The organism is Brumimicrobium mesophilum, from assembly GCF_003025005.1.
Classification (GTDB): domain Bacteria; phylum Bacteroidota; class Bacteroidia; order Flavobacteriales_D; family Crocinitomicaceae; genus Brumimicrobium; species Brumimicrobium mesophilum.
Genome location: NZ_PVSS01000011.1, coordinates 115,343 through 168,408, shown reverse-complemented (window position 1 = coordinate 168,408; position 53,066 = coordinate 115,343). Strand labels below are relative to the sequence as shown.

Below are 53,066 nucleotides of genomic sequence, written 5' to 3'. Positions count from 1 at the left end.
TTAGTGTTATCATTACAATTACCGCCAACAATTGGCTATCGACAATAGTCTATATCCAACTTATATATTTACTCAAATTTAACAATTAAAACGAAACATCAAATCTTTGATCATCTTGATTTACAAGGTGATTCGCGATTCATAAATGATAATAGTCGTTTGTAAATGAATAATAAACGTATAATTATACGGCTATCGTTTTTGGTTGGTTTTTTGGCTAGGCAAGAATTACTCATGAATTGCCTCAACTAAAAATTGAAACTTATATGAGTATAAAGCAGTAGTGGGATGAAATCACTTCCCGTTTGGAGTAAAATATACCTATTAAAAAGCAAAACGATTTGAGTTTAAACCCAAACCGTTATTGCATTTATACCTTATTACTTGCTTTTTTTATCCAAACTTTACACTTGTCATAGTCAGTGAACCACCTATAGGATTATCGTTAAAGATTGTGGTATTATCCTTTTCGTCTCTTAATCCTAATGTGTACAATAAAGGCAAATAATGCTCAGACGTTGGAATCGCTAGGTTAAAAGCTTCTCCTTGCTTTTTGAAGTCAATTAAATTTTGATGATTTCCCTCCAAAATCCATTTCTTCATTTTGCTATCTGCTTCTATTGCCCAATCATAGCCGTAGTTTTCATTAATTTTTCTAAAATCAACTTTTCTTAAATTATGGACAATATTCCCGCTACCAACAATGAGTATGCCTTTTTCTCTTAACTTTTTTAATTGTTGCGCTAACTCGTAATGTTGCTGAGGCGTCATATTATAATCCAAGCTAAGTTGAATAACAGGTACATCTGCTTCTGGAAATAAATGCTTGACAACAGTCCAAGCTCCATGATCCAAACCCCATTTATCATCTAAGTGAACGCTTCCTGCTGGGTTAATAAATTCTGAAATTTCTTTAGCCAGTTTTGGATGTCCAGGCGCTGGATATTGCACTTCATAAAGTTCTTTAGGGAATCCGCCAAAGTCATGAATCGTTCTTGGATTTTGCATGGCTGTGACAAAAGTTCCGTTTGTTTCCCAATGTGCTGAAACCACAATAATAGCATTGGGTTTGTCCAATTGCTGCCCTTGTTTTTTAAACGCTCTAACAAATTCATTGTCTTCGATACCATTCATGGGCGAACCATGTCCTAAAAAAAGGACAGGCATTCGCTTTGAAGAATCAAAAGAATCCGTGATGTTTTCTAATTTATTTAATGCTGTTATCATAGGAATACTTAAAGCTGTTAGTCCTGCAATCTTTAAAAACTTTTTACGCTCCATTTTAAGCGTATATCTTGGTCAAAAATTCTTTAGCTGTAGTTGGTTTTCTTCCCAATAACTTCTCTAATGAATTGTCTGACATTTCTAATTCACCATTGGCTTGAGCTACCGAAAATGCGGTGAATAATCCAATATATTCATCAGGAACACCATAAGTTTTCAGTGTAGCCTGATATTCTTCTGGTGAAGGCGATTGATAGGTGATGTCTTTGCCACTTATTTGTGCAATTGTTTCAGCTACCTCATTGTATGTAATCGCTTGATTGTTCACCAATGGATACTCCTTATTATCGTGCCCGTCAGAAGTCAATACTACTGCTGCTGCTTCTGCCAATTCTTGTCTTAATACTAAACTGGATTTTCCGTTTTGTGCAGGTTGCATAATGACGCCCGTTTCCAATACTTGTTCTCCTATAAACATAGGCAACATGTCCATATATGTGGCGTTCTGTAAAAAAGTATATGTCATGCCACTTTCTTTTATCCAGTTTTCTGTTTTTAGATGTGAATCCTGTAAGAATGCGATAGCAGAATCATCTCTCTCCTGATTTCTCATAAACGAAGTATAAGCAACATGCTTCACTCCAACAGCTTTGGCAGCATTAACCACATTTTGATGTTGAGCGGCACGATTTTCTATTTCACTACTCGAGACAAATAGTAATTTATCTACACCTTCAAAGGCTTTTACTAAAGAGTCATAGTTACTATAATCTCCTATTTTAACTGTAATTCCATCTGCTTTATAATTGTTTGCCTTTTCCATACTTCTTGAAAGTACCGAAATGTCGGAAGTGTTTACACCCTTTGCTATTAATTGCTGAACGGCATGTTTACCAAATTCGCCTGTTGCTCCTGTTACTAAAATCATTTGTTGAATTTTTAATCATTAATAATAATACAAATGTACTATATTTGCTATCTAAAGTATAGTAAGTTATTAGTGGATATTGGTATACTTTTGTATAGTAAAAGTTTAAAATATTTGATAATGAGTGATTTGCAAACTATTTCTGAGATAAAAAAATGCCCTGTACAGTACGTTTTGGCGATTAATGATACTTTAAACGTGATAAGTGGAAAATGGAAGTTACCTATACTTGCTTCTATTCTATACGGTAATCATAGGTACAAAGATATACAGTCCAACATCGATAAAATTACACCTAGAATGTTGTCTAAGGAGTTAAAAGAATTAGAGCTTAATGGTGTTATTACAAGAAACGTTTATGATTCAACACCAGTTCGCATTGAATACAAAATGACCGAATCAGGAAAAAATATTCTCTCAGTTCTTGACGCAATGGTTGACTGGGGTGTGTCTCACAGAAAATCTACACTCCAGGGTGTCAAAAAAGATACTTATTAAAATGCAAAAACGGTTTAAGTTTACACCCAAACCGCTCTTGCTTTTGTTCATCTTTAATTGCTGTCTTCTCTTTGCTTATCAATTAGGTTTCTATTTATTTTACTAAACTCCAGATAGCACCATTCTTTGTAGTCAGCTTTTTTAACTCACCTTTTATTGAAAGTTCATTCAATAAATTTTCACTTTCTATTCTTGGAGTGCCAGAAAGTACTGAAAACTCTTTGGCCGTAAGCGAATTGTATTTTGAAAAAAGTGTTTCCCAATTCTTACTATATTCACTTTTAGTTATTGTAGAATTCATCTTTAAAATGGCTGTTTCGTAAAAAGCATAAGGTTTTGAACCGTAAATAGTCTCTTTGTTTCCAGTACCATCTAAAAAGAAAATCGTTGGGAATCCTCTTACTCCGAAATCTCTAGCCGTTTTTAAATCATCTTCAAATAGTTTTTTTGCTTTTCCTTCAAAATCAGTTTTCAATTGCTCAACATTAAGTCCTACATTTTCAGCAGCAATTGCCAGATGTTCCCATTTTGCAATATTGATCTTTTTCAAAAATACCATTTCACGAATTTCCCTCATAAACAAGTTGGCCTTTTCTTCATCCTGTAATTGGGCTGCCTTAAAAGCGATAGAAGGGGGATACGATGAGTTGAGCGGGTCTTCCAACCAAATATCACCATCTATAGGCATATCGTAATGACCACTAACTTCGTCCCAATGATGAGCTACATCTGATGGTTTGTTGATTCCACCGCTATTGTAACTCCAATCGGGCAATAAGCCACCCATTCTGTATTCTATATCAATGTTGTTGCCGTATTCAAGTTTCAATTTTCTCAACTGTGGCTCAATTCCCCAGCAAGAAGAACAAATTGGGTCAGTAAAGTAGACTAACTTTACTTTTTTATCGCTCGTCTGAGCAACGTTAGATGTTACATCTTTTGTTTCATTATTTGGCACTTCGCACATTCCTGTTTCAGGATCGCATAATAGCGGATTTGTATTTGTTGTTTCGTTTTTCATATCGTTTATTTTTTGTTGTCCCTGACAAGCTGTAAAGCTTAACAGCGAAATTAATAATGCTATAATATTGGTTTTAACAATCATAATCTTTAGTTCTTAATACAAATATAAACGTAAATAAGTGTATATTTGATATGGATTTCCTTTAGGGAAGTAGTTTCCTATATGAAAGCACCCTGATAGAATTTAAGATTAAGTATAAACTTTTATTTCAATGAAAAAGAAAGCAATAGTAAACGACACAGAGGTTTGTCAGTTGAGGATGCAAGCCATTAGTGATACAATGAGTATTTTATCTGGAAAATGGAAGTTCCATATTATAGGAACACTAATAGAAGGTAATAAATTAGGATTTATGGATTTGTTAAGAGAAGTAAAAGGGATAGGTTCTAAAATGCTTTCCAAAGAACTTCAAGATTTAGAACTGAATCACTTGGTTAGCCGAACAGTTCAGGATACCAAACCAATCACAGTTCAATATGCGCTCACTGAATACGGTGAAACTCTTTCGCCACTTATAGATGAATTAGCAAAATGGGGAATTGAATATAGACAATCAATATACAAATCGAAAAGCGTTTGAATAGAAGGTTAGTTTTCTGGTTTTAGTAATGGTAATGTAAAAATGAGCCTAGGGGTTGTTTTTGTTAGATGGCCTCACTTTATCTTATCAGCAAAGTCAGGATAAGTATACTAAAATTCATTTTATCTTATGTTAAATGTTGTTTGCTGTTTTTTTAAAGCTTTTCCTATTAATTTTCACCATAGGATTTGATTCATTTGATAGAATTTCTATTACATCATCTTGCGTACAGATAATAAAATGATTTAATTTTCCTTCGTGATGATTTAAAAGAGGTTCAGATTCAGTTAAATCAGTAAGCCAATCAGAATTTTTTACTATCCAAGCATTTCCTAAATTCGGCCATTTTTCATCTCTAATTCCCCAAAGATTAAGTCTATATTCTTCTAATATATTTCGGTAAGCTGGATAATTATTAAATGTGACTTCAAATAAATTATCTTTATTATCAGTTAATAATATTGTCAGAATTGATTTATTGTCAATTAAAGACTCCATAAATAACCATTCAATCTCAGAGAAAGCTGTTTCCCATTTTTCAGGATTCCATTTATCATATTCCATTTAGTGGTTCTTAAATTGAGTACAACAATTGCCTTTCGACCATTTTCTTTATACGCTCACCCAAATTTAACAATTAAAACCAATTTTCAACTCGTTGATCATCCTGAATTACAAGGAAACTCACGATTAATAAACTTATAATTATACGACTACCATTTTTTACTTGGACATTGGCTCATCAAGCTTTACTCGTAAATGGTTAAAATTAAATCTGGAGGCGTTTCTAAAAATAATATGTCGGAAAACTCGATTCTGATATTGATTGGCGGTTAAGGAAATTAATCACCTCAACCTCTTCAATTCCCCATACTCCGCATCAAGCATGATCCCAAATTCCTCCTCCAGAACATCCAAATAAGTAGAATCATCTTTCAGTGTGATGATTTCTTCTTTTCCGTTGATTAACTTTTTCAATTTGTTATGGTACAAACTAATCATACCATTTTCAAGGGGAAGTGCGGCTATTCTTGCATTGGTAAAAAAAGAATCGGGATGTGTTGTGGTAAAATGATTTCCTAATTTGATGTCGATATCAAAAACAGGGGTTAAGTCAAAACTATACAGATTTTTCCAGTGTCCTTTTGGATTGTTCTGAAGGATGTTTCCAAATACTTCATCTTCAATTATTCTGTAAGTTTGATTTTCGAATGAAATGGGTTCATTGTAAATAAGCGGTATGGGAATAAGTGGCGCTTCCGCTCCGAATCCTAAATCTACAAGCCAACTTTTGTCATCAATGCTTACTAAGCAAATTTGATGTGTTCTTCCTGTAATCTCTCTGGAAAGGTGAACTCTTCCCAATAGTGGACGTGCTTCGAATCCGAAAGCTTTAAGTGCCATTAAAAGTAGTCCGTTGAGTTCAAAACAATATCCTCCACGATTTTGCTTGACTAATTTTTGAACTATCGATTCCGGATCAATCTGGATGTTTCTTCCCAAACAAATATCAAAGTTTTCAAAGGGAATGGCTAAATGTTGTGCACGGTGAAGTGACTTGAAACTTTCGAAGTCGATGGATACTTCCCCATCGAAATTTATTCGTTTTAAATATTCTTCTTTGTTAAATTTGAAGTACTTCATTTTTATTTTTGGTTTATTGGGATGATAATCTAGAGTACATAATGGTTTTATCCTGCTAATTATCTGTCCAAATATAAGATTTTCAAACAATGCTGAAATTTCTGAAAGGCAATCATTGTTAGACATACCCTTGTTATAGAATCTGCTCGCCCAAGCCCTGACGAAGCTGAATAGCTTGCTGAATTTTCTTGCACAGTATTTTAAGTTTGAGACAGCGACCTCAGGAAGCTCGTTTCAAACTTTATAAATACGTAGTAAAGAAAAAAAGCAACTAGAAAACGCAGGCAGAAATAGGCTCCCAAAATATATATTCTAAAGCATTGTTTGGTATCCAATTTCTTCCATAAAATTTTAACTGCTAAATTGCAAGTACCATCCAAACATTACATGCAAAATGGCCGGAATCTCCCAACGGTTTTACCAAGCGTTTAAATCCGGTTTTCTCATAAAGAACTATCGCTTCCTTTAAACTCGGAAATGATTCAAGATATAAATGTGTATAGCCTTCATCTTTCGCGTAATCAATACATTTATCCATCAATTTTTTACCTATTCCCTTTCCTCGGGATTCATTATGGAGATATATTTTTACTAATTCAGTATAGCCGTCTGGTAAGTTTTTGGTGGGATAGATTCCACTTCCTCCAACCACTTTTCCATTGATTTCCGCGATAAAATATGCACTTTTTGGAGCTTTTAAAAATGTCTCATAAAGTTCATCCGTCGTAGGATCAGTATAAACCGTTCCTGGCTTTGCTTCCTCGTATTCTTCCAATGCTGTACGAATGATTTTAGCAATTAATGGATTGTCTTCTGGTTGAATTTTACGAATTTCAATATTGTTTTTCATGAAAAATGGGTTTTACGGGTTCAAAGTTAGATTTTTTACTTCGTCTCTATTACTTTATATTCATCACTTTATTAAACTCAAAATACGCTGAGTTTTCACAAAGTTTAGCCGGATTTTTAGTTCGCTAAGTTTTTTACCTGCATTAAGATGGATACTCCTTCATGCTGTATTCCGCTGTAGAGCACTTCAATGAATGAAGGGCTTTAAACATTCATAATTTCGTAATTCGTATTTGATTACGAATTCTTATTTTAGCACAAAAAAACGAACTATGAGTTACAAAAATATATCAATAGAGCAAAAAGAGCGTGTTCATTACATTACAGTGAATCGTCCAAAACAAATGAATGCTTTAAATAAAGCGACTATCCAAGAATTACATGATGCTTTTAAGACTGCTGAAGCAGATCAAGGAACACGTGTTATTATATTAACGGGAAGTGGTGACAAAGCTTTTGTTGCGGGTGCTGACATTAAAGAATTTGCTGATTTCGATACAGAAAATGGAAAAGCTTTGGCTGCTGATGGTCAGAAGAAATTGTTTGATTTCATTGAAAATTTATCGACTCCCGTAATTGCTGCTGTAAATGGATTCGCTTTAGGTGGTGGATTAGAACTGGCAATGGCTTCTCATATTCGTGTGGCTTCGGACAATGCAAAATTGGGCTTACCTGAAGTTTCTTTGGGTGTAATTCCGGGATACGGAGGAACTCAACGTTTATCTCAATTAGTGGGTCGCGGTAAAGCGATGGAAATGATTACCACTGCAGGAATGATTTCAGCGGAAGATGCTCAAAATTGGGGATTGGTTAATCATGTTGTTGCTCAAGCTGATTTGCTTGCTTTGGCAGAGAAAATTGCAAGTAAAATTTGTAACAATTCGGGTAATGCAATCGCTTCTGCAATGAAAGCAGTAAATGCCAATTATACTGATGGAGTAAATGGTTATGAAGTTGAAATTACTGAATTTGGAAATTGCTTTGGAACTGAGGAGTTTATTGAAGGAACTACGGCTTTTATCGAAAAACGTAAACCTTCCTTCAAGTAGTTTTTGTTTATTTTGTCATAGCGGCTTTGGACTCTATTTTTTAAACAATTCTTAAGCATTTGTTAGCGTTCTCGTTAAAAAATTATTTAAAAGCAATTATTCTCAATTAATTAGAGATTTTGGAATAAAAAAATGCTGATTTCATATTTTGGAATCAGCATTTTAGTTCAAAATATTCTACTTACCTTTCCTCAGTCTCCACTTTTGGTGTTTCTGTATATGATTCAATTCTACTGGAGGACAGCGGTTAGGATCCTTTCTGAAAAGCCAAACAAATTTCAGTTTAAACATTGCTGGATAGTATTGACTAGAAAACCAGTGAATTGCTGGAGTACCACCATTCCATTCATGAATTCCTAAAACAGGCAATTCTATACTTGGAATAAAGAAAAACCCTTTGTCAACTCTTGGCTTTATCCCAAACCCAAGAGAATAATGCAACTGCCCTATTAAGTCTTCTTGAAATTTTTCATCCTTTGGAACACGGAATCCATCATAAGTCATATCTCCTACCATCACCGCATAATCCAAGTTAACACCAATTGAATTATCAATAAATAAATGAGGATTAATTTGAAACACATTGTGTGCACTTAATCTCCCATATAAGTACCCGTTATAAAATTCTCCCTCACCATTCACTTGACCGATTAAAGTATCTCTGTTATCATAAATTTTTGATTCTGTAAGTTCTCTACCTCCATAAAGTTTGAACCCGATACCCCAATCAAAATATTGAATGATTTTACGTGGTTTTCTAGTGATATGCACCATTCCTAATTCAGCAAACAAACCAATTCTACTTTTTGCTTCTTGCGAAAAACGAATAAGCGTATCTAAACCAGTGGTATTGGAATCCATTTGAAATTCATCATCTCTAGCTCCTGTTTGTGTAAAGGTATAGGTTGGACCAAATGAAAATTGAATTCCATGTTTAGCATAATCACCAGTTACCCATCTGTAAAGTGGTTTTTGAAGCCTTTGATTTCCGTAAAACTGCTTTCTCTTATTGGCAGGCTTGTACTGTGCAGATACTGCTGAACTAAATAAAAAACTGGAAAATATTACTATAACTAATAATCTCATGCCAACAATAATAAAATTTTATCAATAACCTCTTGGTCGTCCCAATTATCATGAATGTTGTTCATTTCCATGACTTCATCCATAATTTTTCTTTGGCGATTTCCAGCAGCCAATGCCACTGAATATCTTATATAACTAAAGGTTACTTGTGAATAGAGCGGCATCCATTTATCTGGATACAAGTCGCTAAATTTTCTTTCAATTTTCTTTCTTAGCAAGAAATTCTTATCTCCTGCCAAATCTCTCATTTCGATATAATTATACAAAGCGAGATCAGCAATTGCATTTCCGTCTGGAACGCGTTGTTCACTAAATGATTCAAATAACTTTTGTACATCATTTTTATGTTTTTCATACATTTCGAAGAACACTGTACAATCTTCAAGACCCGAATTCATTCCTTGACCATAAAACGGCACAATGGCATGCGAAGCATCTCCCAGCAACATTACCTTGTCTTCATAATTCCACGGACTACAACGCACGGTTACTAACGTAGAGGTCGGATTAGAAAAGTAATCTTCTACTAACGTTGGCATATGAGGAACAGCGTCTGGAAAGGTTGTATTGAAAAAATCAACCACTTTCTTTTCGGAATCTAGGCTTTCAAATGAAACTTCACCTTTCATTGGGAAAAACAAAGTTACAGTAAAACTACCATCAAGATTCGGTAATGCAATCATCATAAATTCACCTCTTGGCCAAATATGCAAGCAGTTTTTATCCATACAATGTGTTCCATCAGGGTTAGCTGGAAAACTTAATTCTTTATATCCATGCGGTAAGTATTCTTGAGAATAATTGAACATTGGTGTTTTTTGCAACACTCCTCTTACAGCAGAAAAAGCTCCATCAGTTCCAAAAATATGGTCATAAGAAAAATGTTCTTTCTCCTTTGAATTATAATTTTCAAAAGCGATTTCATTCTTTTTTAAATCAATATCCTCACAAGTTCTATCGAAACGGTAATTAACATTTTCGAAATCATCCGCTAAATTCATTAATTTTTGATTCAACTGACCGCGAGAAACCGAATAAATTGCTTCATTGTCTTTTCCGTAAGCTTGGTAAGTTAAGTTTCCTTCGACATCATGCATTTTACGTCCATACATTGGAATTGAAATATCTCGAATTTCTTGTTCAAAACCGGCCAATGAAAGCGCTTTAAATCCACGATTAGAAAGTGCTAAATTTATTGATCTTCCACCTATTGCCTTTGCTTTTCTTAAATCAGGCCTACGCTCAAAAACATCTACTTGCATTCCTTTTTTTGCCAATAGAACAGCCAATAAACTTCCTACCAACCCTGCTCCAACTACTGCAACTTTCTTTTCTTCCATGTTAAAATTTTCTCTTAAAAATATGCTTTGATCATGTCTCTATATGCAATTGAACTACTCAATAAATCCTCGATTATTTTCTCCAGTTTTTAGAATAAGTACTTTCAAAATATGAACTTGGTTTGCGCGTGGCTTTCTTTTTTCTGTGAAAAATTATCATCATTCGCCAGAGTACTAATCCTAAGATAAGCACTGCGAAAACTTGCACCAAAAGCTCAATATATTCGGCTTCATTGTTGAGTTCCCCCGTAAATCTGCGTTGAATTAACTCTTGTATATTCATTGTTCAAAAATACTAAATAATGAAGAATTAGAACAGTTTTACTCCATTCCTTGTGTTATTAAAACATAATGAAAAGGAATTTGTGATAATAATAGTAGGAAAACCATTTAGTAAATCTTTAAGTTGAACTACCAAAAGGCTCATTTAATAATTGAAATACTACTTTCCTTAAATTTAACTACTTTTATATCATCAGTTGATAAAATATGAAAAAACACATTGATAGAACCTTATCATTTAGGGAAAAGGAATTTAAGCTAAGACCTTGGCAATTAAAAATACAGGAAGTTATTTACGGAACGTATACAAAGCCAGGTAGAATTTTCGATATCCTTTTATTGATAATAATTTTGCTTTCTATCGTGGTAGTAATGTTGGAAAGTGTAACTTATTTGAATCAAAAATATAGTTTCAGTTTTTTAACTATTGAATGGGTTGTTACTGCACTTTTCACCATTGAATATATTCTTCGAATTATAAGTTTACGAAAACCCTTTTCCTATATCTTCTCATTTATGGGAATGGTAGATTTGTTTTCTCTACTTCCATCCTATTTGAGTTTATTTGTGGATGGTGCTACATCTTTAATGCTTTTAAGATCTATTCGCTTTTTGAGGGTATTCAGAATTCTTCGACTAAGTCGATACATGTTAGGTGCAGATATTTTGGGAGATGCTTTGAAAAACAGTAGGCACAAAATTGCTGTTTTTCTAATCTCTATATTAACTATTGTGATCATTTTAGGTGGATTAATGTATGTAATCGAACCCAAAGAAGCTGGATTTACCAGTATTCCGAGAAGTATATATTGGGCAATTATCACCATTACCACGGTTGGTTATGGTGATATTGCACCCGTAACACCATTAGGACAAGCGTTGGCATCGTTTATCATGCTTTTTGGTTATGCCATCATTGCCGTTCCTACTGGAATTGTTTCGTCAGAATTCACTGCTTTACGCTCAGAAGGAATTAAACCTTTTGAATGTCCAAATTGTGGGGAAGATGGTCACGAAAAATCTGCACAATTTTGTAAGAGTTGCGGGTATGAATTTAAACAATAAAAAAAGCTCCATCACTAAATTAGTGATGAAGCATTTTTGAAAGGTGGCATAAGTAATGTTATTATTTTATTATAATCTTCCTTGTTGTCAAACTTCCATTATTCGTTCTAACCTTAAGAATATACATTCCCTTTGGCTCATCACTTATATCGAAAACAATTTTATGATTCCCTTGAGAAACACTTAATTGCTTGTTTAACACTTGTTTACCTCCAATACTATACACTTCAATACTTAATTGATCTTTTAAATTACTTGTAAAACCAATTGTAAACTGACCACTCGAAGGATTAGGATAAACTCCGCTTAAAAAGAACGTTGAGTTGTTTACTAAATTTAATGAAGAAGTTGTATCTGTAAATGCCAATGGAACACTTGGAGCAGGAATCATTTGATTCGCTTTTCCAGCCGCTGGACTTAATGCCTCTTGAAGATATCCTTGGTTGACGTAAGTAAATAGACTTTTCCCTAAACTATCTTTTGTTGAAGGAGCAACAGTTTCTGTGAAATAAAAATCTGCCTGCATTTTCAATGCTGTAATATCCAGAATTACATATCCATGGTTATCTAAATCAACATAACGCAACTGAGGATTTTCAACATACAAAGCTGTTTGGTCTGCCAACTGACTTGTACCTGGATTACTTTCATTACGGTTAGGAGAAGCTAAACTTGGGGAACAAATTTCAACTCCAAAAGTTTCTTGACCTGTTAAAGGCGTATAAGTCGAAGGGTCAAAAGGATGTTCTGACAAATCAAAAGCCCAACTTCTATGTGTATCTCCAGTTAAAACAACCGAGTTTTTGTCAGAATATGACTTCAATTTATCAATTACAACCTGTCTTTCATATGGGTAACCTGTCCAAGAATCCATATCCGCATCGTTTTCCCCTGTTTCAGAAATCATAATTTGATTCCCAATAATTCTCCATGTCGCTTGAGATTCGTCCATTTTATCAAACAACCAGTTTCTTTGTGTATCACCAAGCAATAATCTTGTTGTATCATTAAACAAAGTATCTTGCATATTCAATGCTGGTTTATCTCGCTCTTCAACACGCGTGTCCAACATATGCAAGTCCATAAGGTCTCCAAAAGAAAAGCTTCTGTAAATTTTAGGATCACCATTAAATTCTGGATGTCTGATTGGCATCCACTCTAAATAAGCACGAATGGCACCTTCTTTTCTTGTTTGAAAGTCACCTTCCGATAATTCTTGGTGATTCTGTGCTCCTGTCTCGTAGGTATTGTTTGCAATTTCATGATCATCCCAAATACAAATAAAAGGATGTTGTTGATGTGCCGCTTTTAAATCTGGATCTAATTTATAGAAATTGTGCCGAATTCTGTAGTCATCCAAAGTGATGATTTCATGATTAGGCCTGTGCTCTCTTCCCACTTCAATCGAATATCCATAGCCTTGCGTTGCATATTCATAAATATAATCCCCAAGGTGTAAAACAGCATCTAAATCGTTGCGCTCAGCGATTCTTTTATAAGAATTAAAATAACCCATTTGGTAATTACTACAAGAACCAAAAGCCAATCGAATATGATCTGTATTGTTTCCAGGAAGAGTTCTTGTTCTACCTCTAACACTATTTGCCTCCAAAGCAGAGAAATAGTAATAATATGTTGTGTTTGGATTCAATCCTTCCACATCAACTTTTACAGTATAATCTTTTGTATAATCCGTTGCTGTATTGCCCTCTGCAACAACAGTCTGAAACCCTGTATCCAAAGCCATCACCCAGTGAACTGGAATCAATGTATCTTTGGTTGGCGTTACTCTTGTCCAAATAATAACTCTATCTTCTAAAGGATCTCCAGAGGCAACTCCATGATAAAATGGAGCTGCATTTGGGTCAAAATAACTTTGTTCTATTCCTTGGTCTGGTCCATGGGTAAACCCATTTTGAGACATTGCAAATCCTGTACAAATCAAGAAAGTTGCTATAATTATATTTTTCATTGTTATTGCTTGATTAAAGTAGTTGTGAATACTCCTTCTTGATTGTTTAATCTTAAAATATATGTCGAATTTTCTAATGAATCGATGTTCATTGTCTCATTCGGTTGAATTTCTTTTGACATTACTTTACGACCATCTAAAGAATAAATTTTTACTTCAGAAACGTGATTCAAACCTCTAAAACTAATTTGAGAATTTGCTGGATTTGGGTATAAGGCTAATTTTAAATCAATTTCATTTTCCAAACTCAATACACTCAAGTTACTTTTTCCTACCAACATCAATCTATATCCATCGATAAAAGGTACATAAGCAGAGCTCGCATACTGAGAACCAATTCCAACTACGCTGAACATTGCTTGTGGCGCAATAGTTTGAGCTAAATCAGTATTTGCTCCAATAAACAATTCAACAGTGTCTCCTGTTGCTAAATTTTTAGCGAAAACATTTTGATTAGTTGGCCAAACAGAAATTGCAGGGATCAATTGTAAAGAATCCAATTGAATGTACATTCCTTCAGTGTTTTCATTTACACTTTCAAAGTTTGAAGGAGTTTCTAATCCATTCGCCGAAGAAACCATTTCTATTGAATCCAATTGTTCCATTCTAATAAGACCTCTAAATTGACTAATCTTACCCCAAACATTTACTTCATCACCTTCAGTAGGAACATAACTTTCCGCAGGATCCATTGAATAAACGTTCATTCCACTCTCGTCTTCTAAAACATAGAAATCTATTCCTCCTAATGAATTATAATTTACACCATGAACCACTCCATTAATGTGAACATTCAATCCCATATCATCAGCAACTCCAGCTGCATCAACACCTTTTAATGTAGAAATTGGAAGTAAAGGGTAGTCATAATTATTGATATAAATCGTGTCATATATATTTGTACCTAAAAAAGCATTATTTGGGTTTGAAACTTCCAAAACGAAATATTCTTGTCCTTCAAAAGGTTCACTATTTACAATATTGAATTGAAAATAAGCGATACTGTCGATTCCAGTTATTGGGAAAGTAACTACACTTTCTACGATATCTAGATCGGTTGCTAAATCAGTGTTTCCCGCATCCACAATCTTAACTTCTACTTGAGTTAAGAAGTTATTTTTATTGTGAACATATAAAGGAACTGAAACTATACCATCATTTTCATTGAATGTAGTAGAAGAGTTTGCAAATTCAACATTCAGAATACTTGCTGTACTGATCGCAGCAATTGAAAAATCGTCGATTGCCAAACCATCATCATAACTTGAAGAGTTATAATCTGTCCATCTTACCCAAAGTGTATCCATTGGTTGAAGATTTAGATTTCCGATAACAGACAAAACATCTGTTTTATTTTCAATAGCATTTCCATCCATTGAAGAATTCAATGTACCATTAGTAACAGGAGAATAAAAGCTTAACAATTCAAGGTCTTGATAATTCCCTTGTGCAATATCATTTGCATTAACAGCGTAAGAAAAATGAAGGGTATCAGGACCAGTTGTTCTATCAGGTCTTCCCTGACGCCACATTTCACCAGTAAAACTAATTTCTACATTTTCTACCACAGTAGAAGTTGTATTTATATATGCTACACCTCGATGAGAAACAGTCAAACTTCCTGAACCCACAGATCCAAACGCTCTTTCTGTTGATGCGCTATCACCATAACTATATAAGTTACCACCACCATATTCACCATAAGAAATATTATATTCTTGATTTGCGTTTCCTCCTTCCTCGTGCGCATGCCATCCATTTGGCAATGTTGAGAAATCAGAAATACCAGAATACTCATTAACCATCCCGTCAAAATCTTCAGTGTAGTAAGTATCCATCGCGGCAATTACATTATACATACTTGTATTTCCTGTGTTTTGAGTAGAAAATTCAACTGAAAGATTATCAACTCCCATCCCATCATCATAGCTAGAAGAATTATCATCTCTCCATCTAATCCACAAAGTATCTTGAGGAGCAATATTCACATTTAACACACCAGTTATAGTTGAGCGATTTGCTGGCAAATTACCGTCAGCCTCTATATTTGTTGGCCCGGTAGGATCAGCTGGACTAATAAAATATAAAGATGAGACATCAGTAAATGCGGCATTATCATCAATTGCTAAAGGATTAACCGCATACGCAAATCTTAACGTATCTGGACCAGTAGACCTTGCAGGATTACCAATTCGCCATAATTCAGCATCAAAAGATAAATCCACCGAATTTAAAACACCTGAAGTTTGATTTACAAATGCTGTCGCAAAATAGACTTGAGAGTTAGAACCACTTCCAATTGTCCCAAGCGCTCTATCTGTTGAATTAATGGTTCCATAACTGTATAAATCACCCCCAGAATAATACCCATCTGATGCACGATAAATTGTATTTGCACTAGAACCTACTTCTAAAGCCGACCAACCTACAGGCAATGTTGAATAATCATTGGTTGTTCCTGTATTTGACAAGCCATCAAAATCTTGGGTATATACCTGGTTGTTTTGATTAATATCTATTTGCGAAAAACCACTCGCCGCGGTTAACGCACTTACTAAAAGTAAAATCTTTCTCATTTTCTTGGTTTAATTTCCGGCAAAATTACCTTTTCGTATTGGAGCTTCTATTAAGATTATTTTAAGATAAAATAAAGATAATAGGCTCAGAAATGTCCTTACAAAAATGAATACAGCGCTCTTTCAGGGATGTGAAAGCTCAATAAAAAGTTATATCATGAGAAATGAGGAACTTGAAAAAGAACAAACAAACTGAACAAGAAATACAAGTGAAAATTCTAACCAAGTTTATTACCTAAGTAATAAGATATGTATTAAATCTGCATTAACAGAAGTCTATTGAAGTTTAATAAAAGAATTTAACCACATTCAATATGATCAATAAGTAGAACAATGAGTGTGGGAACCACTTCCTTTTTGCACTGAGAAATGCATAGGGTAAAATGAAGGGTAAAATCGCGATGGTAATGGTAAAGTAGAAATAAGAGTCATGCGCAATTAGAATAACACTACTAATTACAGCCGCAAATAAAAGTGAAACGAAAGTGACAGAGATAATTCTTTTATAACGAATAGAGCTTTTAACACGTCGTTCTAAAATCAATTTATTGGCCAGAATAGCTAATATGATAATTATCAAATATGCAACATAAGTTATATAGTCACCAACATCAGCATAACTCAAGTAAGAGTTAAAAGTAAACATTTCTTCTAAAAAGAAAGGATTGATCAATATCACCCATAAAAAAGGAAAAATAAAACCAAAAACGGGTAAGACGTATTCTCTAAACACAAAAGGTCTTATAGTAAATAATCCAAACCAAATGATAACAATAAAGGCAGAATATATTGGCAGGAACGTTGAAGCAGCCCCTAAAAACAAGGCACTTAAAAAGGCGTTACTTCTTGCGTCTTCATTTTGCTGTATGCTCAACAACTGATAGAAGGAAAGAATAAAAAATAAATGCCCTATTAAATCCTCTCCAAACTTCAAACTTATCGGAAATAGAAAGACCATCAAAACATAAAGTATACTTGGTAGAAAAACATATTTATCATAAAAAGATAAAGAGTTGAAAACAAAATTTAACAGAATTGCATTCGCACAAATAAAAATGAGTACAAAAATTCTAGATGTCAATGGCTGAATAGCATTGAAATCTAACTTCCATAGGTTTTCTTGTCCAATGGTTGTCATATCAAACGATGGAAAATAATAATCTAATAAGATATGTAGACCCACAAAAATAGGAATCAACAATACAACAAATGAATTATTATTGGCAAAGTACTTTATCATGAATACTCGAAGTTTTAATAAAACGGAAAACAAATGTATCTATTCATCGAGATAAATATAGAGTTTTTAAGAATTCAATTGGAAAAATATTATATTTGTACACTTAAATATGTGTTATGACTTATAATGAACTTGTATACGAATTAGGAGAAGGACTTTTGTGGACAACAGAATTACTCTTTGAAGTTGTAGGTAATATTTTTAACTATGGTGTAATTGTTCTTGGCTTCATAGGGTTGTTTATTTGGTTACGTTTGCAAGCTAAATATAACAGAGAAGCTGCTAACGATCCTACCAAATTTAAATAGGGTAAACCTCTATTTTAGAATCACTTATTAAATTAAGTGTATTTATTTGTAGTTACTTTTTTCGAAAGGTAACTATTTTCATTTACAGCTATTTCTCGACAGCTTGCACTACTCTATCTATAGAAATATTGTAAATGTCTTCTAGTTTTGGATCTTCTACATTATTCGCTGTAATTGCATAAGCATTTTTTCCAATTGGCTCCCATCTCCCTGGATGCATAGGACGTAAATCTGTGTATAATCCAATCGCTTTCTTACCTAAAACAGCTGCTAGATGCAGTGGCCCTGTACTACAAGCTACCAAGACATCACATTCATCAATAAAAGTAATCAACTCGGCTAAACTGCTTTTTCCAGAAACATCAATAATTTGCGGATGTTCTGGCAATTCATTTCTGAAAAGTAAACCTTCTTTCTCTGTTCCTGAAAAATAAACAGTACAGTTTTTAGTGACTAATTCATTTGCCAAATCAACATATTTGCTAATTGGCCATTCTACCGCTGAACCTTGAGATTTTGTATGTAGAATTACACGTTTCCTTTCCATTAAAACATCTTTAAGATGAGAAGGTAATTCAACTTGAGGTTTAAAGTTTCCTAGATATTCAACCAACTCCTTTTTACTAGGTAAAGTCTTAATTCCAAAATTTCTAAACAACTCAAAATTCAATTGCGCTTCATGAAATTCTGATTTCTTACGCGTGAAATTTGGTCGAATATTACATGTTAATAAATGATACATTCTGTGAGAGGTCCCTATCCTTAACGGGATTTTAGCCGCTTTGGCTAATTTAGCCAATTCTTTGTTTGGGAAGACATGGATAAAAGCATAAATATCAAGAGCCTTAACTAGTTCAACTTGCTTTTCGAATGTTTCCTTTTGCCAATCCTCAAGACGAATGATATCGTCAATATACGGTGAACAATTCAACACATCAACAGTATAAGATTTACCTAGAAATAAAATACGAACAGTAGGAAATTTTTCCTTAAGCCAACCACATAAAGGCAATGTTAAAATAACATCTCCAATACTATCAGTGCGACTAATGACAATGGTTTTTCCAGATAAATCAGTTGTTTTCATGCTGCAATCTCCTTAATTCCTTGTATTTATAAATATTTGACACCGCGGAAATTCGAGCAATTGTAAAACCTGCTTTGCCATCTAAAAAACCCTTTTTGATTAAAAACATGGCTACAAATCTTCCTAGAGCACTAATATATGGTTTGAAAGGTCCAACTCGCTTCCCTTTTTCATACATTTTAATCGCAGTTAATTCAGAATATTTATCAGCCCTTTGCCTATGGTCTTCTTGAGAATAATATGAATAATGCAATAAATGCCCCTTCAAATTTTTAGCCTCAGGGTTTCCTTCAACCACCAATTCCTCATGGACATAAGCACCTTCCCATTGACTTGTAGACTTTGGGAAAATTCTAGTTTTCACGTCGGGATACCAACCTGAATGTTTGATCCATTTTCCGCAATAGTTTGTTAAGCGATTGACTTCATAAACACCACTTAACCCTTCCTTCTTAATTGCTAAAATGGCATTTTGTAAAGTCACGTCTGGTGCTTCATCTGCATCAACAGAAAAAACATATTCATGCGTAGCCAGTTGATTCAAATAATTCTTCGCATTGGAATAACCTTGCCACTCTCTTTGTTCGAAGCGTACCTTTTTGCTTTTACAAATTTCAATTGTTCGATCAGTGGAAAAAGAATCCAGTACAATTATTTCATCAGAAATTGGAGCCAAAGCGTCTATGCAACGTTCGATATTCCGTTCCTCATTAAAAGTGATAATTGTAGATGTAATTTTATGCTCCATGGGTTTTCTTCAAAAACAAATATAGTGGTTCTTGAATAATGAAGGTGGTTATTCGGAATATAGTGGGAATTAAATGGGATAATTTGGGGTTTGAAAATCTCGATTCTTTCAATAAAATTAGAAAATAGCAATCTAATTTAATTTAGTAAAACTTAAAGTTTCGTTCGAAGCAACTCTCCCTTAGGAGGGAGATACAGAGGGAGGACAGCAATAATTTAAATTACATTCATCCAAAAAACACAGAAAGATAAGAACAAGGGTTATTTTCCAGTCCTTCAAAAAATTATATCACAATTGATCTCATCACATAACTCATCCCTTGTTACTGCAAACTAAAAAACCACATCCCGGTGGATGTGGTTTAAATAATTTTCTCAAATTGCAAGCTGAGAGGTTTTTTATAAGTTAATAATAAATTTCAGTTATAAATATAGCTAAAAATATGTGTAAAAAAAATTCTAGGCCTATAATTTATCATTTCAATTTACCTCTTCTCTCGATTCTCTCCCTCAAAACCATTCCGTTTGAAATAAAAGAATCTAAACAACCCTCGTTTTTAACGAAGTTGAAATTCTATATCTCACCTCGTTAAACCTTCAAGAATTAATCATTAATAATTATTTAGTATCCCAATTCTCGTCGAACTCTATACAATGTTTGATGTGCGACTTTCCTTGCTTTTTCTGCTCCTTGGCTCAAAATACTATCTACTTCATCTTTATTTTCCATGAAATAATTGAATTTTTCACGTTGATCTTTAAATTTCTCGATAATTAATTCGAATAGCGCTTGTTTAGCATGACCATATCCAAAATTTCCGGCACGATATTGATCTCCCAAAGCCTTTATTTGCTCTTCATCTCCAAGTAATTTATACAAAGCGAAAACATTACACGTTTCTGGATCTTTTGGATCTTCCATCGGTGTACTATCCGTTTCTATTTTCATCACTTGCTTTCTTAGTGCTTTTTCTGGTAAAAAGATATTGATAAAATTATCTCTTGATTTACTCATCTTCCCACCATCAGTTCCAGGAATAAGTTTAGTACTTTCTTCAATTTTTGCTTCTGGAAGAACTAAAACATCCTTTCCAACACTTGTATTCAATTTTTGCGCTACATCACGTGTCATTTCTAGATGCTGCATTTGATCTTTTCCAACTGGCACTTCATCAGCATCATACAACAAAATATCTGCAGCCATCAACATAGGATAATTAAATAAACCTGCATTAATGTCGTTAGTTCTTCCTGCTTTATCCTTAAATGAATGCGCTAATGTTAATCTTTGATATTGAAAATGACACATTAAGAACCATGCAAGTTCAGTTGTTTCAGGAACATCACTTTGACGATAAAACACAGTTTTCTCAGGATTCAATCCAAAGGCAAGCCAAGCGGCTGCAACTCCATAAGTATTATTACTTAAGGTTTGGCCATCTTTAATCGATGTCAAAGAATGCAAATTAGCAATAAATAAGAATGATTCATTTTCACTATTATTTGCTAACTTTATTGCTGGAACAATTGCTCCTAATAAATTCCCTAAATGAGGAACTCCTGTACTTTGTATTCCCGTTAAAATACGTGTCATAATAAAACTGATTTTTGTAATTAAAAAAATAGTTACTCACAAAAATAAACTTTTGTTGAAGACATAAGCAAAATATTTAACTTTGATGGTCTATAAAATTGAAAATGCGAAATACAATAGGTTTAGTATACTATTCATGGAAAATATATATTGGGGTTGTGTTTGCCATCACACTACTCCTTTTCTATCCTGTCTTATTGTTTGTACTTTCTTTCGAAAAATTAAGACCTCTTAGTTTTAAAATTAATATCATGTGGTCGAGATGTATGCGCATCTTCTGTTTTTACGCTGTTGAAGTAAACAGAAAAGTTGCAAAAACGGATGAGCCATTTATCATTGTGGCCAATCACACTTCATATTTAGATATTTTCATATTATACAGTATTCTACCTCAACAAAAATTCATTTTCATGGGGAAAAGTGAAATACTAAAATATCCATTGGTTAAAACATTCTTCAAAAAATTAAATATTCCTGTCGATAGAAAAAGCAGTATTCGTTCGGCAAAAGCATTTATTCAAGCCAAAAAAGAACTCAAAAACGGATGGAGTATTGTTATTTTTCCTGAAGGAGGTATACCAGACTGTGCACCAACTTTAGTTCCTTTTAAAGATGGAGCATTTCAATTGGCAAAAACATCTTCAGTTTCAATTCTCCCGATAACCTTTAGAAATCATTTTAAACTCTTCTCTGACCCAGACACTTTTTGTGCACCTGCCATGCCTGGACTATCTAAAATCCACATTCATGAAATGATTGGTAAGGAAGAAATAGTGAAAGAAGAGATGAATACCATCAAAGAAAAAACATATCAAGTGATAGATTCTTATTTACCATAAAAAAATGATTAATTTTGCAACAACAATATTGATTCAACATGGAAATTAAAGACGAGATAATCGATCACATTGCGCATTTAGCAAGACTTTCTTTCGAAGGAGAAGAAAAGGTAGCCATTAAAAATGATATGAATAAAATCATTGACTTTATGGGTAAGCTAAACGAAATTGATACAGATCACGTTGAACCCCTAATCTTTATGTCAGACAATGTGAATGTATTGCGTGAAGACCTTCCTCAGCAAACTATAACGCATGAAGAAGCTTTAAAAAATGCACCAAAAAAGGATTCAGATTACTTTAGAATTCCAAAAGTTTTGGACAAAACCATAGACTAATGAAATTATTAAGCTTATCACTTCTACTGATTTTACTTGTTTCTTGTAACAATAGTCAACCACTTTGTGATTGTGTTGAAGCAGGAGACGATGTCAATAGAATTTCAGCAACGTTTTTTAATCGTGCACCAACCCAAGCTGGTGAAGACAGTCTATATGTTGCTAAAGAAAAGCGTGATAAACTATGTGAACCTTTTCAAGATATGGCTCCAGCAGAATTACACAAAAGAGCGGCTGAGTGTGCGTCTTTAAAAATCACGCCAGAACAATAATTTTTATTCATCTTATTGACAATTCAACATGAAAATCTTTAAAAAAACAGGTTTAGCATTTTTATTCTTGTTGATTTTTTGGGTTTTCGTTTTCGATTTTCAACGTATTTTATTCTCTATTCATAACTTGAATAAACTCTCAGACTCTTCTTTTTGGGAATGGATTCAAGTGTTTTTCCATTCCATTCGATTGGATTTGGCAATGGCAGGATATTTAAGTGCAATTCCAATTATTCTAATTCTCAGCTATATTGTCTTTAAAAAGAAGTTCATATTTATATTTTTTAAAGTAGTATTAATTATAGAATTGATTTTAGTTTCCATGATTCATGCAGGCGAAATTAATGCTTATGGTGAATGGAATCACAAACTGACTTCGCGGGTTTTTATGCACCTTGGAAATCCTGATGAAGTTTTCAGAACTGCAGACTACAGCATGACCATTTGGTTTGTTTTTTACCTTATTCTGGAAGTTGTCTTTGGTTGGAAAATAATGAATTGGCTTTTCAAAAAAGAAAGATTTATTTTATCAAATAGTTCGATTTGGTCTAAAATTGTTCTTTTTATTCCAGTTTTACCGATTTTATTAGGTGTTTATTTCCTTTTCGCACGTGGCGGAGTTCAGCAAATTCCAATTAATATTGATGCCGCTTATTTCTCGAAAAAGTATATTGTGAATGACATTTCTGTGAATTCACCTTTCTTTTTTGGAAAGAGTTTTCTCCTTTTTAAACGTTCAAACATTGGCGAATTCCTAACTGATTATGATGAGAAAAAAATTGAAGTTCTTCTTCATGATTTCTTGACTTACGAAAAGAAACACGACAATTACATTTTAGAAAACACTTCGCCTAACTTGGTATTTGTCATTTTAGAAAGTTGGACTTCTACAATCAGTAATCGATTTACGGGTAAACCAGGAGCAACAGAAGAATTTGACAAACTTTCAAAAGAAGGTGTTTTGTTTACCAATTTATATTCCACTGGGAGTACATCAGAAATAGGGAATTCCAGTATTTTCTCAGGCTATCCTGCCTTGCCAGAAATTTCAATTTCTATGCAGCCATTCAAGCACAGAAAATTAAAATCGCTCAACCAAAGTTTGAAACCTCGAGGATACACAGCCGGATATTTATTCAGCGGTGACTTAAAATACGGAAATATCGATAGTTATTTTACAGATCATGGATTTGAAAGAATTGAAGATGAATCTGATTTCCCTTCTGGATTAAAGAAAGGAAAACTGAACTATTATGATGAAGATTTATTCAAAATTTTCATGGATAAAATCAATCAGCAGGAAGAACCATTTATAGAATGTGCATTTACTGGAAGCACGCATTCACCTTACGATTTCCCAAGTCACAACAAACCAGAGTGGCAAGGTGACGAGAAGAATTTCATGAATTCAGTGATTTATGCAGATCAATCTTTAAGTGAATTTATCGAAGCCACGAAAAAACAAGATTGGCACAAGAACACACTTTTTGTAATCGTTGCAGATCATGGACATGCATCACCTTATATCTCCAATCCAAGTGATTCAGAATTTTACAGAATTCCATTGCTTTTATATGGACCAGCACTAAAAGATTCAGCCCGTGGAATGGTCGTTGAAAAAGTAGGTTCTCAAGCTGATATTGCTGCAACATTGCTTTACCAAATGAAAGTGGACACAGGTGATGATTATCCGTGGAGTAAAGACCTTTTAAATCCAAATGTACCGGAATTTGCATTACATACCACCACAAGAGGATTTGGTTGGGTAACTCCAAAAGGTCAATTTACTTTCCATTTAGACTATCAGAAATACATCGTGAACACATTTGATGACGATTTGTTAGATAAGGAAAGACAAAGATGTAATGCTTTGATGCAGAAGTTGTATGAAGAGTATGAGGAACTTTGATTAATTATAAAGTTACGAATCCGTCAATGGACGAACAAGTTATTGGATTTGCACTTCATTTGGAAATTGCTTTTTTGACTGAATGAAGAGTAGAAGCTCCGTTGAATTTGTCGCCTTCGACAAGCTCAGTCAACGGATTAGGCTTCGTTGACTGAGCCTGTCGAAGGCAATGAACATAAAGAGAAAACCAATTCACAAAAAGTGAATTCTCAACTAAAAACCCTTAATCTTTCCTTAGTTTCCTCTGTGGATTCGCCTGAAAAGCAATCTTAGGATCAACCAATCTTTTTTCACCTTTAATATCCCGCATAGCTTCAGAAATACTTGGAAAGAAATTATCTTCTCCTAAAATAGCAAACATATTGGTCTTTTTGAATTGATCTCTAACCGGACCTTTTAAGCAAGTTATCATCATACGAATATCATTTTCATTATATTTTTCTGATATTTCTTTTAAAGTATCAATTGAAGTTGTATCGATTGAATCAATTGCATTCGCATCAATAATTACAAACTTTAAATTCTTCTTTCTGGATTCATATAATCTTAATTTCTTAATGAAATGAGGAATATTTGCAAACGTAAGTGCAGCATCAAACCTAAAAATTAATATCTCGTCTTGTATATCTGTTTCTGAATAGCGCTCTACATTCCTAAAAGTATCTAATGAACCCTTTACCAAGCCAACTTCAGCGGTATGTGGAAATGAAACAGCATAAACCAAAGACATCATCGATAAGACTACGCCCGTAATGATTCCTTCTTGAACCCCAATTAAGAAAGTGACCAAAGCAGTAACTCCAAACATTAAAAAGTCGCGTTTATCTATTCTCCACAAAGCTTTATAATACTGAAAGTCCATCAATCCAATAATTGCTACAATGATAATGGCTGCTAAAGCCGCGTTCGGTAAAAAATAAAATAATGGAGTTAAAAACAAAAGGGTCATCACAACCAATCCTACAGTAAAAATCGTAGATACGTTTGTGTTAGTTCCAGCTTGTTTATTCACAGCTGAACGAGAAAAGCTTGAAGAAGTTGGATATGCCAAGAAAAATGAACCAATAAACTTAGATAGTCCTAAAGCCATCAATTCTTGATTAGGTTTTAGATTACCTTGATCTTTTTTATCTTCTAGAGACACACCAATAGCAAAAACTTCAACAAACGAAATAAACGCTATGGTAATACTGACAGGAAGAAGCAATTTAACCAATTCCCAATCTAACAATGGAATGGAAAAATTGGGTAATCCTTCGGGAATTGTACCTAAAATAGAAACACCTGAGTTTTCTGTGTTAAAGAAGTAGATAATCAACAAAGTGACTATCATTACAATCAATTGATTCGGAATCTTCCTACTGAAACGTTTCATATAGAATAAAAAAGCAATTGAAAGCCCTGAGATCAAAATCGTATATAAACTAAAGGTAGAAATATTGGAAATAAGGGCAATAAGTGTATCAATAGAACCATGGGCATTTATTCTTATACCTGTAGCACTTTTCATCTGAGACAAAAAGATGGTTAAGGCAGCACCAAAAATGAAACCTTTAAGGACGGGTTTTGAAATGAAATTCACAATTTTACCCAATTGAAATACCCCCATTAAAAATTGAATTAAACCCGACAATAATGCGATTACAAGAATAGCATTAAGGAATTCATCCGGATCGGTAATTCCCGCATGATTTAAGCCTGAAAATGCCAATAACGATGTCAAAGCTGCTGGACCAATTGCCGCATATATAGAAGTTCCCATCAACATATACACAATTAATGGAACAATTGAAGCATATAAACCATAAACCGGCGGTATTTCAGCCAAATATGCATAAGCCATACCCTGAGGAATTAACATAACTCCTACAGTTAATCCACCGATTAAATCTGCAAGAAATGTCTTCCCTTTATATGTTTTGAGCTGTTGAAAGAAAGGTAATTTAAACTGCATTTATGACTTTTGATATTTATTCAAATATAACATTCTTCAAAGATAGTTAGTTTTATAAAAGTTAAGTGTGATAAATATCACAATCCAGTTCCGAATTTCAGATGATCAATTACAGATTGGTTAGACGTTATTTCTTTATTCAAGAAAAAAGAGGTGAAAAGCGTTCAAACAGAACTGTTTCAATCCGTAAGAATGCGTGGAAAAGGGAGGTGAAATATTGCAGAAGCAGTCCAGCAATAGATTTAATATAAAAAATACAAGAGAAAAAACATCTAATAAAACGCTCTAGGTTTGCATGCCCTGTATGCCTTTCTCATCAAACAGAGAATACAAGGTACAAGGTAAACCCATAGAGGTAAAAACAACAAAAGAGGTTCTTCTTTCGAAAAACCTCTTTTTAAACTTATCTTTTCACGGATTACAAAATTCGTAATTCGTATTTAAATTAATCGGAATTAATTAGCCGTTCAACGCTTCAGCACCACCAACGATTTCTAAAATTTCGTTTGTAATTGCAGCTTGACGTGCTTTGTTGTATTGTAAAGTTAAATCACGTTTCAATTCACCTGCATTATCAGTTGCTTTGTGCATCGCTGTCATCCTTGCTCCTTGTTCAGACGCCCAAGAATCCAATGTTGCTTTAAACAATTGTAACTTCAATGATTTTGGAATTAAATCTCCTATGATTTCTAATTTAGAAGGCTCATAGATGTAATCTCCAATCTCTCCACCATCTTCTTCAATTGATGAAGCCTCGATTGGTAACAATTGTTGGTCACGAATAATTTGAACAGCTGCGTTCTTAAATTCGTTATAAACAACGATTACTTTATCATACTTACCATCAATAAAACTGTCCATTGCATATTGAGCATACTCTGAAACATGTTCAAATATTAAATCATCAAATACTGCAGAAGCATTAGACAACTGTTCTGGGCGATTGATTAAGCCACTATTTTTAAATGAGTCATTTACTTTCTTACCAATGGATAATAGATCAACCTTCTTACCTTGTAAATCAGTTGCTAAAAGTTCGTTTATTTTCTTCGTAATACTATTGTTGAATCCACCACACAAACCTCTGTTAGATGAAACACCAATTATCAATACGTTTTTTACTTCACGTTGTTCAGCATATCTATTTTCAGAAAGATCAAGCGTAGCACTTACATTTCCAAGAATTTCTTGGATTTTTTCAGCATAAGGGCGCAATTGAGTAATTGCATCCAATGCTCTCTTTAACTTTGCAGCAGAAACCAATTTCATGGCTTGTGTAATCTGCATCGTAGAAGAGATAGAAGTAATACGGTTTTTAATTTCCTTTAAATTCGCCATTCCTTACAATTCACTTTCTAAAAAGAAAGATTAATATTTTGAAGCTATTTCTTTAGCTACTTTAGTTAAAGTATCAGTAATTTCTTCAGTTAATTTACCCGATTTAAGACTGTTCATTAAATCTTTGTGCTTAGCATCTAAGAAGTCCAAATATTCAATTTCGAATGCTTTTACCTTTTCTACTGGTACATTTTGGATTAATCCTTTTGTACCTACATAAATAATAGCAATTTGTCTTTCAACCGTAAATGGATCTCCTTCATTTTGTTTAAGGATTTCAACATTACGAATACCTTTATCCAAAACGTTTTTAGTTGCAGTATCAAGATCAGATCCGAACTTAGAGAAAGCTTCTAACTCTCTGTACTGTGCTTGGTCTAATTTTAACGTACCAGCAACCTTCTTCATTGATTTAATTTGAGCATTACCTCCAACACGCGATACAGAAATACCTACGTTAATTGCTGGACGAATACCTGCGTTAAACAAATCAGACTCTAAGAAAATCTGTCCGTCAGTAATTGAAATTACGTTTGTTGGAATATAAGCTGAAACGTCACCTGCTTGTGTTTCAATAATTGGAAGTGCAGTTAAAGAACCACCACCTTTTACCATTGGTTTTAAAGCTTCAGGCAAATCATTCATTTGTGCAGCAATAGAATCATCATTAATGATTTTTGCAGCACGCTCTAACAATCTTGAGTGAAGGTAGAAAACATCACCAGGGTACGCCTCACGTCCTGGAGGACGACGTAACAATAATGAAACCTCACGGTATGCAACAGCTTGTTTTGATAAATCATCAAATACAATTAAAGCTGGACGACCAGTATCACGGAAAAACTCTCCAATTGTTGCTCCTGTCATTGGTGCAAAATATTGCATTGCAGCAGGATCAGAAGCGTTTGAAGCTACAACAGTTGTGTACGCCATTGCACCAGCTTCTTCTAATTTTTGAACTATTCCAGCAACAGTTGATCCTTTTTGACCAATTGCTACATATATACAATGAACAGGTTCTCCTGCATCATAAAATTCTTTTTGATTGATAATTGCGTCAATTGCAACAGTTGTTTTACCTGTTTGACGGTCACCAATAATTAACTCACGTTGTCCACGTCCAATTGGAATCATTGAGTCAATTGACTTAACTCCAGTTTGCATTGGCTCAGTAACAGGCTCACGGAAAATTACTCCAGGTGCTTTACGTTCAATTGGCAATTCGAACAATTCCCCTTCAATTTTACCTTTACCATCGATAGGTTGACCAAGTGTATTCACAACACGACCAACGATACCTTCACCTACTTTTACAGAGGCAATTCTTTCTAAACGTTTAACTGTATCGCCTTCTTTAACATGCATAGAGTTACCCAAAAGTACAACTCCAACATTATCTTCCTCTAAGTTAAGCGCAATTCCTTGTAGTCCACTGTCAAACTCAATAAGTTCACCGTATTGAACACCACCTAATCCATAGATTCTAGCGATACCATCTCCTACTGTAAGAACGGTACCAACTTCTTGAAGTTCAGCTTCAGTTTTAAATCCTGAAAGTTCTTCTCTTAAAATTGCAGAAACCTCTGCTGGTTTTATATTTGCCATTTTATTAAACTTTATATTAACGACGGGCGTTAAAATTATCGTATTAAACGTTGTTTCATTTCATTCAATTGATGAGCAATACTCGCGTCAATACGTGTATCTCCCATCCTTACTACAAATCCTCCAATGAGTGATTCGTCAACTTTCTCTGTGAGTTCAATTGAACCTTCAATATGTTTATTCAATCTTTCTAAGATAATTGCTTTTACAGAATCCTCCAACTTTACAGCTGAGGTGATTGTTAAAGGTACAATTCCTCGGATAGTATTTAATTTCGTAATGAATTCTTCTGCAACTAAAGGCAAAATCATCTCACGATTATTTTTTGTCAATAAACGAATAAACTTTTTACTGATTTCTTGAAAATCACCAAATAATTTATCAAAAACATTGTTCTTCTTGTCCGAATTGATAAGTGGACTATTTAGAAACACGTGGAAGTCATTGTGACCGTTTGTAGTAGCCAACAAATACTCCATGTCTTTCAACACTGCATCTGTTGCTTGCTTTTCTTCAGCCAATTCAATAAGCGACTGTGCATAACGACTTGCTACCTTCAATCCTTCCATTGTTCTTAATTTAAGTTGATGTCTTTAGCAAAACTTTCAGCCAATTGCTTTTGTTTCTCGTTAGATGAAAGATCTTCACGAAGAATTTTTTCAGCAATTTCCAAAGCGATTGTAGCTACTTGATTTTTCAATTCAGCAACTGCAGCATTCTTCTCAGCTTCAATAGACACTCTTGCATTTTCTACAATCTTATCCGCTTCAACTTTAGATTTTGACTTCGCAGACTCAATCATTCCATCACTGGTAATTTTCGCTTCTTTGATCATCTCATCACGTTCGATTCTTGCTTCTTTCAACAAGTTAGCATTTTGAGTTTTTAACTTCTCCATTTCTGCTTTGGTCTTTTTAGCCATGTCCAAAGCTTCTTGAATATTGTCCTCACGATTGTTTACAGCTGCCATAATTGGCTTCCAAATAAACTTCGTCAAAATGAACATCAGAATGATAAAAGTCAAACCTGTCCAAAATACTAATCCTAAATCTGGTGTAATTAAATCCATTTCTTAATAATTTCTCTTTAAAATAATCTTTTTAAATAATCTCCGCACAACCAACCGTTGCGCGGAGATTAAGCTTCTTAATACTATCCTTGAAGCAAACCAACAACAACACCAAACAAAGCAGCACCTTCAATAAGGGCAGCAGAGATGATCATTCCAGTTTGAATCTTAGAAGCAGCTTCCGGTTGGCGAGCCATCGCGTCCATTGCTGAACTTCCGATTTTACCAATTCCTAATCCTGCACCTAATACAGCGATTCCAGCTCCTATAGCAGCTAATCCAGTCATAACTATTTGTTTTTATAAAGATTACTAATTTAATGTTCCTCAGCAACTGCCTCTCCTATGAAGAGCGCTGACAACATGGTAAAAATGAAGGCTTGTAAAAATGCCACTAACAATTCCAAGACACCGATAAACAATGACATTGGTATTGATAAAGCACTCCACGCCGCACTTCCGAACGTGAAAATAATTCCTGTTAATGCTAAAATAATAATGTGTCCTGCGGTAATATTCGCAAACAAACGTACCATTAAGGCAAATGGTTTAGCGAAAACTCCGATAACCTCAACTGGTATCATAATAATCAACAATGGAATCGGAACTCCTGGTGTTGCGAAAATATGCTTCCAGTAATTTTTATTTCCTGAGAACACTGTAATTAGCATGGTAAAAGCTGCCAATGTTAAAGTAAAACTAATATTACCTGTCAAGTTAGCTCCTCCTGGTATAATTGGAATCAAACCTAACATATTATTGATCCAGATAAAGAAAAATGCTGTTAACAAGAATGGCATAAATTTCTTGTATTTCTTTTCTCCAATATTTGCTTTCGCTATATCATCACGAACAAACACTACGATTGGCTCAATGAACCTAGCAATACCTCTTGGCGGATGCAATCCATCATTTTTGTATGATTTAACCGCCAACCTTAATAAGACAAACAATAATAATGCAGAGAAGAACAAAGTAAACACGTTCTTGGTAATTGAAAAGTCATAAGGCTTTGCATTAGTCGCGTGACCTTCAGCATCGAAATCCAATAAACCAGCCTGGTTTAATTTATAGATGTTCTCATGAAAGATTCCATAGCCTAACTCACGATTTACCAAATAATGATCTTTTTTACCTTCTGCGTTAACAATTTCAATTGCATCTTCCTCGTGGTAAAATCTTTTTGATGAAAAAACTTTGATTCCATTATCAATCAAAATAATTGGCAAATGAACAGAAACATGTTGTTTTCCATCATTATCATCTGTATATGTTAGAATGTGCCATTCATGCGCATCTTTTATATGATGCATAATCATTTCTGTAACATCTACTGGTTCACCCTCTTCAGATGAACTTGAAAAAACTGGTGCTGATAGTAACAGTACTATCGTCCAAACAAATGCTTTAAGCGTCGTATTCAACATTATAATCACTTTAAAAATGAATCGTTCTGTTCAAATTTGGGTGCAAAGATATATATTCTTTTCTTAAAGTCAATGCTTTTTTTTGGCTTTTAGACGTTTTTTGATGGAAATAGCTGTGGGTGGGTGAAAGAGAACAAAAAAAGTTTGTTCTCAGTAAAAAGGACAGTTTACAACTGTCCTTATAATATACTCTACATTAAACTAAATATCAAGTAAGTAATTTTACTTCAACAATTCAGGGTATTTTGACTTGAATTTATTTAATCTTGGAATCGAAACCGCTTTCACATAACCATTATTTGGATTGTTATGTTCAAAATCTTGGTGATAATCTTCTGCATCATAAAAAGCGTTGAACGGTACTATCTCTGTTGTGATTTTTGAAAATGTTCCTTTGTTTAATAATTCCTTTACATAATTCTGAGCTAATTCTTTTTCTTTATCGTTACGGTAGAAAATTGAACTACGGTATTGTCTTCCTTTATCCGGACCTTGTTGATTTAATGTTGTAGGATCGTGCGAACCAAAAAACACCTTTAACAAGGTAGGATAATCAACTTTCGTACTATCATAATGAACTTCAACTGCCTCTGCATGATTTGTTCTTCCGGCGCTTACCAATTCATATTTAGCATCTGTTGCATTTCCTCCACTGTATCCTGATATAACATCCCCTACTCCAATTACAGATTCAAAAACTGATTCAACGCACCAAAAACACCCTGAAGCAAAGTAGGCAACCGAATTGGTTTCGATATTTTGATTGACGTCTGAATGTTCGATTTTTGATGCGTCAATTTCACCATTCGAAACAGGATAATTATCAGCAGCATTTGAACAGCTTGATAAAGCAAATATAAATGACAAGAATAATATTGTAGTTTTCATGATTCTAATTTTTAATGTAACGTTTCAAACAACGTTTTTGTTTCATATTGACCTTGAAGTTCAATCTTCTTTCTATTTTTGTACCTTATAAATTGAATATTATGTATAGAACGCACACCTGTGGCGAATTACGCCTATCTGATGTTGGAAATGAAGTTACTTTGAGTGGTTGGGTACAACGAACTCGCGAAATGGGAGGAATGACTTTCGTTGATCTTCGTGACCGTTATGGAATCACACAATTGGCTTTTAGCACAGAAGGGAACGAAGAATTAAATCAAAAAGCACGTAAATTAGGTCGTGAATTTGTAATTCAAGTTAAGGGTAAAGTAATTGAGCGTTCTAGCAAGAACATGACGATTCCTACTGGAGAAATAGAAATTATTGTTGCCGAATTAAATATATTAAACGCAGCGAAAACACCTCCATTTACTATCGAAAATGAAACCGATGGTGGTGAGGAGCAGCGTATGAAATACCGTTATTTAGACATTCGTCGTAAAGCAGTTCTTGATAAATTGCGTTTACGTAATAAAGTATCTTTAGAAACAAGAAAGTATTTGGATTCTGTTGATTTCATGGATGTCGAAACTCCATATTTGATTAAATCTACTCCTGAAGGTGCAAGAGATTTCGTTGTTCCAAGTAGAATGAACCAAGGTGAGTTTTATGCCTTACCACAATCTCCTCAAACTTTCAAGCAATTATTGATGGTTTCTGGAATTGATAAATATTACCAAATCGTTCGTTGTTTTAGAGATGAGGATTTACGTGCAGATCGTCAACCTGAGTTTACTCAAATTGACTGTGAAATGTCTTTCGTTGAACAAGAAGATATCTTGAACACTTTCGAAGGAATGGTAAAACACTTATTTAAATCTTGCAGAGATGTTGAGTTCGAAGGAGATTTCCCGAGAATGACTTACGCTGAGGCAATGGAAACTTATGGTTCTGACAAACCTGATATTCGTTTCGGAATGGAATTTAAAAACATGAATTCTGTAACAAAAGACAAAGGCTTCAAGATCTTTGACGAAGCTGAATTGGTTTTAGGAATTGTCGCAAATGAATGTGCTGTTTACACACGTAAACAATTGGATGCTCTAACAAAATGGGTTCAACGTCCACAAGTTGGCGCCAAAGGTTTAGTTTATGCTAAATATAATGATGATGGAACCTTTAAAAGTTCAGTAGATAAATTTTATAGCCAAGAAGATTTACAAGCTTGGGCAGACCACACAGGAGCAAAACCTGGTGATTTGATTTTCATACTAAGTGGAGATACTGATAAAGTTCGCAGTCAAATGAATGACTTGCGTTTACACATGGGAGATGAATTGGGATTAAGAAATCCAAATGAATTTAAGCCATTGTGGGTAATCGACTTTCCACTTTTAGAATGGGATGAAGATTCAAACCGTTTCCATGCAATGCACCACCCATTTACTTCTCCAAAAGCAGAAGATGTGGCCTTATTGGAAACTGATCCAGGGAAAGTTCGTGCCAATGCTTATGACTTAGCAATGAATGGTGTTGAGTTAGGTGGAGGTTCTATTCGTATTCACGATAAATCACTTCAGGCATTGATGTTGAAACACCTAGGATTTACAGAAGAAGAAGCGAACAAGCAATTTGGATTCTTAATGGATGCATTTGAATTTGGAGCGCCACCGCACGGAGGAATCGCTTTCGGATTGGATCGTTTAACAGCTACAATGGGAGGTTCAGATTCTATCCGTGATTATATCGCATTCCCAAAAAACAATTCTGGTCGTGATGTAATGATTGATGCTCCTGCAACAATTGATAATGAGCAATTGAAAGAATTGGCTTTGAAGGTGGAGATTGAAAAGGAATAAAAAATAATACCCCATTGATATGGCGCAATGCATTGCGATTGAGGAAATAAAATACAACAAAAAAAGAGACGCGATTTGCGTCTCTTTTTTTGTTGAAATATTTAAATAAATAGAAGGTCTTGAATTCCTGATGGAGCAAAATAACCAACTTGGACGATTATCAATTAAACAACCTCCACTCCTATTTTAGAATCTCCCTCTGCTGCGATATCCGCATCATAAACATGACCTTCCGCTTTTCCCAAAACTATATTTTTTGCCAAAACTTCGGCTGAGATGTATTCTTTATTTTCTTCGATGGCTGCTTTGATTTCGTCTGTGGTCTCAATTGTAACAACAATCTTATCCGTTACCTCAAATCCAGCTTCTTTTCTGAAATTCTGAATACGGTTAACCAATTCTCTGGCAATTCCTTCTTGTTTTAACTCAGGACTAATTGTAATGTCCATCGCTACAGTAATTCCTCCTTCTGAAGTAACTAACCAACCAGGAATATCATCCGTTACGATTTCAAAATCATTGCTATCAAGAACGATGTTTTCACCATTTAACTCGCCTGTCCAACCATGGTTTGTTTCAACAGATGCTATATCTGCAGCTCCCCATGCATTAACCATTCCAGCGATAGCTTTCATTTGCTTCCCGTATTTAGGACCAATCGTTTTGAAATTTGGCTTAATTTTTTTGGTTAAAACACCAGTTGTATCTTCCAAAAGAACCAATTCTTTCACATTGATTTCAGAAAGAACCAAATCTTTCATGTGCTCAATACGTGATTTGAAACTTGGATCCAAAATAGGAACCATGATTTTTTGCAATGGTTGACGAACTCGAATTTTCTCCTTTTTACGTAGACTCAATGCCATCGAAGAAACCTGTTGTGCGATTTCCATTTGTGCTTCCAATTCTTTATCGATATCTGCTTCATTCACTGCAGGAAAATCTGCCAAATGAACTGAAGTTGCAGTATGTCTTCCAGAAATTTTATTCAAATCACAGAATAATTCGTCTGTATAGAACGGCGCAATTGGAGCACTCAAAATTGCTACAGCTTCCAAACATTCATACAAAGTTTGGTATGCTGAAATTTTATCGTTTGAATAATCACCTTTCCAGAATCGTCTTCTACATAAACGAACATACCAATTTGATAATTGATCATTTACAAATGACTGAATTAAACGTCCAGCTTTTGTTGGTTCATAAGTATCGAACGCAACATCAACTTCTTCAATTAACGAGTTCAACTTAGAAATAATCCAACGGTCTATTTCCGGTCTTTCTTTGGTTGCAATTCTTTCTTCGTTATAAGCGAAACCGTCGATGTTTGCATACAAAGCAAAGAATGAATATGTATTATAAAGTGTTCCGAAGAATTTACGTTGTGTTTCTTTAATTCCTTCGGTATCAAATTTCAAGTTATCCCAAGGTGATGCATTTGTAACCATGTACCAACGTGTGGCATCTGGCCCATATTTATCCAAAGTAATGAATGGATCAACAGCGTTACCCAAACGTTTTGACATTTTCTGTCCGTTTTTATCCAAAACAAGACCGTTTGAAATAACGTTTTTGTATGCTACAGAATCAAATACACTTGTTCCAATTGCGTGAAGTGTATAGAACCAACCTCTCGTTTGGTCAACTCCTTCAGCGATAAAATCTCCCGGAAAAGCTTTTCCACCATCGATTAATTCTTTGTTTTCGAAAGGATAATGCCACTGTGCATAAGGCATTGAACCTGAATCGAACCAAACATCAATCAGGTCTGCTTCTCTTTTCATTGGTTTACCTGAATCAGAAACCAAAGTAATTTCATCTACGTAATTTTTGTGTAAGTCTACTTTTTCGTAGTTTTCTTTCGACATATCTGTCGGGTCAAAATCAGCTAGTGGATTATTTTCCATAATTCCAGCTGCAACTGACTTTTCACATTCGCTTTTCAGTTGAGCGATAGAAGAAATACAAATTGATTCTTCTCCTTCATCAGTTCTCCAGATCGGAATTGGAATACCCCAATAACGTGAACGCGATAAATTCCAATCGTTCAAATTCTCCAACCATTTTCCGAAACGTCCAGTTCCAGTAGATTCTGGTTGCCAATTAATGGTTTTATTCAACTCCATCATTCTTTCTTTTTTGTCCGTTACTTTAACGAACCAAGAGTCTAATGGATAGTATAAAATTGGTTTATCAGTTCTCCAGCAATGTGGGTAACTGTGCTCGTATTTCTCAACACGGAAAGCTTTATTTTCTTCTTTTAATTTGATAGAGATCAATACATCAGCCGATTTGTCTGGTGCTTTACCTTCATCATAATATTCATTTTTAACATACATTCCAGCAAATTCACCCATTTCAGGACGGAATTTACCTTGTAAATCAACCAAAGGAACAGGATTTCCATTTGCATCAGGCACCAACATTCCAGGAACATTCGCTTGCTTTGCAACCATAGCATCATCCGCACCAAAAGTTGGGGCAGTATGCACAATTCCAGTACCATCTTCTGTCGTTACAAAATCTCCTAAAATTACTTGAAATGCATTTTCTGGATTTTCCATTGGCTGAGCAAAAGGCATTAATTGCTCATAACGGATTCCGTTTAATTCAGATCCTTTGAAAGTACCTCCTACGAAATAAGGAATCTTTTTGTCTCCTGCTTTATATTCTTTTAAATCTTCAACAGAATCAACTTTAAAGAACATTTTAGTGAATTGCTTTCCTAATAAGGCTGAAGCTAAAACAACGTTAATTGGTTCAAAAGTATATTGATTGAAGGATTTTACTATTACATAATCGATGTTCTTTCCTACTGTCAATGCAGTATTTGAAGGCAAAGTCCATGGAGTTGTAGTCCAAGCGATTAAATGAACATCTTCATTTTTGAAATCATCACCAAATACAGATTGACTCTCTTTTTCTACTTTAAATTGAGCCACACAAGAAGTGTCTTTTACATCCTGGTAACAACCCGGTTGGTTGATTTCGTGAGAAGACAATCCAGTTCCGGCTTTTGGAGAATAAGGTTGGATAGTATACCCTTTGTAAATCATGTTTTTCTCATACAATTGACCTAACAACCACCATACACTTTCCATGTATTTTGATTCATAAGTAATGTATGGATCTTCCATGTCTACCCAATATCCCATTTTTTCCGTCAGGTCATTCCAAACATCCGTATAGCGCATTACTGTTTTCTTACAAGCTGCGTTGTAATCTTCAACAGAAATTTTGTCTCCAATATCCTCTTTGGTAATACCCAATTCTTTTTCAACACTCAACTCAACTGGCAAACCATGTGTATCCCAACCTGCTTTACGGTTAACTTTGAATCCTTTCAACGTTTTATAACGACAGAATATATCTTTAATAGAACGCGCCATCACGTGGTGAATTCCCGGTAATCCATTCGCTGAAGGAGGTCCTTCAAAAAACACAAATGTTTTATCATCGTCTTTTGAGTCAATAGAAGCTTGGAAAACATTTTCTTGTTTCCACTTTTCAGCGATTTTACTTGCTGACTCGGGTAAATTCAACCCTTTATATTCTGGATATCTTTCGCTCATAATTTGCCTTTATTTTGCAGTTTGCAAATTTAGTCATTTTAATCGAAAAAGCTTGGCAATTGATAATTGACAACAGATAATTAACTTAGTTGAAGGCTTCGAAGCTGAAATTATTTGAAGTATAAAATGTCAATTGACAACATTTATCGATTTTAGTTCTTCATTTATAGTTCAAACTTAATCTAACCCCAATAACTTTCTGAAATGCCCCTTTGGCTAATTCTTGTACTTAAATTATAATATTTTATGAAATAACTTCTAATTTAGTATTTCACTTTTGCAGAAACTTGCTTTGATAAATACAAAACACTTTTGGATCATTCTGTTTTTAAGCGCACAACTAGCCGCGCTTTCAGGAATTCAATATGGTTTTTTTAAGTATCGCCAAGCCAATATTCGAAAGGATATAAAACGTGCTATTAAAGAAGGAGTTCCTAAAGATCAATTGGTTGATTTTGTTTTTCACATGCATGAAGAAAACTTCACAAATTTGGAATGGACAAAGCCTGAAAAAGAATTTCGCTTTAATGATCAGATGTATGACATTATTGAAACCACCGAAAGCAATGATACAATTTACTATAAATGTATTCATGATGTAAAGGAAAGCGGCCTTTTTCAGAAATTAGATTTAATGACCAACAACAGGTCGAGTAAAGAAAAGTCAATTATCATTTATTGGTCAAAACAAATTTATTCCTTTCAGAACGGAATTCAAAATCAAGATGACTTACCCAATTACCTAACAGAGGGAGAAGATTTTATTTTCAGAAAATCATTTTTCCATACTTTTTTGGAGAGTCCTACTCCACCGCCACCAGAAATTTAATCAACTTCTATTCTTTTTAAGAAATGCAATTAATGTGTTAGACTTATCATAAGCATATGCACAATACATATTAATTAACACCACTTTCTTACAAGGATTAAATTCCTTAAAATCAATTCACTTTTCAAGTGTCAATTGATAAATACACACAAAAATTAAAATTATTATATGAAATATTTATTATTATTTCTTGTCTTCGTAGCCTTTACTGCTCGAGCTCAAGAACAGATTGAAAAATGTGGGTCTCACATTGAAGAGGCGAAACTTTGGGCCGAAAACCCAGAACTAGAAGAAGCTTATATGGAAATGCGTAACATTGCTGTGGCCGACCGTATCTCAACTCGAGGAAACCAAGTTTATACCATCCCTATTGTTTTTCATGTGATTCATGAATATGGTGTTGAAAACATATCTGATGAACAGATTTATAGTCAAATGGAAATTCTAAACAAGGATTTTAGAAAACTAAACAATGACACGAGTGATATCGTTCCAGAATTTAAGGGAATAGCAGCCGATGCCCAAATCGAATTTGTTTTAGCAACAGTCGATCCTTACGGAAATTGCACAAATGGAATTACTCGACATTTCAGCAGTGAAACCATGATTGGGGACGACTATTCGAAAATAGACCAGTGGCCTAGAGGTCGCTATTTGAATGTTTGGACAGTTAAATCCATGGAAGGTGGAACGGCGGGCTACGCTTTCTACCCTAGCTCGGTGGAAGGAAACAATCGTTTTCGTGACGGAATCATTATTCGTCATAATTACATCGGTGATGTGGGAACTTCCAGTGTTTATAACTCGAGAGCTTTAACACATGAAATTGGTCACTTTTTAGGACTTGCACACCTTTGGGGACCAACAAATGACCCGGGACTAACAAGCAATTGTGGCGTTGACGATGGAATAGCCGACACGCCGAACACCATCGGGTGGACATCTTGTGATGTTTCCGGAACCACATGTGACAATGAATTAGACAATGTGCAGAATTTCATGGAATATTCGTACTGTTCAAATATGTACACTCAAAATCAAGTCTCTTTCATGCACAACATCTTAGATCAAAATGTAAGTCAGCGTTCATTCTTGTGGAGTCAAGAAAACCTTGAAATTTCAATTCCCGACAACGGAGTATGTGACCCAAAAGCAGATTTTTATGCCAGTAGATTAGTTGCATGTGAAGGCGACCAAATACAATTTGAAAACTTCTCTTGGGGACTTAATAGTAGTAATCCCCTATACTCTTGGAGCTTTGAAAATGGCACAACAACGGATCCAACTGCTGAACATCCAATTGTTACATTCACTTCCCCAGGTTGGCAAGATGTAAGCCTTACCGTCAATGATGATGGTATAGCCAACACTATTATTAAGGAAAACTTTATTTTCATTACTTCAGGTTGGTCAGCTTTTAGCGGAACGCATCAATTTGATTTTGAAAACAATCCTAATTACTGGATTATTCATAACCCACAAGAAAATGAAATAGAATGGGAAGTACTGGATGATGTAGGAAGAAATGGTGGTGGAGGAATATTTTTAAATACATCAACACCTTACCAAGACCCAATCATTTTCTCTCCTGAATACTTCTTCAACATGCGAAGAGGAGGAACTAAACATTCATTTGTTACACCAACATTGAATGTTTCAAACATGACAAACATCACCGTTTCTTTTGATTGGGCATGTGCCACCGATGCTTCTTTGATTGAAGAAATTACGGAGAAATTGATTATTTATTCTTCTAAAGATTGTGGTAATACGTGGCAACAACGAAAATCTATAGTGGGTACAGACTTGGTGAATAATGGTTCGGGTTGGACATCATTTCATCCAAACCAAGGACCGTCTTCACTTTGGGACACTGAAACCTTTCCATTACCAGACTTAGGAAGTCATGTTTTGTTAAAGTTTGAATATATAGCTTCAGACAAGTCAAACAATATTGCTATTGACAACATCAACATCTCAGGTACATTGAGTGCTGATAACTTCCTAAAGGAAGACAATTTAAGCATATATCCGAATCCATCCACTCAAGCTAATGGTTGGAGCATTAATTATGACCCTTCACAATGGGGCGGTTCGACTCTTCAATTGACCGATGTTTCTGGAAGAATTATCACAACAAGTGAATTACCAGAAAGTCAATCTAGCAGGAAAATCAAACCAAATACGAATGCAACCCAAGGCGTTTACATCTTGAAGATAGTAAACGGAGAGAAAGTTATTCAGAAGAAGTTGATATTAAAGTAAAATAACTCCAAAGAAAAAGGCGAACTCTGCAGAGAGTTCGCCTTTTAAAATTTTATATAAGAATGTTTATTTTTTAACTAAACCACCATCAGATTACTGCTGAGCCTTCCCCCATTTTATCGGAATAGTCATAGTCTAAAATTAGCCGTATTTTAATAGTCCTAATATATAAATCAAACATTTATATATTTCATTAACAAGGCGCATGAAGTTTTTTAAATACATTAAGTTGACTTTTGTCAATGTCTTTTTTAAAAACAACAGCAACGCTGATAACGGACTTTATAGACTAACATTATCCACACTTAGAATGTCCACAATTAGTACAAGTCAAACAACCCTCTTGAAATTGTACACTTTTTTGGTGGCATTCAGGGCATTCGTTTTTACTTTCTGTTCCATCTGGAATAAATTTCTTCACTACTCTCGAAACACCATTTTTCCAAGTATTTAAAGTATCATCACTTAAGTTTAAAGAACCAACCAGTTCCACAACGTGTAACAAAGGCATACCGTGTCTTAAAACTCCAGAGATCATTTTTGCATAGTTCCAGTATTCTTTATCGAAAGATCTTGACAAACCTTCAACAGTAACATTGTAACCACCTCTATCTTCATATTGGAAATCATAGCGGCTACTATCATCGCTTTTTACTTTCTTAATGAATCCTTTTTTCACATCGTTTGGAATACCGTTAAATCCATCTCTACGACCTGTAAAGATTTCGTAAGGACGCCCATCTAACATACCAACAAATGCGATCCATTCTTCCAAGTTATTTTGGAAACGAACTACTTCAGCCTCTAATTTATCTGGACGTTCTGGAGCGTGGTGATCATCAAAGTTTACACTTTTCTCCTCTTCCTCCTTTTCAGAAGTTGAAACAAGAACTCCTGATCTAGAACCATCACGGTAAACAGTTACACCTTTACAACCTGACTCCCAAGCTGTTTGATAAACTTTACCTACCATTTCTTCCGTCACATCATTTGGAAGGTTCACGGTAACCGAAATTGAGTGATCAATGTGTTTCTGAACACGACCTTGCATTTCCACTTTCTTTACCCAATCAACATCGTTTGATGTAGCTAAGTGATAAGGAGATTTCGCAATAATTGATGCAATCTGGTCTTGATCCATTTTACGAACCTCGTCCATATTGTATCCCTTCGCGATTAAATAAGTTTCGAATTTATGGTGGAATACTGGGTATTCTTGCCATGAATCTCCTACCTCGTCAACGAAATCAATTGTTGCTCCAACATCATCTGGATTGATTTTTCTTCTTCTCATGTAAGAAACCATAAATGCTGGTTCAATACCTGAAGTAGTTTGCGTTAAAATTGAAACTGAACCAGTTGGTGCAATTGTCAATAATGCTATATTTCTTCTTCCGTGCACTTGCAATCTTTCATAAAGCGCAGGATTTTCTTCTTTAATACGTAACATGAAAGGATTATTCTCCTCACGTTTTGCATCCCAGATTGGGAAAGCACCTCTTTCTTCAGCCATAATGCTTGAAGACATGAATGCACCGTGCTTCAATCTCATGTGTAGTTTATCAGAGAAATCGTTTGATTCATCTGTACCGTAGCAAATATTAAGCGCTGCTAACATATCTCCTTCAGCAGTAATTCCTAATCCTGTTCTACGACCTTGTTCACATTTCTCACGAATGCTTGTCCATAAATTCAATTCAGTTGTTTTTACTGCTTCTGATTCAGGATCATTTTTAATTTTATTGATGATTTTATTTACTTTTTCAAGTTCTAAATCGATCAAATCATCCATTAAACGTTGTGCTAAAATTACGTGTTTATCGAATAATTCGAAATCAAATTCAGCTTCGTCAGTAAATGGATTATTTACGTATGAATAAAGGTTAAGTGCTAATAAACGACAAGAGTCATTTGGACACAATGGAATCTCACCACATGGATTTGTAGACACAGTTTCGAAACCTAAATCCGCATAACAATCTGGAATTGATTCATTAATCAAAGTGTCCCAAAAAAGAATTCCTGGTTCAGCAGATGCCCAAGCATTGTGAACTATTTTCCCCCATAAATGCTTAGCATCAACAGTTTTAGTGAAGGTTGGATTCTTAGATTTAACTGGGTATGTTAGTGTATAATCACCACCAGTTAAAGCCGTTTTCATGAAATCGTCAGAAATTTTAACAGAAACATTGGCACCGGTAACTTTTCCTGCTATAGTTTTGGCATCTATAAACGCTTCAGAATCTGGGTGATCTATTGCAATTGATTCCATTAAAGCACCTCTTCTTCCGCCCTGAGCAACTTCTCTTGTAGAATTAGAGAAACGCTCCATAAAAGGAACAACTCCAGTGGCAGTTAAAGCTGAATTTTGGACAGGAGAACCACTTGGACGAACAAATGATAAATCAACACCAACACCAGCTCTTCTTTTCATTAATTGAACCAACTCTTGATCCAATTTTAGAATTCCACCGTAAGAATCTTCATCTTTTTCATTTCCAATAACGAAACAATTTGAGATAGAAACATACTGAAAATTGTTTCCAATTCCAGCCATTGGACTTCCTTGAGGTATGATGTATTTAAAGTCTTTAATTGCATCATAAATCTCTTGTTCGCTAATCGGATTTGGATATTTTGCTTCCATTCTGGCAAACTCACTTGAGATACGTTTGTGCATTTCATCCGGAGTTCTTTCATAAAGATTCCCCATCGCATCTTTCAACGCATATTTTTTCATCCAGACCTCACCTGCTAAAGTATCTCCTTTGAAATAATCAATTGCAGATTTCAAAACCTCCTCCTGAGAGTAGCTTTTTAAGTCCTTGGTTTCCTGAGTTTTTAGTGCCAATCCGTCGCTCATATTTCTATGTATTTAAAAGTTATATAATTTTATTGTCTTCTTCGATTCTGAACAGAAATGATAAAAAGGCATCTGAATAAGCACCTTTTATTTTCAAATCTGGGTTAAAATTAGGAACTTTAATTGACAATTTAAGAACGAAAATAAAAATCATCTTTAGTTATAAACATTTATTATCTACTCTTAAAGTTCTTAAAATAATCTTCAATTTGGAAACACACATCTACAAAGGAATTTACCGAAATTCTTGGTTCAATTCATCGAGATATTTTTGTTAATAAGACTTCAAAATTACATATCAACATCAATTGTTAATAAATCCAAAAACAAATTGTTTTTGGTGTTGATAAAATTGATAATATAAGTGGCAAGCTAAATAAATGATAAATCGATTTTGCTTTTACTATAGAATATTCAAGGTCCAGGGTTGCTCTTCAAAAATTTTTGAATGTGGGTTTTAGGAGTGGAGTTAATGAAATTCCTCCGCTCTGCCTCCATCTTAAGGAAGGAATATTCCGAACTTAATTTCTACATTTAAGAAATACATCTTTCTAGTTGAACAGAATCTTGAAAAATGTATAAACAAAAATACCCTTAAAATTCTATCCTATGTTTCTGAAATACATTTATGAAATTCCAATTTAATTTTTTAGAAATACTCCAAATTGGAATTTAAACAACAGATAGTTTAACTTTGTACTTCCAATAAATGAATATGACAATAAAGACGGTAAAAGCAGAATTTAAAAAATCGAGTGGAGTAATTTCTACAATTGATAAATTACAAAAACGTCCTACGAAAATTCAATGGAAAGGAGTTGTAGGAGCTAGCAAGGCTTTCAACGCTAGTTCTGTTGCTGAGCAAGTACCAGGACACCACCTTTTTATTCTTCAAGATAAAGAAGAAGCAGCTTATTTCTTAAATGATTTACAGGGAATTTTCGAGGACGACGACCGTGTGGTCTTTTATCCTGCTTCTTACAAAGTTCCATATAAATTGGAGGAAACTGACAACGCAAATGTTGTGGGAAGAGCCGAAGCACTAGATAAAGTCACGAAATCTCCAAATTCCTGGATTGTTACTTATCCAAAAGCACTTTTTGAACGGGTGCCCACAAAACAAAAACTTTCAACAAATTCTTTTAAAGTTGAAAAAGGTGAAGATTATGATATCGAATTTTTAACCGAATTTTTGATGGAACACGAATTCCACATCGTTGATTTCGTTTATGAACCTGGTCAATTTTCGATACGTGGTGGAATTGTAGATATTTTCTCTTATTCGAATGACCAACCTTTTAGATTAGAGTTTTTTGGAGATGAAATAGAAACTATCCGAACTTTTGACCCTGTAACACAACTTTCTTTAAAGGAACATGCGTTTTTTCATATTGTTCCTAATATTCAGTTGAGTTTGGACCATACAGAAAATGGAAGTTTTCTTTCATTCGTAGGAAAAGACACAACGATTTGGATAAGCTCCTACAAAGAAATAAAAGGTCAACTAGAAGCTGAATATAAAAAAGCTGCACATATTTTCAATGAATTGCCCGATACCGGAGCAAAACATACTCCACCTTCAGAATTGTATTTTCATCCTACAGATTTAGAGAAAGAAATTCAATTGTTTTCGCAAATTGAATGGGGACCAGATTACACCAATAAAGACGCTACTTTAATTCAATTTACAGATAAAGGACAACCTGCTTTCAATAAGAATTTTGATTTATTGACAGAAGATTTGAAGCAACGCAAGAAATTAGGATTTAAAAACCTCATTTTTTCGAATCAGCCAAAGCAAATTGAAAGATTGCTCGATATTTTTAAAGATATTCAAGCTGAAGTTGAATTTACTCCAATAAATACAGGAATTCACGAAGGTTTTATCAATGAAGAATTAAAATTGGTGTGTTATACAGATCATCAAATATTCGAACGTTACAATAGATTCAGATTAAAAGAAGGGTTTCGGCAAGCTAAGCAAGCGTTAACATTAAAAGAATTACACAATTTACAAAAAGGAGATTATGTAACGCATATTGACCATGGAGTTGGTCGTTTTAGTGGCCTTGAAACCATTGATGTGAACGGGAAACCGCAGGAAACTATTCGACTTGTATATAAAGACAATGATGTTTTGTATGTTTCAATTCACTCTTTGCACCGCATTTCAAAATTCACGGGGAAAGATGGAACGGCGCCTTCCATGAATAAATTGGGTACACAAACTTGGGCGAAGTTGAAAAACAAAACCAAGAAGAAAATTAAGGAAATTGCTTTCGACTTAATTCAACTGTACGCCAAGAGAAAGAGTCAGCCTGGCTATGCATACACTCCAGATACTTATTTGCAAAATGAACTAGAAGCATCTTTTATCTATGAAGACACGCCAGACCAACTAAAAGCAACAGAGGCTGTAAAAGAGGACATGGAAAAAGACACACCTATGGATCGCTTGATTTGTGGTGATGTTGGGTTTGGAAAAACAGAAATTGCCGTTCGGGCAGCATTTAAAGCCGCTACAGACGGAAAACAAGTTGCAATTTTAGTTCCAACAACAATTCTTTCTCTTCAGCATTACAGAAGTTTTAAAGAAAGATTGAAAGATTTCCCGGTGAGAGTTGATTATGTAAATCGATTTAAAACCACGAAACAAACCAATGAAACTTTAAAAGATTTAACGGAAGGAAAAATTGACATCCTGATTGGTACACATAAAATTGCGAGTAAAAATGTTAAATTCAAGGACCTTGGATTAATCATTATTGATGAAGAGCAAAAATTCGGAGTTTCAGTAAAAGACAAACTAAAAACTTTAAAAGCTACTGTTGACACTTTAACATTAACAGCCACACCAATCCCTAGAACTTTACAATTTTCTTTAATGGGAGCTCGAGATTTAAGTATAATTAATACGCCTCCTCCAAATCGTCAACCTGTTCTTACTGAAATTGTAGAATTTGATGAAGAAGTAATCCGAGATGCTATTTCTTACGAAGTAAGTCGAGGTGGTCAAGTTTATTTCGTGCATAACAGACTAGAAAACATACAAGAAATTTCTGGAATGATTCAACGACTTTGTCCAGGTGTTCGTGTTGGAATAGGACATGGTCAGATGGATGGGAAAAAGTTGGAAAAAGTCATGATGGACTTCATCGATCATGAATACGATGTTTTATTGGCTACAACGATTATTGAATCAGGAATTGATATTTCTAATGCGAATACTATCATCATCAACATGGCCAATAATTTTGGATTGAGTGACTTGCACCAATTGCGTGGACGAGTTGGAAGATCTACCAAAAAAGGATTCTGTTATTTAATTGCGCCGCGCTATAACATGTTGACATCAGAAGCGCAAAAACGATTGAATGCCTTGGTTCAATTCTCCGATTTAGGTGCAGGATTCAGTATCGCTATGAAAGACCTAGATATTCGAGGGGCTGGAAATTTACTTGGTGGAGAACAATCTGGATTTATTGCTGACATTGGTTTCGACATGTATCAAAAAATCTTAAACGAAGCCATCGATGAATTACGTCAATCTGAATTCAAGGATTTATTCGAAAATAGAAACAGCGATAGCTATCAAACCTTTGTTCAAGAATGTGTTTTAGAAACGGACATGGAAATCAGAATTCCAGATGATTACGTTAACAATGTTTCGGAGCGACTTTCACTTTATCAAGAATTGGATAATTTAAACACGGAGGAAGAATTAAAGTTATTCGAAACACAATTGGCCGACCGCTTTGGACCAATTCCAGCGGTAGTTGAAGATTTATTACAATCGATTAGATTAAGGAGAAAAGCCCAAGAAGTAGGTTTCACGAAATTAATTATCAAATCTGAAAAAATGATTGGATATTTCACTGAAAATCCAGCTCATATTTATTACCAAAGTCCAGTTTTTACGGCAGTTTTAAATTACATTCAGACGAATCCTAAGGGAGTGAAGATGAATCAGAAAAACGATAAGTTGAGGTTGGTTTTTAATGACGTTAAGGATATTAATGTAGCTTTGGATATGGTTTCTAAGGTGATGCCATAAATTAATAATGAGTTTTGGAAGATGAATACCCAAAAAGTGAGAAATATATCATTCATAACTCATCATTCTTTCAGCAATTTAACACACCCCTTCCCATTCTCAATAAAGTAAATCCCTTTCGGCAATTGATTCATGTCAACAAAAGTTTTCTTTGAAGGAGAACTGGTAATAATTACTTTACCGGTCACCTCAACTCCAACGGTGTTAAAAATTCTTACTTCCTGATCATTATTTATTCCAAGAATAGTTGCTGTATGTGAAACAGGATTTGGATAAGCTTGTAACTCTTCTACATCGTTTTGTTCAACAGAAACGATATTGAAAGTTTCAGTTGCCCCATCGTAATCTGTTTGCTTTAATCTATAGTACGAAACTCCTGCATAAGGTGAATCGTCAGTTACTGTATATTCAGAAATTTGAGAACTGTTTCCGGCTCCATTTAGTGTTTTAAGAAATTCCCAAGATTTTCCCTCTACAGATTTTTCAATAGTAAAGTAATCGTTGTTTAACTCACTTGCTGTTTTCCATGAAAGCTCTACTTGACGATCTTTTTTGTATGCGTCGAAATTGATAAGTTCAATTGGGAGTGGAGAGGTACCTGTTAAAGTTGTATCAATAGCCAAACCATCCACACTAATATTAAATCTCAACTTGTTACATGATGCCGTGGCCAGAGTTAGATTATTACATGCTGTAACTCCCACAACTTCTATAGATCCATAAGTTACTCCAGATGATTCGCCAGGCGCCAATGATGGTAAATAATTAGTTTCACTTCCACATAAAAAGCGATAATCATAAAAAGTGACTTCAGGCAAATTAGTATTTACTTCTACTCCTCCATCATAAAACTTTACAGAATAATCATATGTGATATCAAAATTACAATTTCCACTACTATTAGGAACGATAACTATTCCTGTGGTTTCCAATTCAAATACAACTGTTATACCATTTGGAGCAACTATGGATGTTGTGAAAAAATAATTTTGTCCTTTAACCCCAAAACCAATCATCATAACTGCAAAAAACGCAACTATATATCGTTTCATTCTGTCTACTATTTTTTATTAAAACAATGACAAAATTACATTAAGAAATTAACAAAACAACAAATAACGATAAACACAGCTTTTTAACCCATTAAGACATGAAATCTTTAGACTAACGACATTCAAGAAATCGCAAAGAACCATTTCAACTGAAACATTAAAATTTAAACGTGTATTATCACTAGGCAAACATATGGTTACAATCGACGAATTACTTAATAAACCTTAGATTACTAATAAATAAAATGGAATTCGGATGAAACTACATTTTGAGAATTGATAAAACTATTGTTTCAGCACTTTTAAACTTTCGTCTCCGTTCACTATAAAATACATCCCTTTTGGCAACTGACTCATATCTATAAAAGTCTTCTTTGAAGGAGAGTTTGTAATAACTATATTCCCTGTTATTTCCACACCTACGGTATTGAAAACCCTCAATTCTTTATCAGAATTTACTCCTAAAATAGTTACCCTATTTAAAACTGGATTAGGGTAAGCTTGTAATTCTTTAACATCGTTTTGCTCTACAGAAACGATATTGAAAGTTTCAGTTGTCCCATCGTAATCTGTTTGCTTTAATCTATAGTACGAAACTCCAGCATAAGGTGAATCGTCAATTACTGTATATTCAGAAATTTCAGAACTGTTTCCAGCACCTTTTACTGTTTTAAGAAATTCCCAAGATTTCCCCTCTACAGATCTTTCAATAGTAAAGTAATCGTTGTTTAACTCACTTGCTGTTTTCCAAGCCAATTCAACCGAACGGTCTTTTTTGTATGCGTCAAATGTGATAAGTTCAATTGGGAGAGTTGAAGTACCATTAACATTATAATTAGTATTATTAAAACCAGGGAAGTGTATTTGAAATCGTATTGTATGACAATTCACATTATCCAATGTTAATGACGCACACGAAGCCAAATCATCAATGGAAAATGTTGAAGAAAGATTATTTGTAGTAGTCCCTAAATTATTTGGAATCTGGAAAAAACTTGTTTTCAATGCTGAATTAGGTGGGGTATTACATCTAAAAGTACCTTGCAAAGTATAGATAGGAGGAACCCCTGGGTCACCTAGTGACAACTCTACTCCTGAGTGATTAAAAAACTTAACCTCTGTATTATAAATCATATTCAATACACATCCTCCACCATTAGGAGTCTTAACTAACCCAGTAGTTGTTATGGTCGTAACCAATGTTCCAGCTGTGCCGGTTGCCGATACTGTATATATATAGTTTTGAGATTTTACACCAAAACCAATCATCATAACTGCAAAAAGGGTAACTATAAACTGTTTCATTTTGTTTATTATTTTTTAAATAGTTGGACAAATTTACATTAAGAATTCAATAAAACAACATTAATTTACGACAAACAGCTATTTTTAACAGATGAACACATCAATATTGTAGACGAATGAAGTTTAAGGAATCGTAAAAAGCTCATTTTGTTTAGATTACAAATTATTAACAGACACATACTATAGACGAACAAATAAGTTTAATCGACGAATATTTAGATAAAAACTATTTTTTTTAACCTGAAAAGGAATATTCTGATCAAATTATTTTAAGTGAATTGTTAAATTACTGCTTCAACACCCTTATACTTTCGTCACCATTCACAATAAAATACATGCCTTTTGGTAACTGACTCATATCGATGAAAGTTTTCTTTGATGGAGAATTGGATACGATGACATTTCCAGTCACTTCTACGCCTACTGTATTCATAATTCGTAACACCTCACTATCTTGGAGTCCTATTACTGTAACCGAATGTGAAACTGGATTAGGATAAGCCTGTAATTCCTCAACATCATTTTTGTCAATAGAAACAATATTGAATGTTTCAGTTGTTCCGTCGTAATCAGTTTGCTTTAATCTATAGTATGAAACTCCAGAAAAAGGAGAGTAATCTATCCATGAATAATCAATTACACTTGAGCTATTTCCAGCTCCTCTAACAATTTGGAGATTCTCCCATGACAAACCATCAATTGATCTTTCTATAGTGAAATAATCATTATTTAGTTCACTTGCTGTTTTCCAAGCCAATTCAACTACACGGTCATTTTTGTAAGCGTCGAAAGTGATGAGTTCGATCGGAAGTGTTGAGAGACCAGTTAAAGGGATAAATTTTGGACCATTATAACCTTGCATTTCAACTTCAAATACAATATTACCACATAATAAATCTTCAACTGTAGCCGTATTACAATTTGTCTGGTTAGTCCAAATATTACCTGTAGTTACCCCACTTCCTGCGCCCAAATGATTAGGTAGCGGAAAAAAGGAAGTGTGATTGCCACATTCGAAAACACCTTGTAAAGTATAGATATTATTAAAACCTACTTCGTTTCCATTACTATTGAAAGCCTTGATTGAATAATCAAATTTCACATCATAGTTGTAACCATATTGACAACTATATGGATAACTCCCTGCATTATTTATTTGAACTCCAGTAGTAACCAAATCGATTACGATGGTTTTGTTACCCTGAACACTAAAAGATGTAGTAAATTCATACTGAGACTTAGCACCAGAACCAATCATCAACGCAAAAAGTAAAATTAAAATAGTTTGTTTCATTATGTATGCATAGTTAAATTCGATGCAAATATATGCTGTTTTTACTTATGCATGCATAACATTTGTTACATAATTTTAATTTTTAACATTTTAAATTTATATTATTTAATTAAAAAGGTCTGCATCCCTTGTTATTCATAGGGTTCGTACAATTGTTAAAAAATCAACTGAATCTAAAAAAAAATATTTTTTTAACATTTGACAACGCTAAACAACACCTTTTCATCGTTAAAACATCAAAAATTCACGACCAAAACCAGACCAATTCGATGAAAAGCCATCACAATAACCAATTATCATCAGTTTAAATAAAAATCATTTTCGATTGTTTTCGGATTAGCATTTCAACTTGGACTATCCTTTCCAAACTATTTTTGAAAAAACTTTATATTTTCTTGAGTAGGAATTTTATAGCATTTAAAGCTCTCTATCCGATTACTACCATTTACAAACGAAAGACATTCGACAACAATTAGTTAATAACCATATAAAGATAGCAACTCACCCCAACTTTGCAGTGTCGATGACTGAGAGACAGTCTAGTAACAAATTCAAACAATTATTAATTAAAATTTACAGACATGAACAATTTAAGAAACACAGTTAGTTTAATCGGGAATTTAGGTGCAGATCCAGCGATCACACAATTCGGAGATAAAAACTCGGTAGCACGTTTTAGATTAGCCACAAACGAGTCGTTTAAAGATAAGAACGGTGAATGGATCAAAAATACAACATGGCATAATGTAGTTGCCTGGGGAAAAGCTGCAGAACTTTGTGGCCAATTACTTAAGAAAGGGTCAGAAGTTGTTTTAGAAGGAAAGTTAGTCAACGATTCTTATGAAACGAAAGAAGGTGAAAAACGCTATAAAACCGAAATTTCGATGCGTGAATTCATGGTATTGAACCGCGATAAAGATGAAACAAAATCAGGTAAGAAATAAGAAAACAGTTGGATAGGAGTGTCCGAAACTAAAAGCGGGCACTCTTTAACACAAAGATTGAAAACAAGTATAAATCCTAAACACATAATATCATGAGAGTACAGCAAATGAATCACGTAAATTTAATTGGTCAAATGTCATCTGACCCAAAATTTGTAGAAATGGATGGAGGCAAAAGAATAGCTCGCTTTTCATTATCTACGAAAGAAACCTACCTGGATGATGAAGGAAACACAAAAGACACAAAAAACTGGCATAAAGTAACCGCTTGGGGCAAATGGGTTCCTATTTTAGAACA

At 34.3% G+C, this 53,066-nt stretch carries 43 protein-coding genes (1 of these 43 cut by a window edge); 15 read left to right on the top strand and 28 right to left on the bottom strand.

Features of this window, described 5'->3' with window-relative positions:
* Positions 1-393: 393 nt before the first annotated feature.
* Together ygiD and C6368_RS12580 are read right to left on the bottom strand one after the other, a co-directional pair.
* Positions 394-1,281, bottom strand: coding sequence for a 4,5-DOPA-extradiol-dioxygenase (ygiD, locus tag C6368_RS12585; RefSeq protein ID WP_199851639.1), 888 nt, complete (start codon positions 1,279-1,281; stop codon positions 394-396).
* Position 1,282: 1 nt separating this feature from the next.
* Positions 1,283-2,152 (bottom strand): SDR family oxidoreductase, encoded by an 870-nt coding sequence (locus C6368_RS12580; RefSeq protein WP_107039566.1) that lies wholly within the window; start codon positions 2,150-2,152, stop codon positions 1,283-1,285.
* Positions 2,153-2,272: 120 nt separating this feature from the next.
* Between C6368_RS12580 and C6368_RS12575 the strand changes: the two genes are divergently transcribed.
* The gene (locus tag C6368_RS12575) at positions 2,273-2,650 is read left to right on the top strand and encodes a winged helix-turn-helix transcriptional regulator (protein ID WP_199851638.1); all 378 of its coding nucleotides are present in this window, start codon (positions 2,273-2,275) and stop codon (positions 2,648-2,650) included.
* 94 nt (positions 2,651-2,744) lie between these two features.
* Here the strand turns inward: C6368_RS12575 and C6368_RS12570 are convergent, their stop codons facing one another.
* Complete coding sequence (locus tag C6368_RS12570) at positions 2,745-3,671, bottom strand: ClpXP adapter SpxH family protein (RefSeq protein ID WP_107039573.1); 927 nt, start codon at positions 3,669-3,671, stop codon at positions 2,745-2,747.
* A gap of 214 nt (positions 3,672-3,885) precedes the next feature.
* On the opposite strand from C6368_RS12570, the gene C6368_RS12565 reads away from it, so the two are divergent.
* On the top strand, positions 3,886-4,254 hold the full coding sequence (locus C6368_RS12565) for a winged helix-turn-helix transcriptional regulator (RefSeq protein ID WP_107039565.1): 369 nt from the start codon (positions 3,886-3,888) through the stop codon (positions 4,252-4,254).
* Positions 4,255-4,386: 132 nt separating this feature from the next.
* Here C6368_RS12565 and C6368_RS12560 read toward each other — a convergent pair whose 3' ends face one another.
* The 3 genes from C6368_RS12560 to C6368_RS12550 form a co-directional block, all read right to left on the bottom strand.
* A complete protein-coding gene (locus tag C6368_RS12560; RefSeq protein ID WP_107039564.1) occupies positions 4,387-4,818 on the bottom strand; it encodes a hypothetical protein in 432 nt (143 codons plus the stop codon).
* Positions 4,819-5,100: 282 nt separating this feature from the next.
* On the bottom strand, positions 5,101-5,898 hold the full coding sequence (locus tag C6368_RS12555; protein ID WP_107039572.1) for an arylamine N-acetyltransferase family protein: 798 nt from the start codon (positions 5,896-5,898) through the stop codon (positions 5,101-5,103).
* A 358-nt stretch (positions 5,899-6,256) separates the two neighbouring features.
* On the bottom strand, positions 6,257-6,748 hold the full coding sequence (locus C6368_RS12550) for a GNAT family N-acetyltransferase (RefSeq protein ID WP_107039563.1): 492 nt from the start codon (positions 6,746-6,748) through the stop codon (positions 6,257-6,259).
* Positions 6,749-7,019: 271 nt separating this feature from the next.
* Between C6368_RS12550 and C6368_RS12545 the strand changes: the two genes are divergently transcribed.
* Positions 7,020-7,796 carry an enoyl-CoA hydratase/isomerase family protein gene (locus C6368_RS12545; protein WP_107039562.1) on the top strand — a complete coding sequence of 259 codons (777 nt, stop codon included), beginning with the start codon at positions 7,020-7,022 and terminating at the stop codon, positions 7,794-7,796.
* 177 nt (positions 7,797-7,973) lie between these two features.
* On the opposite strand, the gene C6368_RS12540 is transcribed toward C6368_RS12545, so the two are convergent.
* The 3 genes from C6368_RS12540 to C6368_RS12530 form a co-directional block, all read right to left on the bottom strand.
* Entirely contained in the window at positions 7,974-8,882 is a 909-nt protein-coding gene (locus C6368_RS12540; protein ID WP_107039561.1) for a hypothetical protein, read from the bottom strand.
* Complete coding sequence (locus tag C6368_RS12535; protein WP_107039560.1) at positions 8,879-10,222, bottom strand: FAD-dependent oxidoreductase; 1,344 nt, start codon at positions 10,220-10,222, stop codon at positions 8,879-8,881. Before C6368_RS12535 ends, C6368_RS12540 begins: the two co-directional genes overlap by 4 nt.
* A gap of 73 nt (positions 10,223-10,295) precedes the next feature.
* Positions 10,296-10,505 carry a hypothetical protein gene (locus C6368_RS12530; RefSeq protein ID WP_107039559.1) on the bottom strand — a complete coding sequence of 70 codons (210 nt, stop codon included), beginning with the start codon at positions 10,503-10,505 and terminating at the stop codon, positions 10,296-10,298.
* 206 nt (positions 10,506-10,711) lie between these two features.
* Between C6368_RS12530 and C6368_RS12525 the strand changes: the two genes are divergently transcribed.
* Entirely contained in the window at positions 10,712-11,569 is an 858-nt protein-coding gene (locus C6368_RS12525) for an ion transporter (protein WP_107039558.1), read from the top strand.
* A 61-nt stretch (positions 11,570-11,630) separates the two neighbouring features.
* On the opposite strand, the gene C6368_RS12520 is transcribed toward C6368_RS12525, so the two are convergent.
* The 3 genes from C6368_RS12520 to C6368_RS12510 all read right to left on the bottom strand — a co-directional run bounded on the left by C6368_RS12520 (position 11,631) and on the right by C6368_RS12510 (position 17,357).
* Positions 11,631-13,541, bottom strand: a complete 1,911-nt coding sequence (locus tag C6368_RS12520) for an alkaline phosphatase D family protein (protein WP_107039557.1) — start codon at positions 13,539-13,541, stop codon at positions 11,631-11,633.
* A 2-nt stretch (positions 13,542-13,543) separates the two neighbouring features.
* Positions 13,544-16,117, bottom strand: a complete 2,574-nt coding sequence (locus C6368_RS12515; protein ID WP_107039556.1) for a T9SS type A sorting domain-containing protein — start codon at positions 16,115-16,117, stop codon at positions 13,544-13,546.
* A gap of 286 nt (positions 16,118-16,403) precedes the next feature.
* Positions 16,404-17,357, bottom strand: coding sequence for a hypothetical protein (locus C6368_RS12510; protein WP_107039555.1), 954 nt, complete (start codon positions 17,355-17,357; stop codon positions 16,404-16,406).
* 116 nt (positions 17,358-17,473) lie between these two features.
* Here C6368_RS12510 and C6368_RS12505 point away from each other — a divergent pair, with 116 nt between their 5' ends.
* Positions 17,474-17,665, top strand: a complete 192-nt coding sequence (locus C6368_RS12505) for a hypothetical protein (protein ID WP_107039554.1) — start codon at positions 17,474-17,476, stop codon at positions 17,663-17,665.
* 88 nt (positions 17,666-17,753) lie between these two features.
* On the opposite strand, the gene C6368_RS12500 is transcribed toward C6368_RS12505, so the two are convergent.
* The 3 genes from C6368_RS12500 to trpS all read right to left on the bottom strand — a co-directional run bounded on the left by C6368_RS12500 (position 17,754) and on the right by trpS (position 21,093).
* Positions 17,754-18,752 (bottom strand): glycosyltransferase family 9 protein, encoded by a 999-nt coding sequence (locus C6368_RS12500; protein WP_107039553.1) that lies wholly within the window; start codon positions 18,750-18,752, stop codon positions 17,754-17,756.
* On the bottom strand, positions 18,739-19,500 hold the full coding sequence (locus C6368_RS12495; RefSeq protein WP_107039552.1) for a glycosyltransferase family 2 protein: 762 nt from the start codon (positions 19,498-19,500) through the stop codon (positions 18,739-18,741). The genes C6368_RS12500 and C6368_RS12495 overlap by 14 nt, the downstream gene beginning before the upstream one ends.
* 621 nt (positions 19,501-20,121) lie before the next feature.
* Entirely contained in the window at positions 20,122-21,093 is a 972-nt protein-coding gene (gene trpS / locus C6368_RS12490) for a tryptophan--tRNA ligase (RefSeq protein WP_107039551.1), read from the bottom strand.
* A 104-nt stretch (positions 21,094-21,197) separates the two neighbouring features.
* Here trpS and C6368_RS12485 point away from each other — a divergent pair, with 104 nt between their 5' ends.
* From C6368_RS12485 to C6368_RS12470, 4 genes are read left to right on the top strand one after another with little or no spacing between them, the layout of a single operon-like run.
* Positions 21,198-21,932, top strand: a complete 735-nt coding sequence (locus tag C6368_RS12485) for a lysophospholipid acyltransferase family protein (RefSeq protein ID WP_107039550.1) — start codon at positions 21,198-21,200, stop codon at positions 21,930-21,932.
* A 38-nt stretch (positions 21,933-21,970) separates the two neighbouring features.
* Entirely contained in the window at positions 21,971-22,270 is a 300-nt protein-coding gene (gene gatC, locus C6368_RS12480) for an Asp-tRNA(Asn)/Glu-tRNA(Gln) amidotransferase subunit GatC (protein WP_107039549.1), read from the top strand.
* The gene (locus C6368_RS12475) at positions 22,270-22,542 is read left to right on the top strand and encodes a hypothetical protein (protein WP_107039548.1); all 273 of its coding nucleotides are present in this window, start codon (positions 22,270-22,272) and stop codon (positions 22,540-22,542) included. Before gatC ends, C6368_RS12475 begins: the two co-directional genes overlap by 1 nt.
* A 28-nt stretch (positions 22,543-22,570) precedes the next feature.
* Positions 22,571-24,451, top strand: coding sequence for an LTA synthase family protein (locus tag C6368_RS12470; protein ID WP_107039547.1), 1,881 nt, complete (start codon positions 22,571-22,573; stop codon positions 24,449-24,451).
* Positions 24,452-24,674: 223 nt separating this feature from the next.
* Here C6368_RS12470 and C6368_RS12465 read toward each other — a convergent pair whose 3' ends face one another.
* The 8 genes from C6368_RS12465 to msrA all read right to left on the bottom strand — a co-directional run bounded on the left by C6368_RS12465 (position 24,675) and on the right by msrA (position 32,731).
* Positions 24,675-26,405 carry a SulP family inorganic anion transporter gene (locus tag C6368_RS12465; RefSeq protein ID WP_107039546.1) on the bottom strand — a complete coding sequence of 577 codons (1,731 nt, stop codon included), beginning with the start codon at positions 26,403-26,405 and terminating at the stop codon, positions 24,675-24,677.
* A 459-nt stretch (positions 26,406-26,864) separates the two neighbouring features.
* A complete protein-coding gene (gene atpG, locus C6368_RS12460; protein WP_107039545.1) occupies positions 26,865-27,743 on the bottom strand; it encodes an ATP synthase F1 subunit gamma in 879 nt (292 codons plus the stop codon).
* A 30-nt stretch (positions 27,744-27,773) separates the two neighbouring features.
* Positions 27,774-29,348 (bottom strand): F0F1 ATP synthase subunit alpha, encoded by a 1,575-nt coding sequence (gene atpA, locus C6368_RS12455; protein WP_107039544.1) that lies wholly within the window; start codon positions 29,346-29,348, stop codon positions 27,774-27,776.
* Positions 29,349-29,383: 35 nt separating this feature from the next.
* Positions 29,384-29,917, bottom strand: a complete 534-nt coding sequence (atpH, locus tag C6368_RS12450) for an ATP synthase F1 subunit delta (protein WP_107039543.1) — start codon at positions 29,915-29,917, stop codon at positions 29,384-29,386.
* A gap of 5 nt (positions 29,918-29,922) precedes the next feature.
* A complete protein-coding gene (locus tag C6368_RS12445) occupies positions 29,923-30,417 on the bottom strand; it encodes a F0F1 ATP synthase subunit B (RefSeq protein WP_107039542.1) in 495 nt (164 codons plus the stop codon).
* A gap of 83 nt (positions 30,418-30,500) precedes the next feature.
* The gene (gene atpE / locus C6368_RS12440) at positions 30,501-30,704 is read right to left on the bottom strand and encodes an ATP synthase F0 subunit C (RefSeq protein WP_107039541.1); all 204 of its coding nucleotides are present in this window, start codon (positions 30,702-30,704) and stop codon (positions 30,501-30,503) included.
* 29 nt (positions 30,705-30,733) lie between these two features.
* Entirely contained in the window at positions 30,734-31,843 is a 1,110-nt protein-coding gene (gene atpB, locus C6368_RS12435) for a F0F1 ATP synthase subunit A (RefSeq protein WP_107039540.1), read from the bottom strand.
* 222 nt (positions 31,844-32,065) lie between these two features.
* Positions 32,066-32,731: a peptide-methionine (S)-S-oxide reductase MsrA gene (gene msrA, locus C6368_RS12430; RefSeq protein WP_107039539.1), complete on the bottom strand. Its 666-nt coding sequence runs from the start codon at positions 32,729-32,731 to the stop codon at positions 32,066-32,068.
* A 101-nt stretch (positions 32,732-32,832) separates the two neighbouring features.
* Here msrA and aspS point away from each other — a divergent pair, with 101 nt between their 5' ends.
* Positions 32,833-34,590: an aspartate--tRNA ligase gene (gene aspS, locus C6368_RS12425; protein ID WP_107039538.1), complete on the top strand. Its 1,758-nt coding sequence runs from the start codon at positions 32,833-32,835 to the stop codon at positions 34,588-34,590.
* 164 nt (positions 34,591-34,754) lie between these two features.
* On the opposite strand, the gene ileS is transcribed toward aspS, so the two are convergent.
* Positions 34,755-38,162 carry an isoleucine--tRNA ligase gene (gene ileS, locus C6368_RS12420; RefSeq protein WP_107039537.1) on the bottom strand — a complete coding sequence of 1,136 codons (3,408 nt, stop codon included), beginning with the start codon at positions 38,160-38,162 and terminating at the stop codon, positions 34,755-34,757.
* Between the two features lie 292 nt (positions 38,163-38,454).
* Here ileS and C6368_RS12415 point away from each other — a divergent pair, with 292 nt between their 5' ends.
* Positions 38,455-38,991, top strand: coding sequence for a hypothetical protein (locus tag C6368_RS12415; protein ID WP_107039536.1), 537 nt, complete (start codon positions 38,455-38,457; stop codon positions 38,989-38,991).
* Positions 38,992-39,159: 168 nt separating this feature from the next.
* Positions 39,160-41,256: a M43 family zinc metalloprotease gene (locus tag C6368_RS12410; RefSeq protein ID WP_107039535.1), complete on the top strand. Its 2,097-nt coding sequence runs from the start codon at positions 39,160-39,162 to the stop codon at positions 41,254-41,256.
* Between the two features lie 295 nt (positions 41,257-41,551).
* On the opposite strand, the gene C6368_RS12405 is transcribed toward C6368_RS12410, so the two are convergent.
* Entirely contained in the window at positions 41,552-44,119 is a 2,568-nt protein-coding gene (locus C6368_RS12405; protein WP_107039534.1) for an adenosylcobalamin-dependent ribonucleoside-diphosphate reductase, read from the bottom strand.
* Between the two features lie 715 nt (positions 44,120-44,834).
* On the opposite strand from C6368_RS12405, the gene mfd reads away from it, so the two are divergent.
* Positions 44,835-48,173, top strand: coding sequence for a transcription-repair coupling factor (mfd, locus tag C6368_RS12400; RefSeq protein WP_107039533.1), 3,339 nt, complete (start codon positions 44,835-44,837; stop codon positions 48,171-48,173).
* A gap of 62 nt (positions 48,174-48,235) precedes the next feature.
* Here the strand turns inward: mfd and C6368_RS12395 are convergent, their stop codons facing one another.
* The 3 genes from C6368_RS12395 to C6368_RS12385 form a co-directional block, all read right to left on the bottom strand.
* Positions 48,236-49,225 carry a T9SS type A sorting domain-containing protein gene (locus C6368_RS12395; RefSeq protein ID WP_107039532.1) on the bottom strand — a complete coding sequence of 330 codons (990 nt, stop codon included), beginning with the start codon at positions 49,223-49,225 and terminating at the stop codon, positions 48,236-48,238.
* A gap of 285 nt (positions 49,226-49,510) precedes the next feature.
* Positions 49,511-50,530, bottom strand: coding sequence for a T9SS type A sorting domain-containing protein (locus C6368_RS12390; protein WP_107039531.1), 1,020 nt, complete (start codon positions 50,528-50,530; stop codon positions 49,511-49,513).
* A 286-nt stretch (positions 50,531-50,816) separates the two neighbouring features.
* Positions 50,817-51,824, bottom strand: coding sequence for a T9SS type A sorting domain-containing protein (locus C6368_RS12385; protein ID WP_107039530.1), 1,008 nt, complete (start codon positions 51,822-51,824; stop codon positions 50,817-50,819).
* Positions 51,825-52,405: 581 nt separating this feature from the next.
* On the opposite strand from C6368_RS12385, the gene C6368_RS12380 reads away from it, so the two are divergent.
* Complete coding sequence (locus C6368_RS12380) at positions 52,406-52,768, top strand: single-stranded DNA-binding protein (protein ID WP_107039529.1); 363 nt, start codon at positions 52,406-52,408, stop codon at positions 52,766-52,768.
* Between the two features lie 92 nt (positions 52,769-52,860).
* On the top strand, positions 52,861-53,066 hold the 5' portion of the coding sequence (locus C6368_RS12375; protein ID WP_107039528.1) for a single-stranded DNA-binding protein. It continues 121 nt past the right edge of the window; 206 of the gene's 327 nt are visible here — the first part of the coding sequence; its start codon is at positions 52,861-52,863; its stop codon lies off the right edge, out of view.

What these genes read in the sequence shown, in the direction of transcription:
- ileS (WP_107039537.1), bottom strand. Translation starts at nt 38,162, where the DNA reads ATGAGCGAAAGATATCCAGAATATAAAGGGTTGAATTTACCCGAGTCA.
- msrA (WP_107039539.1), bottom strand. Translation starts at nt 32,731, where the DNA reads ATGAAAACTACAATATTATTCTTGTCATTTATATTTGCTTTATCAAGC.
- C6368_RS12470 (WP_107039547.1), top strand. Translation starts at nt 22,571, where the DNA reads ATGAAAATCTTTAAAAAAACAGGTTTAGCATTTTTATTCTTGTTGATT.
- C6368_RS12510 (WP_107039555.1), bottom strand. Translation starts at nt 17,357, where the DNA reads ATGATAAAGTACTTTGCCAATAATAATTCATTTGTTGTATTGTTGATT.
- C6368_RS12395 (WP_107039532.1), bottom strand. Translation starts at nt 49,225, where the DNA reads ATGAAACGATATATAGTTGCGTTTTTTGCAGTTATGATGATTGGTTTT.
- aspS (WP_107039538.1), top strand. Translation starts at nt 32,833, where the DNA reads ATGTATAGAACGCACACCTGTGGCGAATTACGCCTATCTGATGTTGGA.
- C6368_RS12465 (WP_107039546.1), bottom strand. Translation starts at nt 26,405, where the DNA reads ATGCAGTTTAAATTACCTTTCTTTCAACAGCTCAAAACATATAAAGGG.
- C6368_RS12560 (WP_107039564.1), bottom strand. Translation starts at nt 4,818, where the DNA reads ATGGAATATGATAAATGGAATCCTGAAAAATGGGAAACAGCTTTCTCT.
- atpG (WP_107039545.1), bottom strand. Translation starts at nt 27,743, where the DNA reads ATGGCGAATTTAAAGGAAATTAAAAACCGTATTACTTCTATCTCTTCT.
- ygiD (WP_199851639.1), bottom strand. Translation starts at nt 1,281, where the DNA reads ATGGAGCGTAAAAAGTTTTTAAAGATTGCAGGACTAACAGCTTTAAGT.
- C6368_RS12545 (WP_107039562.1), top strand. Translation starts at nt 7,020, where the DNA reads ATGAGTTACAAAAATATATCAATAGAGCAAAAAGAGCGTGTTCATTAC.
- C6368_RS12410 (WP_107039535.1), top strand. Translation starts at nt 39,160, where the DNA reads ATGAAATATTTATTATTATTTCTTGTCTTCGTAGCCTTTACTGCTCGA.
- C6368_RS12505 (WP_107039554.1), top strand. Translation starts at nt 17,474, where the DNA reads ATGACTTATAATGAACTTGTATACGAATTAGGAGAAGGACTTTTGTGG.
- C6368_RS12380 (WP_107039529.1), top strand. Translation starts at nt 52,406, where the DNA reads ATGAACAATTTAAGAAACACAGTTAGTTTAATCGGGAATTTAGGTGCA.
- C6368_RS12405 (WP_107039534.1), bottom strand. Translation starts at nt 44,119, where the DNA reads ATGAGCGACGGATTGGCACTAAAAACTCAGGAAACCAAGGACTTAAAA.
- C6368_RS12520 (WP_107039557.1), bottom strand. Translation starts at nt 13,541, where the DNA reads ATGAAAAATATAATTATAGCAACTTTCTTGATTTGTACAGGATTTGCA.
- atpE (WP_107039541.1), bottom strand. Translation starts at nt 30,704, where the DNA reads ATGACTGGATTAGCTGCTATAGGAGCTGGAATCGCTGTATTAGGTGCA.
- C6368_RS12540 (WP_107039561.1), bottom strand. Translation starts at nt 8,882, where the DNA reads ATGAGATTATTAGTTATAGTAATATTTTCCAGTTTTTTATTTAGTTCA.
- C6368_RS12535 (WP_107039560.1), bottom strand. Translation starts at nt 10,222, where the DNA reads ATGGAAGAAAAGAAAGTTGCAGTAGTTGGAGCAGGGTTGGTAGGAAGT.
- C6368_RS12495 (WP_107039552.1), bottom strand. Translation starts at nt 19,500, where the DNA reads ATGGAGCATAAAATTACATCTACAATTATCACTTTTAATGAGGAACGG.
- C6368_RS12555 (WP_107039572.1), bottom strand. Translation starts at nt 5,898, where the DNA reads ATGAAGTACTTCAAATTTAACAAAGAAGAATATTTAAAACGAATAAAT.
- mfd (WP_107039533.1), top strand. Translation starts at nt 44,835, where the DNA reads ATGACAATAAAGACGGTAAAAGCAGAATTTAAAAAATCGAGTGGAGTA.
- atpA (WP_107039544.1), bottom strand. Translation starts at nt 29,348, where the DNA reads ATGGCAAATATAAAACCAGCAGAGGTTTCTGCAATTTTAAGAGAAGAA.
- C6368_RS12525 (WP_107039558.1), top strand. Translation starts at nt 10,712, where the DNA reads ATGAAAAAACACATTGATAGAACCTTATCATTTAGGGAAAAGGAATTT.
- C6368_RS12530 (WP_107039559.1), bottom strand. Translation starts at nt 10,505, where the DNA reads ATGAATATACAAGAGTTAATTCAACGCAGATTTACGGGGGAACTCAAC.
- C6368_RS12485 (WP_107039550.1), top strand. Translation starts at nt 21,198, where the DNA reads ATGCGAAATACAATAGGTTTAGTATACTATTCATGGAAAATATATATT.
- C6368_RS12565 (WP_107039565.1), top strand. Translation starts at nt 3,886, where the DNA reads ATGAAAAAGAAAGCAATAGTAAACGACACAGAGGTTTGTCAGTTGAGG.
- C6368_RS12445 (WP_107039542.1), bottom strand. Translation starts at nt 30,417, where the DNA reads ATGGATTTAATTACACCAGATTTAGGATTAGTATTTTGGACAGGTTTG.
- C6368_RS12515 (WP_107039556.1), bottom strand. Translation starts at nt 16,117, where the DNA reads ATGAGAAAGATTTTACTTTTAGTAAGTGCGTTAACCGCGGCGAGTGGT.
- C6368_RS12550 (WP_107039563.1), bottom strand. Translation starts at nt 6,748, where the DNA reads ATGAAAAACAATATTGAAATTCGTAAAATTCAACCAGAAGACAATCCA.
- gatC (WP_107039549.1), top strand. Translation starts at nt 21,971, where the DNA reads ATGGAAATTAAAGACGAGATAATCGATCACATTGCGCATTTAGCAAGA.
- atpB (WP_107039540.1), bottom strand. Translation starts at nt 31,843, where the DNA reads ATGTTGAATACGACGCTTAAAGCATTTGTTTGGACGATAGTACTGTTA.
- C6368_RS12500 (WP_107039553.1), bottom strand. Translation starts at nt 18,752, where the DNA reads ATGAAAACAACTGATTTATCTGGAAAAACCATTGTCATTAGTCGCACT.
- C6368_RS12390 (WP_107039531.1), bottom strand. Translation starts at nt 50,530, where the DNA reads ATGAAACAGTTTATAGTTACCCTTTTTGCAGTTATGATGATTGGTTTT.
- atpH (WP_107039543.1), bottom strand. Translation starts at nt 29,917, where the DNA reads ATGGAAGGATTGAAGGTAGCAAGTCGTTATGCACAGTCGCTTATTGAA.
- C6368_RS12580 (WP_107039566.1), bottom strand. Translation starts at nt 2,152, where the DNA reads ATGATTTTAGTAACAGGAGCAACAGGCGAATTTGGTAAACATGCCGTT.
- C6368_RS12385 (WP_107039530.1), bottom strand. Translation starts at nt 51,824, where the DNA reads ATGAAACAAACTATTTTAATTTTACTTTTTGCGTTGATGATTGGTTCT.
- C6368_RS12570 (WP_107039573.1), bottom strand. Translation starts at nt 3,671, where the DNA reads ATGAAAAACGAAACAACAAATACAAATCCGCTATTATGCGATCCTGAA.
- trpS (WP_107039551.1), bottom strand. Translation starts at nt 21,093, where the DNA reads ATGACACGTATTTTAACGGGAATACAAAGTACAGGAGTTCCTCATTTA.
- C6368_RS12475 (WP_107039548.1), top strand. Translation starts at nt 22,270, where the DNA reads ATGAAATTATTAAGCTTATCACTTCTACTGATTTTACTTGTTTCTTGT.
- C6368_RS12575 (WP_199851638.1), top strand. Translation starts at nt 2,273, where the DNA reads ATGAGTGATTTGCAAACTATTTCTGAGATAAAAAAATGCCCTGTACAG.